This is a genomic window from Nonomuraea sp. NPDC050691 (assembly GCF_040654455.1).
Lineage (GTDB): Bacteria > Actinomycetota > Actinomycetes > Streptosporangiales > Streptosporangiaceae > Nonomuraea.
Genome location: NZ_JBFAIA010000053.1, coordinates 1 through 45,838, shown reverse-complemented (window position 1 = coordinate 45,838; position 45,838 = coordinate 1). Strand labels below are relative to the sequence as shown.

General features: G+C 70.5%; 43 protein-coding genes. 20 read left to right on the top strand and 23 right to left on the bottom strand.

All coding sequences use genetic code 11. The features are described from left to right. From AB0H81_RS20765 to tnpA, 5 genes are all read right to left on the bottom strand, one after another. Positions 1 to 377, bottom strand: a 377-nt coding sequence (locus AB0H81_RS20765; RefSeq protein WP_358376736.1) for a potassium transporter TrkG, incomplete at its 3' end; no start/stop codon positions are given. Further along, positions 374 to 538 (bottom strand): hypothetical protein, encoded by a 165-nt coding sequence (locus tag AB0H81_RS20760; protein WP_358376733.1) that lies wholly within the window; start codon positions 536 to 538, stop codon positions 374 to 376. The genes AB0H81_RS20765 and AB0H81_RS20760, both read right to left, overlap by 4 nt. A 167-nt stretch (positions 539 to 705) precedes the next feature. Continuing rightward, positions 706 to 2,106 carry an APC family permease gene (locus AB0H81_RS20755; RefSeq protein ID WP_358376730.1) on the bottom strand — a complete coding sequence of 467 codons (1,401 nt, stop codon included), beginning with the start codon at positions 2,104 to 2,106 and terminating at the stop codon, positions 706 to 708. Between the two features lie 302 nt (positions 2,107 to 2,408). Continuing rightward, a complete protein-coding gene (locus AB0H81_RS20750; protein WP_358376727.1) occupies positions 2,409 to 2,813 on the bottom strand; it encodes a GNAT family N-acetyltransferase in 405 nt (134 codons plus the stop codon). Between the two features lie 138 nt (positions 2,814 to 2,951). Beyond that, entirely contained in the window at positions 2,952 to 3,368 is a 417-nt protein-coding gene (gene tnpA / locus AB0H81_RS20745) for an IS200/IS605 family transposase (protein WP_358376724.1), read from the bottom strand. 22 nt (positions 3,369 to 3,390) lie between these two features. Here tnpA and AB0H81_RS20740 point away from each other — a divergent pair, with 22 nt between their 5' ends. Further along, positions 3,391 to 4,542: an RNA-guided endonuclease TnpB family protein gene (locus AB0H81_RS20740; RefSeq protein WP_358376721.1), complete on the top strand. Its 1,152-nt coding sequence runs from the start codon at positions 3,391 to 3,393 to the stop codon at positions 4,540 to 4,542. Between the two features lie 90 nt (positions 4,543 to 4,632). Here the strand turns inward: AB0H81_RS20740 and AB0H81_RS20735 are convergent, their stop codons facing one another. The 9 genes from AB0H81_RS20735 to AB0H81_RS20695 all read right to left on the bottom strand — a co-directional run bounded on the left by AB0H81_RS20735 (position 4,633) and on the right by AB0H81_RS20695 (position 15,532). After that, positions 4,633 to 5,037 carry a hypothetical protein gene (locus tag AB0H81_RS20735; RefSeq protein WP_358376718.1) on the bottom strand — a complete coding sequence of 135 codons (405 nt, stop codon included), beginning with the start codon at positions 5,035 to 5,037 and terminating at the stop codon, positions 4,633 to 4,635. A 276-nt stretch (positions 5,038 to 5,313) separates the two neighbouring features. Continuing rightward, the gene (locus AB0H81_RS20730; protein WP_358376715.1) at positions 5,314 to 6,762 is read right to left on the bottom strand and encodes a hypothetical protein; all 1,449 of its coding nucleotides are present in this window, start codon (positions 6,760 to 6,762) and stop codon (positions 5,314 to 5,316) included. A 36-nt stretch (positions 6,763 to 6,798) separates the two neighbouring features. Then, a complete protein-coding gene (locus tag AB0H81_RS20725; RefSeq protein ID WP_358376712.1) occupies positions 6,799 to 7,485 on the bottom strand; it encodes a response regulator transcription factor in 687 nt (228 codons plus the stop codon). Positions 7,486 to 7,490: 5 nt separating this feature from the next. Next, positions 7,491 to 8,621, bottom strand: coding sequence for a histidine kinase (locus AB0H81_RS20720; RefSeq protein ID WP_358376709.1), 1,131 nt, complete (start codon positions 8,619 to 8,621; stop codon positions 7,491 to 7,493). Positions 8,622 to 8,681: 60 nt separating this feature from the next. After that, positions 8,682 to 9,704, bottom strand: a complete 1,023-nt coding sequence (locus AB0H81_RS20715) for a LacI family DNA-binding transcriptional regulator (RefSeq protein WP_358376706.1) — start codon at positions 9,702 to 9,704, stop codon at positions 8,682 to 8,684. A gap of 244 nt (positions 9,705 to 9,948) precedes the next feature. Beyond that, a complete protein-coding gene (locus AB0H81_RS20710) occupies positions 9,949 to 11,406 on the bottom strand; it encodes a non-reducing end alpha-L-arabinofuranosidase family hydrolase (protein ID WP_358376703.1) in 1,458 nt (485 codons plus the stop codon). Positions 11,407 to 11,422: 16 nt separating this feature from the next. Next, entirely contained in the window at positions 11,423 to 13,450 is a 2,028-nt protein-coding gene (locus AB0H81_RS20705) for an RICIN domain-containing protein (RefSeq protein ID WP_358376700.1), read from the bottom strand. Next, complete coding sequence (locus AB0H81_RS20700; RefSeq protein WP_358376697.1) at positions 13,447 to 13,635, bottom strand: hypothetical protein; 189 nt, start codon at positions 13,633 to 13,635, stop codon at positions 13,447 to 13,449. The genes AB0H81_RS20705 and AB0H81_RS20700 overlap by 4 nt, the downstream gene beginning before the upstream one ends. 442 nt (positions 13,636 to 14,077) lie before the next feature. Beyond that, positions 14,078 to 15,532 carry an endo-1,4-beta-xylanase gene (locus AB0H81_RS20695; protein ID WP_358376694.1) on the bottom strand — a complete coding sequence of 485 codons (1,455 nt, stop codon included), beginning with the start codon at positions 15,530 to 15,532 and terminating at the stop codon, positions 14,078 to 14,080. Positions 15,533 to 16,037: 505 nt separating this feature from the next. Between AB0H81_RS20695 and AB0H81_RS20690 the strand changes: the two genes are divergently transcribed. The 3 genes from AB0H81_RS20690 (at position 16,038) to AB0H81_RS20680 (ending at position 18,504) form a co-directional block, all read left to right on the top strand. Further along, positions 16,038 to 16,775, top strand: a complete 738-nt coding sequence (locus AB0H81_RS20690) for a phosphotransferase (RefSeq protein ID WP_358376691.1) — start codon at positions 16,038 to 16,040, stop codon at positions 16,773 to 16,775. A gap of 179 nt (positions 16,776 to 16,954) precedes the next feature. Continuing rightward, complete coding sequence (locus AB0H81_RS20685; protein ID WP_358376689.1) at positions 16,955 to 17,362, top strand: YciI family protein; 408 nt, start codon at positions 16,955 to 16,957, stop codon at positions 17,360 to 17,362. Beyond that, positions 17,359 to 18,504: a DUF6596 domain-containing protein gene (locus AB0H81_RS20680; RefSeq protein WP_358376686.1), complete on the top strand. Its 1,146-nt coding sequence runs from the start codon at positions 17,359 to 17,361 to the stop codon at positions 18,502 to 18,504. The genes AB0H81_RS20685 and AB0H81_RS20680 overlap by 4 nt, the downstream gene beginning before the upstream one ends. A gap of 289 nt (positions 18,505 to 18,793) precedes the next feature. Here the strand turns inward: AB0H81_RS20680 and AB0H81_RS20675 are convergent, their stop codons facing one another. The 3 genes from AB0H81_RS20675 to AB0H81_RS20665 all read right to left on the bottom strand — a co-directional run bounded on the left by AB0H81_RS20675 (position 18,794) and on the right by AB0H81_RS20665 (position 21,450). Then, entirely contained in the window at positions 18,794 to 19,678 is an 885-nt protein-coding gene (locus AB0H81_RS20675; protein ID WP_358376743.1) for an amidohydrolase family protein, read from the bottom strand. Positions 19,679 to 19,854: 176 nt separating this feature from the next. Continuing rightward, positions 19,855 to 20,403 (bottom strand): GNAT family protein, encoded by a 549-nt coding sequence (locus tag AB0H81_RS20670; RefSeq protein ID WP_358376683.1) that lies wholly within the window; start codon positions 20,401 to 20,403, stop codon positions 19,855 to 19,857. A 51-nt stretch (positions 20,404 to 20,454) separates the two neighbouring features. Then, the gene (locus tag AB0H81_RS20665) at positions 20,455 to 21,450 is read right to left on the bottom strand and encodes an AsnC family transcriptional regulator (protein WP_358376681.1); all 996 of its coding nucleotides are present in this window, start codon (positions 21,448 to 21,450) and stop codon (positions 20,455 to 20,457) included. A 117-nt stretch (positions 21,451 to 21,567) separates the two neighbouring features. Between AB0H81_RS20665 and AB0H81_RS20660 the strand changes: the two genes are divergently transcribed. The 5 genes from AB0H81_RS20660 (at position 21,568) to AB0H81_RS20640 (ending at position 26,642) form a co-directional block, all read left to right on the top strand. Beyond that, on the top strand, positions 21,568 to 23,091 hold the full coding sequence (locus tag AB0H81_RS20660; protein WP_358376678.1) for an MFS transporter: 1,524 nt from the start codon (positions 21,568 to 21,570) through the stop codon (positions 23,089 to 23,091). Further along, positions 23,088 to 23,648, top strand: coding sequence for a GNAT family N-acetyltransferase (locus AB0H81_RS20655; RefSeq protein WP_358376675.1), 561 nt, complete (start codon positions 23,088 to 23,090; stop codon positions 23,646 to 23,648). The genes AB0H81_RS20660 and AB0H81_RS20655 overlap by 4 nt, the downstream gene beginning before the upstream one ends. Before the next feature lie 161 nt (positions 23,649 to 23,809). After that, entirely contained in the window at positions 23,810 to 24,784 is a 975-nt protein-coding gene (locus AB0H81_RS20650; protein ID WP_358376673.1) for a hypothetical protein, read from the top strand. Positions 24,785 to 24,882: 98 nt separating this feature from the next. Next, entirely contained in the window at positions 24,883 to 25,848 is a 966-nt protein-coding gene (locus AB0H81_RS20645; protein WP_358376670.1) for an ABC transporter ATP-binding protein, read from the top strand. Beyond that, positions 25,839 to 26,642, top strand: coding sequence for a hypothetical protein (locus tag AB0H81_RS20640; RefSeq protein WP_358376667.1), 804 nt, complete (start codon positions 25,839 to 25,841; stop codon positions 26,640 to 26,642). The genes AB0H81_RS20645 and AB0H81_RS20640 overlap by 10 nt, the downstream gene beginning before the upstream one ends. Positions 26,643 to 26,746: 104 nt before the next feature. Here the strand turns inward: AB0H81_RS20640 and AB0H81_RS20635 are convergent, their stop codons facing one another. Both AB0H81_RS20635 and AB0H81_RS20630 read right to left on the bottom strand, forming a co-directional pair. Next, the gene (locus tag AB0H81_RS20635; protein WP_358376664.1) at positions 26,747 to 27,406 is read right to left on the bottom strand and encodes a response regulator transcription factor; all 660 of its coding nucleotides are present in this window, start codon (positions 27,404 to 27,406) and stop codon (positions 26,747 to 26,749) included. Beyond that, positions 27,406 to 28,911: a histidine kinase gene (locus AB0H81_RS20630; RefSeq protein ID WP_358376661.1), complete on the bottom strand. Its 1,506-nt coding sequence runs from the start codon at positions 28,909 to 28,911 to the stop codon at positions 27,406 to 27,408. The genes AB0H81_RS20635 and AB0H81_RS20630 overlap by 1 nt, the downstream gene beginning before the upstream one ends. A gap of 531 nt (positions 28,912 to 29,442) precedes the next feature. Here AB0H81_RS20630 and AB0H81_RS20625 point away from each other — a divergent pair. After that, a complete protein-coding gene (locus tag AB0H81_RS20625) occupies positions 29,443 to 30,276 on the top strand; it encodes an NAD(P)H-binding protein (RefSeq protein WP_358376658.1) in 834 nt (277 codons plus the stop codon). Between the two features lie 105 nt (positions 30,277 to 30,381). Next, positions 30,382 to 30,876, top strand: a complete 495-nt coding sequence (locus AB0H81_RS20620) for a hypothetical protein (protein WP_358376655.1) — start codon at positions 30,382 to 30,384, stop codon at positions 30,874 to 30,876. A 286-nt stretch (positions 30,877 to 31,162) separates the two neighbouring features. Here the strand turns inward: AB0H81_RS20620 and AB0H81_RS20615 are convergent, their stop codons facing one another. Next, positions 31,163 to 32,311 (bottom strand): NAD(P)/FAD-dependent oxidoreductase, encoded by a 1,149-nt coding sequence (locus AB0H81_RS20615; protein ID WP_358376652.1) that lies wholly within the window; start codon positions 32,309 to 32,311, stop codon positions 31,163 to 31,165. Between the two features lie 126 nt (positions 32,312 to 32,437). Between AB0H81_RS20615 and AB0H81_RS20610 the strand changes: the two genes are divergently transcribed. Further along, positions 32,438 to 33,046 (top strand): helix-turn-helix domain-containing protein, encoded by a 609-nt coding sequence (locus AB0H81_RS20610; protein ID WP_358376649.1) that lies wholly within the window; start codon positions 32,438 to 32,440, stop codon positions 33,044 to 33,046. 390 nt (positions 33,047 to 33,436) lie between these two features. Here AB0H81_RS20610 and AB0H81_RS20605 read toward each other — a convergent pair whose 3' ends face one another. Next, complete coding sequence (locus tag AB0H81_RS20605; protein ID WP_358376647.1) at positions 33,437 to 35,677, bottom strand: carbohydrate-binding protein; 2,241 nt, start codon at positions 35,675 to 35,677, stop codon at positions 33,437 to 33,439. A 69-nt stretch (positions 35,678 to 35,746) separates the two neighbouring features. Further along, on the bottom strand, positions 35,747 to 37,261 hold the full coding sequence (locus AB0H81_RS20600; protein ID WP_358376644.1) for a discoidin domain-containing protein: 1,515 nt from the start codon (positions 37,259 to 37,261) through the stop codon (positions 35,747 to 35,749). Between AB0H81_RS20600 and AB0H81_RS20595 the strand changes: the two genes are divergently transcribed. Then, positions 37,260 to 37,484, top strand: coding sequence for a hypothetical protein (locus AB0H81_RS20595; RefSeq protein WP_358376641.1), 225 nt, complete (start codon positions 37,260 to 37,262; stop codon positions 37,482 to 37,484). The two genes, AB0H81_RS20600 and AB0H81_RS20595, sit on opposite strands and share 2 nt — an antisense overlap. 25 nt (positions 37,485 to 37,509) lie before the next feature. Here the strand turns inward: AB0H81_RS20595 and AB0H81_RS20590 are convergent, their stop codons facing one another. Beyond that, entirely contained in the window at positions 37,510 to 38,598 is a 1,089-nt protein-coding gene (locus AB0H81_RS20590) for a glycosyl hydrolase 53 family protein (protein ID WP_358376638.1), read from the bottom strand. 673 nt (positions 38,599 to 39,271) lie between these two features. Between AB0H81_RS20590 and AB0H81_RS20585 the strand changes: the two genes are divergently transcribed. The 7 genes from AB0H81_RS20585 to AB0H81_RS20555 all read left to right on the top strand — a co-directional run. Next, a complete protein-coding gene (locus AB0H81_RS20585; RefSeq protein WP_358376635.1) occupies positions 39,272 to 40,345 on the top strand; it encodes a cellulose binding domain-containing protein in 1,074 nt (357 codons plus the stop codon). Between the two features lie 92 nt (positions 40,346 to 40,437). Beyond that, positions 40,438 to 41,883 carry a cellulose binding domain-containing protein gene (locus AB0H81_RS20580; protein ID WP_358376632.1) on the top strand — a complete coding sequence of 482 codons (1,446 nt, stop codon included), beginning with the start codon at positions 40,438 to 40,440 and terminating at the stop codon, positions 41,881 to 41,883. A 55-nt stretch (positions 41,884 to 41,938) separates the two neighbouring features. Continuing rightward, a complete protein-coding gene (locus AB0H81_RS20575; RefSeq protein ID WP_358376629.1) occupies positions 41,939 to 43,141 on the top strand; it encodes a cellulose binding domain-containing protein in 1,203 nt (400 codons plus the stop codon). 159 nt (positions 43,142 to 43,300) lie between these two features. Beyond that, positions 43,301 to 43,714, top strand: a complete 414-nt coding sequence (locus AB0H81_RS20570) for a TOBE domain-containing protein (protein ID WP_358376626.1) — start codon at positions 43,301 to 43,303, stop codon at positions 43,712 to 43,714. Positions 43,715 to 43,723: 9 nt separating this feature from the next. Further along, complete coding sequence (gene modA, locus AB0H81_RS20565) at positions 43,724 to 44,533, top strand: molybdate ABC transporter substrate-binding protein (RefSeq protein ID WP_358376624.1); 810 nt, start codon at positions 43,724 to 43,726, stop codon at positions 44,531 to 44,533. A 101-nt stretch (positions 44,534 to 44,634) separates the two neighbouring features. Beyond that, the gene (locus tag AB0H81_RS20560; RefSeq protein WP_358376740.1) at positions 44,635 to 45,396 is read left to right on the top strand and encodes an ABC transporter permease; all 762 of its coding nucleotides are present in this window, start codon (positions 44,635 to 44,637) and stop codon (positions 45,394 to 45,396) included. Then, positions 45,393 to 45,838, top strand: a 446-nt coding sequence (locus AB0H81_RS20555) for an ATP-binding cassette domain-containing protein (protein ID WP_358376621.1), incomplete at its 3' end; no start/stop codon positions are given. The genes AB0H81_RS20560 and AB0H81_RS20555, both read left to right, overlap by 4 nt.

The window sequence follows — 45,838 nt, the reverse complement described above, 5'->3', positions numbered from 1 at the left end:
ACCTCCCCCATGAACCTGTATTTCTCCGCGGCCTGCGCGAAGATCCTGGCCCGCAGGCCGAGACGACCCGCCACCAGGACGGTGAACAGCGTGGCGAGCGTCATGATGCCCAGCCCGCCGATCTGGACGAGGCCGGCGATCACCAATTCCCCGAACACCGACCAGTGGGTCTCCGTGTCCACCACCACCAGCCCGGTCACGCACACCGCCGAAGTGGCGGTGAACAGCGCGGTCACGAGACCCACCCCTACACCTGACTCGGTGGCGATCGGCAGCACGAGTAGCGCGGTGCCGATCAGGGCCACCGCCGCGAAACCGACGACGATCACCTGGGCCGGGTGGTGGAAGCGGTCGAGGACGCCGGAGGCGCGTCTCATGCCTCGATGCCCCGTCCGCGCGGTAGCCCGTACCAGGGGGGGACGTCACGCTCGTCGTCGAGGGCGCGTGCCACGACGATGCCGGTGGACGCCAGGCCGGCGCCGCTGAACAGCGCCCCGGACCACGCCGGCTCGGCCGGCGTGGTCAGCAGGGTGGCCACGATGAACCTCCGGTCGATGTTCGCGAACGTGGAGCCTTGCCGACCGGATGTCCCGGCGCACCGCGCCCACCGTAACAGCAACCCTTCGCCCCGTCTCCACTCGGTGGTCACGACAGGGGGCGCTCGGCGCGGACCGGCGTTCGCCCGCGGTGTCGTTCAGTGTCCCTTCATCGTGAGAGGCTCTCGTTGCCACGCTTTCGCCGGGCGAACCAGGTGACCCCCCACAGCACCATGCCGATCGCCAGCAGCACGCCCGCGATCTCGTACTGGCCGGCCGGACGCCCGGAGGACCACGGCAGGACGAGATACACGCACGTGATCGTTCCCAGCACGGGCAGGACGCGGCCCGCGTTGAAGTGCCGCACCTCCGCCTTGTCCTTGCGCAGGGCGAGAACGGACACATTGACGAACGCGAATACCGCGAGCAGGAGCAGCGACGTCGTCCCGCCCAGCAACGCCACGACCGGGCTGTCGGGGTTCAGCGAGAGAACGGCGATGAGGCCGATGGCCAGGGCGGTGGTGAACAGGATCGACATCCACGGCGTGCGCCGAACGGGGTGGACCCTCGACAGGAAGGGCGGCAGCACTCCCTGCTTGCTCATCCCGTAGAGCAGCCTGCTGGCCATCAGCATGTTGATCAGCGCGGAGTTGCCGACGGCGAACATCGAGATGAACGGCATGAGGTTGGTGATCGGGAAAGCGGGAGCCGCGGTCTGCACCACCTCGACGAGCGGGGTCTCGCTCGCGGAGAGCCGGCCGACCGGGACGACGGCGACGGCGCAGATGGACACGAGCACGTAGATCAGACCGGTGACGCCGAGCCCGGTGAACATCATGCGAGGAAAGATCCGTACCGGATCCTTGGTCTCCTCCGCCATGTTGACCGAGTCCTCGAACCCCACCATCGCGAAGAAGGCCAGCGACGTGGCCGTGCTCACCGCCAGGAACACGCTTTTGTCCGTGGGGCTCTCGAAGGCGACGACGCGGGAGAAGTCGGCCTGCCCGCCGGCGATGAAGTACAGGCTGAGCAGGATGACGAGCAGCAGCCCCGAAAGCTCTACCGCGGTGAGCACGATGTTGACCTTGACGCCCTCGCTGACGCCTCGCAGGTTGACGGCCAGTATCAGCAGCATGAACCCCACGGCGATCAGCAGGATGACGCCGTTTCCGGCGTCGATGCCGAATCCGGTGGCGAGGTTCGCGGCGAAGGCCCGCGACGCCGCCGACGCCGAGGTGATGCCCGAGCACATCACGGCGAAGCACACGAGGAAGGTCAGGACATGGACGCCGAAGGCCTTGTGCACGTAGAGTGCGGCGCCGGCGGCTTGCGGATACTTGGTGACCAGCTCGAGGTACGAGCATGCCGTGATCAGGGCGACGGCGAACGCGATGGCGAACGGCAGCCAGGCCGCGCCGCCGACCTCGCCGGCGACCTCGCCCGTGAGGGCGTAGACCCCGGTTCCGAGAATGTCGCCGATGATGAACAGCAGCAGCAGACCCGGACCCATCACCTGCCTCAGCGCGGGCTGGCCGCCGGCGGTCTCCCCGGATGGTCTGGTGTGGGTCATGGCCGTCCTTCTCATGAGTTCGACCGGCGAGTCGGCGGCCGGTCAGGAATCCGCGTTCAGGGTCGTCGTCAGATGCCCGGTGCCGCTGTGCGCACCACTTCGATCTACCCCGCACGGAGCGCCCGTACACCGTATGGCCTGTGGGGAGAACCGTTCCGGCCCGGCGAATCAACGGGGGACCACTCGTGGTGTGCCGCGTTCCCGTGCCAGTGCGCTGAACCGGCGTTCGAGTGCGCCGAAAGCGGCTTCGGCGGTGAGCATGGTACGCGTCGTGACATAACCCAGTTGATGGTTGACGCGCGTCATGTAATCGTTGCCCGCGTCCACGTTCGTGACCACCAGGCAGATGTCCGCCGCTCGGCCAGCAGCCACCGCATCATGGCCGCCTTCGCGGTGCGGCCCAGCCCGCGACCCCGGTGCCTGGGCAGGACGGCCGTGTCCTGCTGGACGGCCGTGTCGGGCATACCGGGGAAGATCTCCAGCTCTGTCAGGCCGACCACGGTGTCGCTCGCCTCGTGCACGACCGCGACGGTCCGGTGTTCGACGCCGCGCCGGCGCGCGTCATGCTCTGCTTGCCGCACTCGGGGTACGGACCAGTGCGGGTGACGGTAGCTGGAGTCTCCGATGGGGGCGTCGTGGATGGCCCCGCGCGCTCGCGCGTAGGAGCCCACGAGGGTGTCGGGCGCGGCTCCCGTCCATCGTTCCAAGCCATGACCGGGCGGCACGGGGGCCTCCCAGAGTGCTGGCGGGCGTCGCGGGGGTGCTACCCGAATGCGGGCCAGTGCTCCGGCGTTCACACCGGGGGTGAAGGCCCGCGCGGGAGGGCCGCCAGGCCCGAGCGTGCCCTAAACGGGACGGTTCTGCTGCTCGATGTACTGGCGCAGGACGCTGACCGGTGCGCCGCCGACGCTCCCGGCGAAGTAGGAGCCCGACCACAGCTTGTTCGCTCGGTAGTAGTGGGCGGCAAGTTCGGGGAACTCTTGGCGCATCCTGCGCGAGGAGACGCCCTTGAGGCTGTTGACCAGCTTGGACAGGGCGACCTTGGGCGGGAAGTTCACCAGCAGGTGAACGTGGTTGGCCTCGCCGTTGAACTCGGCCAGCTCGGTCTCGAAGTCGGCGCACACGTCCCGCATGATCTCCTCCATGCGTTCCAGATGGGCTCCGGTGAATACCGGATGCCGGAATTTAGTCACGAAAACCAAGTGCGCGTGTAGCACGAAGACACAATGCCTGCCGGTTCTTACGTCTCCATATTCAGCCATAAACCAATGGTAGGATCATGGTGTGCAGCTTCGTTACAACTTCCGCATCTACCCGACGCCTGGTCAGCGTCAAGCGCTGGCTCGGGCGTTCGGGTGTGCGCGGACGGTGTTCAACGACGGGCTGCGCATGAGGCAGGAAGCACACGCGGCCGGACTGCCGTACCTCTCCGACGGGGACCTGTCCAAACGGGTCATCACCGCCGCGAAGAAGACGCCGGAACGGGTCTGGCTGGGCGAGGTGTCGGCCGTGGTGTTGCAGCAGGTGCTCGCGGACCTGAACACCGCCTACCGCAACCTCTTCGCGTCCCTGTCAGGCAAGCGGAAGGGGGCGAAGGTCGCCCCGCCCCGGTTCCGGTCCCGCAAGGACAACCGGCAAGCGATCCGGTTCACCAAGAACGCCCGGTTCGTGATCACGCCTGGCGGGAAGCTGCGCCTGCCGAAGATCGGGGACGTCCCGGTTCGCTGGTCGCGGGACCTGCCATCCGAGCCATCCAGTGTGACCGTGATCAAAGACGCGGCGGGCCGGTACTTCGCCTCGTTCGTGGTCGAGACCACGCACGAGGCGCTTGGCGAGGCGACGCCCGAGGTGGGCATCGACCTGGGCCTGACCCACTTCGCGGTGCTGTCGGACGGGCGCAAGGTGGACAACCCGCGTTTCCTGCGCCGCGCCGAACGCCGGTTGAAGAAGACACAGCAGGCGCTGTCTCGCAAACAGAAGGGCTCGGCGAACCGCAAGAAGGCCGTCGCCAAGGTCGCCAAAGCGCACGCCAGGGTGGCCGACACGCGCCGCGACTGGGCACACAAGCTCTCCACGAGCATCATCCGCGACAACCAAGCGGTGTACGTGGAGAGCCTTGCCGTGTCCGGGCTCGGCCGTACCAGGCTGGCCAAGAGCGTGCACGACGCCGGGTGGTCACAGTTCGTGACCATGCTCGCCTACAAGGCCGCGCGGCACGGGCGGACATTCGGCAAGATCGACCGTTGGTTCCCGTCGTCGAAGCTGTGCTCGGCGTGCGGGACGGTCGCCGAGTCGATGCCGCTGGACGTCCGATCGTGGGAATGCCCATGCGGCGCCGCCCACGACCGGGACGTGAACGCGGCGATCAACATTCTGGCCGCCGGACGGGCGGACAGGCTAAACGCCTGCGGAGGGACCGTAAGACCCGCCGCCTAAGGGAGGGCCGGACCCGTTGAAACAGGAAGCCTCAGAGGTGCCGCACGCGCGGTACGGGCTGAATCTCCAGCCTTCAGGCCGGGGAGCGCGTCAACTCGCCCAGATCCACGTCCACATGCCCCGCTGGCGGTGGTGGTCCACCGGGCACCACAGCAGGTATCGGCCTTTCTTCAGGACCACTGTGAGCGATGTCCTTCCTCCGGGCGGGATGACCGCGGAGGTGCTGCGGACTCCGGGCCCCGCGACCGACAGCGCGTGCCGGTGCCAGCCCACGTTCTTGATCCTGAAGTGCACGGTGCCGGTCCTGAAGCCATGCCTCGGGAGCGCGATGAAGAAGTTTCCCTCCCTCACCGGGACGACGGCCGTGCCGCCGGTACCGGCGGGGACCTGAGGCGTCGCCATCGCGGCTGGAGCGCCGACCGTCAGCGTCAGCGCGGCTGAGGCCAGCACCGCCGCCAGGCGGGTCGTCGGCCCGGAACGAACTGAAGTGAACATGATCGCCATCCCTTCATCGCGGTACTACCGATGTCGGCCATGGCGGAGGCCGCTTACGTGCCCCTACATACGTGGCGGTCACCCCATGAAAGCCTCTTGAGGTCCTCTGGTGTTCACCATTTCGAGCCGCGCATCGCCGCTCCTGGGACGACGACAGTGTCGGCCGCCTGCTGGGACGGGGTGACTGCGGCGCGCCCACGGCCGGTACGGACATCGCGCAGGCAGGACGTGGCGGTCGATGCGGTGGCGTGACCGTCCGGCCGGCCGGCGCGCTGGTCAGGTGCGTGATGTTCTCGCGACGCCGTCATCTTCGGCCGAGGTCGTGCGCCTCCGGCGGGCCGGAGCGTTCGACGAGGGGCGACCGGTGCGGAGCCTGATGAGTGCGATGAGCAGCACCGCGACGGAGGACCAGGCGGCCCAGTCGCCCAGGCTGGTGTAGACGGTGGAGGCGCCCTGCTGCGGCAGCGCCGCGAGCACCGTGCTCACTCCGGGCTTGCCGCTGTGGCCTTCGGCCAGCACCCGCCCCCGGGTGTCGCTCACCGTGAGGACGCCCTGGCGGGCCGCGCGAGCCACCGACAACCCGCTCTCCACCCCGCGGACCATCGCCATGCGGCTGTGCAGCCAGGCGTCGTCGTCGAAGTCCCAGGCCGGGGCGAGCAGCGCGGTGGCGCCGGCCCGGCGGTACTGCCGCACCAGCCAGGGGAAGTCGAGGTCCTTGCAGATGATCAGGCCCGTCGTGGTCCGGTCGAGGAGGGTCAGCGCGCGTCCAGGCGTGAACTCGGACTCCAGGCCGGGAATCATGTGGTGTTTGTCGTAGCGGGCGCCGGACGGGCCGGCCAGAGCGGTGTTCGTCCGGGTCGCGCCGGTGCCGAGCGCGACGCCGGCGACGACCGCCACTCCTGGCCTGGCCAGGGGCAGGCGGGTGGTGCCCGTCTCGAACGTCTTCTCCGGCAGCACCGCGATCTCGGCGCCGCGGGCGGCGGCCGCGTCGATGGCCTCACCGTACCGGTGGAGCAGGTCGCGCCCCTGCGGGGAGTCCAGTTCCGCGGTGTCGCGCGGGTCGTCGGTGGAGATCAGTGCGACCTTGCGGTGCGGCTCGCCGCTCTGGCCGGTGCCGAGCCGGGCGAAGCCGTACCCCAGAGCCAGCGCCAGCAGCGCGCCGGCGGTCGCCGCGACGTGGAGCCGGTGTGTCGCGCCTGGTGCGAGTGACACGGCCACGGCGGCGGGCGCGAGCTGGAGCAGGAAGGTGATCCCCCAGACTCCGGTGACGGAGGCCGTCTGCAGGACGGGCAGCACGCCGGCCTGGGTGTAGGCCAGGCTCCACCAGGCGCCGTGCGGGCCGGCCAGCGCCATCAGGTATTCGACGCCGACCCACAGCGCCGGTACGGCGAGTACGGCGAGCAGCGGCCGCCGCCGCGCCAGCAGCGAGCGGTGAAGCAGCACGCCGAGGCCGAACAGCAGCGCCGGCCCGGCGAGGAGACCGGCCGCCAGCGGGACGGGCATCTCGAGTGCCTCGGTGAAGTACGGCCACATCTGCAGCTGGCTCCCGAGCCAGGCGAGGGCGCCCGCGGCGAATGCCGGGCCGCCTCTCACCCGCGGAGCGGCGAACAGGACGGGCAGGGGAGCGAGCCAGGTCAGCCAGGCCACGGGGTGCAGGCCGGTGCCGAAGTGCAGCAGGACAGCCGAGGCGAGGGCCGCGGCGAGCGGAATCGGGACGCGTCTCATGACGACGATGCTGCTCGCGGCCGCCCCCGTGGCGCGTCAGTCGTGAGTGTGATCTCCGATGTCACTCTCACCGGCGATCACCAGGCCGCACTCGTAGGCGAACACCGCCGCCTGCACCCGATCCCGCAGGTCCAGCTTGGTCAGGATGCGGCTGACGTGCGTCTTGACCGTGTGCTCGGTGACGACGAGCGCGGCGGCGATCTCGGCGTTGGACAGTCCGCGGGCGACCAGCCTGAGCGTTTCGCGCTCCCGCTCGGTGAGCGTCTCCAGCCGGCCCGCCAGCCGCGGCATCGGGCCGTGGGCCGGCCGTCTGACCAGGTTCTCCAGCAATCTGCGGGTGGCGGCGGGCGCCAGCAACGCCTCGCCGCCGGCGATGGTGCGCACCGCGTGCGCCAGCTCGTCGCGGCGGATGTCCTTGAGCAGGAAGCCGCTGGCCCCTGCGCGAACGGCGTCGTAGACGTACTCGTCCAGGTCGAACATGGTCAGGACGAGCACCTTGGCGGAGGTGGTCGCGCAGATCTCCCGAGTGGCTTCGATGCCGTTCTTTCCCGGCATCCGCACGTCCATCAGGACCACGTCCGGACGCAGCCGCCGGGCCAGCGCGATCGCCTCGTCACCGCCCGCCGCCTCGCCCACCACCAGCATGTCCGGCTGGGCGCCGAGGATCAGGCCGAACCCGGCCCGGAAGAGATCCTGATCGTCGGCGATGAGCACGCGCAGCATGTGCGCTATTCAAGCGGAAAGGCGGCTCTGACGATGAACCCGCCGTCCTGTCCCGGTCCCGTGCTGAGCGTCCCGCCGCACGCGATCGCCCGTTCCCGCATGCCGATCAGGCCGTAGCCGCTGCCGCCGCGACGCGGCCCGCCGCCCTCGTCGGCGATCTCGGCGAGCAGTTCCTCCGAGGTCCACCGCAGTCGCACCCGTACGGCGCGCACCCCGGCGTGTTTGCGCACGTTGGAGAGGGCTTCCTGCACGATCCGGTAGACGGCGGCTTCGAGGCTGCCGGGCATCTGCCGCCGCTCGCCTTCCACGGTCATGATCACGTCCAGGCCGCTCCGTTCGGCCAGTGAGGCGAGTCCGTCCAGGCGCGGCTGGACCGGCCCGAGGTCCTCCGCGGAGGGATCGGCCGGTGTGCGCAGCGCCGTGAGCAGGCCGCGCAGCTCGGTGAGCGCGCCCCTGCCGGTGTCGGCGATCGCGTCGAAGACGGCCTCAGCCCTGGGCGCGTCGCTCCGTGCCACCACGGGTCCGGCTTCGGCCTGAACGACCATCAGCCCGACGGAGTGAGTGATGATGTCGTGCATGTCGCGTGCGATCCGCGCCCGCTCCTCCGCCACCGCGGCGATGTGCTCCTGTTCACGGCGACGTGCCCGCTCGGCCAGTTCGGCGGTGCGCGAGCGGTTCGCCCGGGCGCTGGTGCCCAGCGCGTAGGCGGCCACGAAAGCGGTGCCGACCAGGCGGAAGGTCTCACTGTTCTCCCCGGGCAGCGCCAGGGACATGCCGACGACGGCGGCGATCGCCGGGATCGCGGCCAGTCGCTTCCCCGTGGGGCTGAGGTCCGCGATGGTGTAGACGGCGACCAGGGGACCGAAAGGGAGGAACGGCTTCTCCCAGAAGACCATGAGGGTCATCGCGGCACCGGCGAGCAGCGCTACGGCCATGGGCGCGCGCCTGCGCCAGTAGACGGGTGCGGAGGCGAGCACACCCAGAGCGATGATCCACCAAGCCTTCGGATCGGGCACCAGCAGCGGACCGATGGTAGCCGCGATGGTGGCCGCCGCGATCGCGCCGTCGGCCCGCCGCCCGGAGAGCCTGGCAGCCCAGGCCATCGGCGCCCCGCTGACGTGACCCGCGTTGGTCATCCGCCCATTATCAGTCGCAGCCGGACGGACTTCGGAACGGTCGTGACGAGCGAGGAGGGCTCAGGCGGGCGGAGGTGGGGGAGGTCCGGTGCTGTCGCGTACGACGAGTTCGGTGGCCAGCTCGACGCGGCTCTGCGGCGGTTGCTCGCCATGGGCCAGCGTCAGCAGCATCGAGGTCGCCGCGGCGGCCATCTCGGCGAGGGGCTGCCGGATGGTGGTCAGCGGCGGGATGGCCCACCGCACCGACGGCATGTCGTCGAAGCCGATCACGCTGAGATCGTCCGGGATGCGCAGGCCGAGCTGACGGGCCGCGTGGTAGACGCCGATGGCCTGGCCGTCGTTCGTGGCGAAGATCGCGGTGGGCCGGTCGGGCAGGCGCAGCATGCGGTGCGCCTCGGCCATCCCGCCCTCGATGAGGAAGTCCCCCCGGCCGATCAGCTCCGGGTCGACGGGCACACCCGCCATGTCGAGGGCGGTTCGGTAGCCGTCGAGACGGGCCCGGCTGGACAGCGCGGAGTCGGGGCCGGTGATGATGGCGATGCGGCGGTGCCCGAGCCCCAGGAGGTGGCGGGTGGCCGTGAGCCCGCCGTTCCAGTTGGTGGCGCCGACCGATGGGATGTTCCGCGCGGGGGCGTCGGCCGGATCCAGCAGGACCAGCGGGATCTCGCGGCGGGCGAGCTGTTCGTGCTGGGTCTCGGTCAGGCCCGAGAACACCGCGATCACGCCGCTCGGGCGGCGCCGCAGCACACCTTCCAGCCAGGCGTCGGCGGCGGTGTGGTCACGGCGCAGGTCCGAGATCGCCACCGTGAGGTCGCGCTTACGTACGACCTCCGCCACCCCTTTGGTGATCTCGACGGGATAGTCGCCCTCCAGTGCGTGGAAGACCAGCTCCACCATGGCCGTCGGCGGGGAGCGGCGGCGCTGGCGGCGGTAGCCGTGCCGGCGGATGAGCTCCTCCACGGCGGCGCGGGTTTCGGACGACACCTCGGAACGGCCGTTCACGACCTTGGAGACCGTCGCGGTGGAAACTCCGGCCAGCTCGGCGAGCTGAGCGATGGTGAGCGGGGACGACTCCATGGTCATGGCGGCAGTCTAATCAGGGAGTGCGGGGAGGCGGGCGGTGCCGGCTTACCAAGATCAAGGCACGGTAAGCCGGTGTCGGCGTCGCTGGTCGCGCCGTACGCCGCCCGCTCCTGCCGTTGACGGAGGGGCGGCCCGGATCGCCGGGCCGCCCCGCAACGGTGTCCGAGCCGGAGGGCCGTCTAGCGGAAGGGCGCGAGCAGGCGGCCCCACCACGCCGGCTCCGAGCCGGACCCGTGTCACGCCGTCAGCGCTGCCGTGTCAGCAGGCCCGGCCGGTAGGGCCACTGGCCGTAGTCGCCGCCGGAGTTGGGATTGCGTCCCTGGTAGAGCAGCTGCAGGTTGCAGGGATCAACGGTCATGGTCTGGTCGGCGCTGACCCGGATCAGCTCGCCGTGGCTGATGTCGTTGGTCCAGGTGGCGCCGCTGTTGGCCTTGCCGGCGAAGGGGTTGCCCTCGCTTGCGGCCTGGGGTGTCCAGGAACCGTTCAGGCTGGTGGCGGTGAACGAGCGGAAGTAGCGGCCCTGGGCGCCGATCGCCTCGACGATCATGAGGTACTTGTTCAGGTTCTGGAGCTTGTAGACCTGGACGGCTTCGAACAGGTTGTTGGTCGTGTCGCTCATGATCACGGTCGAGGTGGAGCCGAAGCTGCCCGGGAAGTTCCCGATGGGCATGCTGGCCCGGTAGATCTTGCCGTTGTCGCCGGCGAAGAACAGGTACATGTTCGTGCTGTCACCGATGAGCGTCTGGTCGATGGGGCCCGTTTGGGAGCCCGAGATGCCGCCGGAGAAGAGCACCTGCTGCGATGACCAGCCGTTCGGGTTGGCGGGGTCGTTGGAGGTCCGGTAGGAGAAGGCGGTCCCGCCCCACTGGTAGGCCAGCACCCAGATGTTCTTCGGGGCGAAGTACAGCAGCGTGGGCGCGACAGTGCCGGAGGACATCGTGTTCTGGCTGGCCGAGGCCATGTCGGACCAGTTGGTGAAGGGGGTGAAGTTCATCGAACCCCAGCTCGATCCCGTGTCGTGCGTCGTGGCGTAGACCAGGTGCTTGCCGTTGTAGGGGGCGACGGTGAAGTCCTTGAGCGAGACCCATCCCGGCTTCGGCTGCGCCAGCGGGCCCGTCGAGGTCCAGCGGTACGTCGACGGAAGGTCGCACGTACCGGGGTCAGGGTTGCCGCCGCCGACCTTGACGAGCTGCCATTGCTGGTTGTTGCCGCCCCAGTCGTCGTACTGGACGATGTTGGCGCCGTCGGCCGTCGAGGCGCCCTGGACCTCCAGGGCCTTGTTGCTGTTGCGCGAGATGAACCTCACGTAGCCGTCGGAGCTGTCGGCCAGCCGCCACTGCTGGTTGGTGCCGTTGTGGTCGGTCCACTGGACGATGTTGGCGCCGTTGGCGGTGGAGAAGTTGTAGACGTCGAGCACCTTGCCGGAGTGGCGGGACTTGATGCGGTAGTAGCCGCCGCCGGAGTCGACGAACTGCCACTGCTGCTGGTTGCCGTCGTTGCGGGTCCACTGGGTGATGCGGCCGCCGTCGGCGGTCGAGAGGTTGTAGACGTCGAGCGCCTTGCCGCTGTTGCGGTTGACCAGGACGTACCAGGCGTTGGTGTCGACGGTGGCCGCATGGGCCGGCTGGGTGTGAAGAGCCACGAACAGGCTCGCCAGTAAGGTGGCCACCGTCGCGAGGACGGCCAGGGGTCTGAAGGTCACGATACGCCTTCCTGTGTCAGGGGGTGGTGAGGTCGAAGCGGTGCACGGTCACCGCGCCGCCGAGCGACTGGGTGGCATAGTTGAAGATCCCGAAGCGGTAGCCCATGAAGAACTGCCAGGCGTTGTTCAACGTGAAGGCCGGGCCGAGGCTCACGAAGGTGCTGCCGTCGGTGCTGTAGGAGAAGCGGGCCTGCCGGCCGGACCCCGGCCGGATGTCGGCGTTGACCCGCAACCAGATCCGGCCGCCCGAGATGGTCGCGCTCGCCGCCTCGGTGCCGGTGCCGGTGGTCTGCCACGAGCTGTTCATGGTCAGGCCGTTCGTCATCACGACCCGGTTGACGCCGTTGTCGCGTTTGACGCCGACCCAGGCCGACTGGTCGCGCAGCATGGCCAGCCCGGCGCGGTCGCCGTTGGCCATCTGCGTGTAGTCGAGCTCGATCGTGGCGGTCGAGGACGGGCCCTGGATGCGGTGGGTCAGCGTGTTACGCGCGTTGTAGAGGTCGCCTGTGACGGTCGCGGTCTGCAGGCGCAGGCCGTTGCCGGTGGAGAAGCGGCTGGTGTCGGGGTTGTGGTTCCACTCCCAGCGGTGCCCGAGGCTGCCGGAGGTGAAGGTGTCGGGACCGATCATGGACGCGACGGTCCGGCTGGTCGTGATGTTCGGCTTCGGGTAGGTGGCCCCCCAGCGGCCGTTGACGGTCTGCACCGTCGGCCAGTCGCCGCTCCAGGTGATCGGGGCGAGTGCCGGGACGCGGCCGCCGGGGTAGGCGTCGACGAACGACATGTAGTACCAGTCGCCGTTCTGGGTCTGGACGAGCCCGCCCTGATGGGGAACGCCGCCGCCGGAGATGGGGCCGGGCATGTCGAGCAGGACCTGGCGCATCTCGTACGGGCCCCAGGGCGAGGTGGAGCGGAGCACGTACTGGCCGTTGGCGGGGCGCGTCAGCCAGATGTAGTAGTAGCCGTTCCGCTTGTAGAAGCGGGCGCCCTCCAGCGTGCCGACGTTGCTCGGAGTCTGGAACACCTGCTGGGCGCGCACCTGGCTGAGCCCGTCGGCGGAGAGCTGGGCGACGCTGATGGTGCCGTTGCCGTAGGCGACGTACATGGTGTCGTTGGTGTCGATCAGCAGGCCGGCGTCGTAGTAGCAGTTGTTGATCTGCGAGCGCTTGGTCCACGTGCCGTCCACGGCGGAGGCGGTGTAGACGTAGGTCCGGTTGAACTCGACGCAGCCGATCCAGTAGTAGGTGCTGTTGCTGGGCCGGTAGTTCAGGGTCGAGGCCCAGATGCCCTTCACGTACGCCCGGCCGCCGTTGAGGTCGTAGGCTCCGGAGTTGAAGTCGAGCCTCGGGACCGAATGCCCGGCGTACTCCCAGTCGACCAGGTTGTAGGAGCGCAGGATCGGCGCGCCCGGCGAGTAGTGCATCGTCGAGGCCGAGTAGTAGTAGGCGTCGCCGACCCGGATGATGTCACCGTCGGCGAAGTCCTGCCAGACGACCGGGTTGGTGTAGGTGCCGCCCGGATCCGGGTTGCCGCCACCGTCGGCCTTGACGAGTTGCCATTGCTGGTTGGTGCCGCCCCAGTCGTCGTACTGGACGATGTTGGCGCCGTCGGTGGTGGAGGCGCCCTGGACTTCCAGGGCCTTGTTGCTGTGGCGGGAGATGAATCTGACGTGGCCGTCGGAGCTGTCGGCCAGGCGCCATTGCTGGTTGGTGCCGTTGCCGTCGGCCCATTGCACGATGGCGCCGCCGTTGGCGGTGGAGAAGTTGTAGACGTCGAGGACTTTGCCGGAGTGGCGGGATTTGATGCGGTAGTAGCCGCCGCCGGAGTCGACGAACTGCCATTGCTGCTGGTTGCCGTTGTTGCGGGTCCATTGTGTGATGCGGCCGCCGTCGGCGGTGGACAGGTTGTAGACGTCCAGGGCTTTGCCGCTGTTGCGGTTGACCAGGACGTACCAGGCGTTGGGGTCGACCGTCGCGGCCGACGCCTGGGGCGTGAGGAACACGCCCACGAGCAGCAGGGACGAGAGAACCGCGAGCAGGCGCCTCACAGGAACCTCCAGAGGTTGTCGTTCGCGCCGTTGTCGTCGGCGAGCAGGACCTGCGCACCCTGCGAGGGCGGATCCGGCCCAGGGAATGCGGCCAGGGCGGGGGATGCGCCGGCTGTCCGGCCAGTGACCGGGAGCGCGGCGGTCGCGCCATCGGCCTGGGAGACCTGACGACGGCTCAAGGACATGCGGAGCTCCTTGGCTCGAAGTCTGTGAGCGCTAACATTTTTCCGTCGGGAGCGGTGCGGCTTCCTCCGTTGAGCTCGTTGTCGCGGAGTACATCCGACGGTCCGGCTCGGCGTCAACGAGGGCTGTTCGCCGTCGACCTGGGCGTCGCCGTCGGAACGCCTTCCCGCGTGGAGTTTTGCCGCCGAGAAGATCGTGTCGCACCGCTCGCGCAGGATGAAAGTTTCACAGAAGTCACTCGATGGCGGCATGGTAATTTTCGGCGGATCACAAGTTAAGGTGCTGCATCGTAGCCGTGGCATGCGATGGGGGAGTGAGGAGTGGCTCACCCTCCCCCGACCCTGCCCGCTCGGGCCGAGGGAGGGCCGCACCAGGGATGCGGTCAGCAGGTGGAGCGGGTCCGGGCCGGCAGGCACAGGCGCCAGGGCGGCCCGTCGGTGAAGCTCACGCGGTGCCCGCGTTGTAGGTCCACTTCTGGTTGCTGCCGCCCCAGCAGCTGTACAGCTGCAGCCCTGTGCCGTTGCCGGTGCCGGCGCCGACGGCGTCGAGGCACAGCCCGGACTGTACGCCCACGATCGTGCCGTCGGAGTTGACGCGCCATTTCTGGTTGTCGCCACCCCAGCAGGAGTAGATCTGGATCTTGGCGCCGTTGCCCGTGCCCGCGGCGTCCAGGCACTTGTTGCCGTAAACCTTCAGTTCACCTGCTGAAGTCTGCGTCCACTGCTGGTTGCTCTGACTGTTGCAGTCCCACAGATGCACCGCGGTGCCGTCGGTGGTGCTGGAGTTGGGCACGTCCACGCAGCGGCCGGAGGCCGTGTTCCTGATCTGCCCCGCGTCGCCCCCGCCGGGTGTCGTGCCTCCGCCGTTGAGCGCGTTGAGCACCGCGGTGTAGGCGGCCTTCTTGTTGCCGTTGCTGTCGAAGAGCAGAGGGGCGGCGCCGGCGCCGAGCCAGGAGTCGCTGTCGCGGACCCCCCAGACCGAGATGCCGGTACAGCGCGGCACCGCCAGGCAGTCGTTGACGACGTTGGCGTACGTGGTGGCGGAGCCGCCCTGGATGTCCAGCTCGGTGATCTGCACGTCGACCCCCAGCGCGGCGAAGCTCTGGATGGTCGTGCGGTAGTTGCTGTTGTAGGGGCTGTTGCCGTTGAAGTGCGACTGCAGGCCGACGCAGTCGATCGGCACGCCGCGGGCCTTGAAGTCCCTGACCATGTTGTAGACGCCCTGGGTCTTGGCCCAGGTCCAGTTGTCGATGTTGTAGTCGTTGTAGCACAGCTTGGCGGCCGGGTCGGCGGCGCGCGCGGTGCGGAAGGCCACCTCGATCCAGTCGTTGCCGGTGCGCTGGAGGTTGGAGTCGCGCCGCCCGCCGCCGCTGTCGGCGTAGGCCTCGTTGACCACGTCCCAGGCGTAGATCTTGCCCTTGTAGTGGGCCATGACGCCGTTGATGTGGTTGATCATCGCCTGGCGCAGCGGGCTGCCCGACATCGGCCGCATCCAGCCCGGCTGCTGGGAGTGCCAGGCCAGGGTGTGCCCGCGCACCCGCTTGCCGTTCTGCACGGCCCAGTTGTAGACCCGGTCCCCGCCGCTGAAGCTGAACTGCCCCGGGTTGGGCTCGGTGGCGTCCATCTTCATCTCGTTCTCGGCCGTCACCATGGAGAACTCGCGACCGGCGATCGTCGTGTAGGCGGAGTCGCCGAGCTTGCCCGAGGCGATGGCGGTGCCGAAGTAGCGGCCGCTCTGCGCGGCGGCCGCGCCGAGCGTGCTCGCCGCGGCGTCGGCCGGAATCGCCGGCGCCAGTGCCGTGATCAGGCCGAGTGCGCCGAGCGCGCCGAGGACCAGCGTCCGGCGGCGCGCGCCGAGCGGCCGTCGGGCGGTAGGTGGGGACATGGCGTTGACACCCATGCTTGAGCCTCCATATGCGGATCATGGGGGAACGATCGTTCGGGTCACCCCCGGGGGACCGACGCTGCGCCCGGTGGGGACGTACATCGCAGGCGTCGGGACGGTGGCTCCCCTGCTGACCGCCACCGAGCCGGTGGGGGATCGCCTCAGGCCCGAGTGTGGGAATCCGACCGAAAGTTGTCAAGCATATGGAGAAACTTTCGGAGGCTTCCGTGGCGCCGAGGCTGGTTGCGCTGGCTCGACAGGTCAGGGGTGGCCTTGAAAGTTTCGGACAGGCCCATCGGGCGGGCCGGATGAAAGTTTCACCGGGCGACGCTCTCGCTGATCGACTGCCGCCGGACTCGATGATTCGAGGTCTCCGCCGACCCGCCGCACGTCAAGACGGGACACCATACGGTCGGTGTCGTGCACGCCCGCCGGCCGGCGGCCTCGACGCGGTCAGCCGCGTGGCCGCACCCGACAAACCCGTGGCGACCTCGATGATCGCCCCGTGATAATGGCCGACGTGGAAGAGGTCGAGGTCGTCGTCGCCCACCACGAGCGCGCGACCCTGCGCGTCGGCGACGTGTTCCTGAAGATCGACCCCGATCGGGCGCGCACCGGCGTCGAGGTCGAGGCGATGGCCATGGCGCCGATCCCGACTCCGGAGGTCCTGTGGCGCAAGCCGCCCGTGCTCGCGCTCGCCGCCCTCCCGGGGACGGCACTCGGCCGCCTCGGCGAGCCGTCGACCGCGTCGGCGGCGGCGTGGGCCGCGGCGGGTGCCGCCGCACGGGTGTTGCACGACGCGCCGCTGCCGCCATGGCCCGGCCGGAGCAGCGACGAGCTCGCCTCGCTCCTCGACGGCGAATGCGAGTGGCTCGTCACGAACGGCGTCCTTCCCGCCGACCTGGTCACACGCAACCGGCGGGTTGCCGAGGCTGCGCTCCGGCCGTGGACCCCGGTGTTCACGCACGGCGACCTGCAGGTCAGCCACGTGTTCGTCGACGGTGACGAGATCACCGGCGTGATCGACTGGTCCGAGGCGGCCCAGGGCGATGCCCTGTATGACCTCGCCGTCCTGACGCTCGGACATGAGGAGCACCTTGGCGACGTCGTCGCCGGCTACGGCACCCACGTCGACCTCGACGTGATCCGCGCGTGGTGGTCGTTGCGAAGCCTGCTGGCGATCCGCTGGCTGATCGAGAACGGCTTCGACCCGTACTCGCCAGGCTGCGAGGTCGACGTGCTGAGATCCCGGATGTGAGGCTTCGCGAGCCGACGGCCACGGGTGCCGTTCTGCCGCATCGAGCGGGCCATCTCGTGAAGCGACGCTCCTGCCGTCGGTACAGGTCACGACAGTGAGATCTGTCAATCGGCGACAACGCTCCGTCCCCGCGGTGAACACCGGCCACAATGGGTCGTACCGCACGAAGGAGAACGACGATGGCCAAGTACCTGCTGCTCAAGCACTACCGGGGCGCGCCGGCGGCGGTCAACGACGTGCCGATGGACCAGTGGACGCCGGAGGAGGTCTCGGCCCACCTTCAGTACATGCGTGACTTCGCCGCCCGGCTGCAGGGCACCGGCGAGTTCGTCGACGCTCAGGCGCTCTCCCCGGAGGGCACGTTCGTCCGTTACGACGGCGAGGGACGTCCGCCGGTCACCGACGGCCCGTTCGCCGAGACCAAGGACCTGATCGCCGGCTGGATGATGATCGACGTCGACAGCTACGAGCGGGCGCTCGAGCTGGCCGCCGAGCTGTCCGCCGCTCCGGGCGCGGACGGCGAGCCGATCCACGAGTGGCTCGAGGTGCGCCCCTTCCTGACCGAGCCCGCCACGGTGAGCGAGTGAACGAGTCGCTGCTGAGGGAGCTGGTGCCCGCGGTGATCGGTGTCCTGGTCCGTCGCGGAGCCGACTTCGCGGCAGCCGAGGACGCCGTGCAGGACGCCCTGGTCGAGGGCGTGCGGGTGTGGCCGGACGACCCGCCGCGGGACCCCAAGGGCTGGCTGGTCACCGTGGCCTGGCGTAAGTTCCTCGACGCCGCCCGCGCCGACACCTCCCGGCGGCACCGCGAGGTACGCGTCGAGAACGAGCCCGGGCCCGGCCCGGGCGAGGCGGTGGACGACACCCTCCGGCTGTACTTCCTGTGCGCGCACCCGTCCCTGACACCGGCCTCGGCCGTCGCGCTGACGCTGCGCGCGGTCGGCGGCCTGACCACGCGTCAGATCGCGCGGGCGTACCTCGTGCCGGAGGCGACGATGGCCCAGCGGATCAGCAGGGCCAAGCGGACCGTCTCGGGCGTCCGGTTCAACCAGCCCGGGGACGTCGCCACCGTGCTGCGCGTGCTCTACCTGGTCTTCAACGAGGGCTACTCCGGCGACGTCGACCTGGCCGCCGAGGCGATCCGGCTCACCCGGCAGCTGGCGGCCAGGACCGACCACGAGGAGGTGGCGGGCCTGCTCGCGCTCATGCTGCTGCACCACGCGCGGCGCCCGGCGCGGACCGGCCCCGACGGCAGGCTCGTACCTCTGGCCGAGCAGGACCGCGGCCTGTGGGACACCCGCCTGATCGCCGAGGGTGTCGACGTGCTGCAGGCCGCTCTCGCCCGCGACCGGCTGGGCGAGTACCAGGCCCAGGCCGCGATCGCCGCGCTGCACGCCGACGCCCGCACGGCCGAGGAGACCGACTGGGTGCAGATCGTCGAGTGGTACGACGAGCTGGTGCGCCTCACCGGCAGCCCGGTGGCCCGCCTCAACCGGGCCGTCGCGGTCGGCGAGGCCGACGGCCCGCGGGCCGGCCTGGCCGCCCTGGCCGAACTCGACCCCGCCCTGCCCCGCCACACCGCCGCCGCGGCGTACCTGCACGAGCGTGACGGTGACCCGGTGACCGCGGCACGGCTCTACGCCGAAGCCGCCCGATCAGCGCCCAGCCTTCCCGAACGCGACCACCTCACGCGACAGGCAGCGCGGCTCAACACGCAACTGCGCGGTTGAGCGGCGGGCAGTTCGCCGCCCGACCGCTCGGTGCGCAGGTACATCAGCCCCTCCTCGCCTTCGGCGCAGAAGAAGCCGAGGTGGGCGGACAGCTCGGGCGGCGTGAGGCCGGCCGGCGCCTCCCGCCACTCCTCGGCCGCCTCCGCCTCGAGGGGAAGGAGGCTTTCGGGGCCCGTGCCGAGCGCGATGGCGAGGCAACTTCCTGGGCGGCGCCATCGGACGCGCCACCGGCAGCGGGGGAAGCCGCCCCACACCCCGCGTTTCGTGTGTGCCGGCCGGCTTGACGGCGCTACAGGCCGAACAGGTCAGCCGCGTTGTCGTGGCATACGGCCCGCAGCCAGTCCTGCCCGAGTCCCAGCCGTTCCAGGGCGTGCAGCTGGTGCAGGTACGAGTAGGGGATGTTGGGGAAGTCGGAGCCGAGCAGGACGCGGTCACCGAGGGCGACGAGCCGCGGCAGAGCCCGGCGAGGGAACGGCATGAGGGCTTCGGTGAAGTCGGTGAACGCCATCGTGGTGTCCAGCCGTACCTGGTCGTGGCGTTCGGCGAGATCGAGGAACTCTTCGTACTCGGGCATGCCCATGTGCGCGACGATCAGCCGCAGCCTCGGGTGGCGGGCGAGCACTCGCGCGATGGGCTCAGGGCCGGTGTGCTTGCCGGGCACGGGCCCGGAACCGCAGTGCATCACCACGGGGATCCGGGCCTCGGCCAGCAGGCCCCACGTGCGCTGGAGACGTTCGTCAGCCGGATCGTACGCCCCCACCTGTACGTGAGCCTTGAACACGCGGGCCCCTGCTTCGACGGCCTCGCGGACGTAGGTCTCGACGTCCGGCTCAGGGTAGAGCGTCGCGGTGTGCAGGCAGTCGGGGGTGCGGCGGGCGAAGTCGGCCGCCCACCCGTTCAGCCACCTGGCCATGCCGGGTTTGTGGGGGTAGAGCATCGCGGTGAAGGCCCGGACCCCGAACCCCCGCAGCAGAGCCGTCCGCTCCACCTCCTGCTTCCGGTAGGTGATCGGCCACTTCAGCCCGCCGATCAACGGCCCGTTGGAGTCGAAGTAGTCCCAGACCTTGTGCAGGACACGTTCGGGCATGAAGTGGGTGTGGACGTCGATCAGCCCGGGAAGACCGAGCCCGCCCCAGAAACGGCGGACCTCACCGGCCTCCTCGCCCGAAGCCATGCGGGTGGAACTCACCTGGTACCGCCTCTCTCTCGAACGACCTGCGGCTGTCACAAGGCCGGGAATCGCGAGGCGAACCTCGCCGGTCCCTGCTGCGAGGGGTGATGACAGGGACCCTCACAGGCGCTCACCGACCGCTCCATGCTGCCCTGAAGCCCCGAGGCGATCGGTATGGCTCACACCTCTGGAAGGGAGGGATCGGGTTTCCAGGGGGCGGGCGCGGTGATGGACCAGCGTTCATGGTCGCGCCAGGCCCCGTCGATGTAGAGGTAGGCGGGCGACAGCCCTTCGTAACGGAAGCCCAGGCGCTGGGCCATGGCCAGGGACGCCTTGTTCGCCGGCTGAATGTTGGCCTCCAGCCGGTGGAGCCGCAGGTCGGTGAAGGCGTGCCGCAGGATGAGGGTGAGCCCGTCGGTCATGTAGCCCTGCCCTGCGGACGGGGCGAAGGCCGCGTAGCCGAGGGACGCGCCCTGGTAGCGGCCCCGGATGATCGAGTTGATGTTGACCGTGCCGGCGGCTGCGCCGGTCTTTCGGACACGGATCAGAAAGCCCAGGTTGATGCCGCCGTCGAAGCGGCGCATCCAGGCCTGGAACTCCTCCGCGGTCGCGGGCAGCTGCATCCATGGCAGGTGCAGGTCGGTGCTGGCTCGCACGAGCGAGCAGAACTCGTCCTGGTCGGCGAGGGTGAGCGGATGCAGTTCTACCCGTGATGACATTTCAGACATGGGCCAACGTTAGGGCCAGTTGGCGCGGATCCTTGCCCTGGGACGATCGTCTCAACCCGAGGGTGGCACGAGGAGTGTGCCGGCGCCCTTGACCCGGCGGACGACGGGCGCGGTTTCGGCCTGGAGTACGCCGTCGAGTGCGCCGATGCGGGTGGCCAGGTAGTCGTAGAGGGCGTCGGCGTCGCGGCAGACGACGAAGGCGACCACGTTGGCCGGTCCGGTGGTGGCGGCGGCGAAGCCGATCTCGGGGTGTGTGGACAGGGCTTGGGTGACGGTGGTCAGCGCGGCGGGGGCGATCGTGAGCCACAGCATGACTTCGGTGGTGTGGTCGAACAACAGAGGGTCGGCCTCGACGGCGAAGTGCAGGGTGTTGGTGCGGCGTAGCTGGTCCAGGCGGCGTCGGACGGTGGTTTCCGACCAGCCGGTGGCGCGGGCCAGGTCCGGATAGCCGGTGCGGCCGTCCTTGGCGAGTTCGGTGAACAGTGCGTTGTCGGCGTCGGTGTGCTTGAGGTCGTGGCCGGTGTGGGGGCTCGGTGTCGAGGCGGGTCGCAGATCGTCGATCTGCCGGGGGGTGAGCGCGGCGGTGCGGCCTGGCCAGCCGCTGGTTCCCGCCACGGCGCGGAGCAGGCAGTGCGCGGTGACCGCGGTGATGCGCGGGGTGCGGGGCAGTTTCTGCAGCAGCAGCTCGCCGTCCTTGGCTCCGGCCGCGCCGCCGCTGGTTCGGGTGATACACGTGATCTCGGTGCCGCCGGAGATCAGGCTGACCCATGAGGTGTCCTGGCGGCGCGCCAGTGCGGCTGCCACCGCGGTGGCGGCGTCGGGGGTGCATCGCAGGCGGACCAGCCAGTCGACGTGGCCGAAGTGCCGGCCGTCGGGCAGGCCCACCACGCGCACGGCGCCGGCTGAGCGCAGTCGCCGGTAGCGGCGGGCGATCGTGCGGTCGGAGGTGCCCAGCACGGCGGCGAGGTGGCTGAACGCCGCACGGCCGTCGATCTGCAGAGCGTGCACCAGCTGCCGATCGAGTGCGTCAAGGGTGAGTGGATCCACCGCCAGACCGTAGCAGCGTGTCGGAAAGCGCCGTATCTGCCACGGATGCGCCTGCGACTTGGGGATATCTGGAAATCTCTGCGCGGCATGTCCGTAATCGTGGAGAGGTGAGAGCCCGTGCGCAGATGGCTTCCGTTGCTGGCGATCTCGTTGAGTACATTCATGCTGCTGGTGGACCTGACCATCGTCAGCGTCGCGGCCCCCGCCATAGCCGGCGACCTGCACTCCTCGTTCGCGGCGCTGCAGTGGACCGTTGACCTCTACGTGCTGGTGCTGGCCGCCCTCATGATGGCGGCCGGGTCGATCTCCGACCTGCTCGGGCAGCGCCGGGTGTTCGTCGCCGGCTTGGTGATCTTCGCGGTCGCCTCACTCGCCTGTGCGATGGCGCCCGACACCGCCGTCCTGATCGCCGCCCGGGGCGTGCAGGGTCTTGGCGCCGCGGCCATGTACGCCACCAACGCGGCGCTGCTGGGCAGCACCTACACCGGCCGGGACCGATCGGTGGCCTTCGGTGTGTGGGGAGCGGCCAACGGCGCAGCCGCCGCGGCCGGACCCATTCTCGGCGGCCTGCTGACCGAGCACGTGGGCTGGCCGGCGATCTTCCTGGTCAATCTGCCGGTCGCCGCCGTCGCCGTGGTGATCGCCATGCGGGCGATCAACGAATCCCGCGGCTCGAACGGCGGCCGGGTCGATCTGCCCGGCACCGCCACGTTCACCCTCGCCGCCACCTTGGTGGTCTACGGCCTGATCCGCGCCGGAGAGCATGGATGGACCGATCCGGTCACGGCCGGCGTCCTGCTCGCCGGAGCCGCCACCGCCGTGGCGTTCGTCCTGGTGGAGCGGAGCCACGCCCACCCCATGATCGATCTGTCGTTGTTCCGGCAGCGCTCCTTCTCGGCCCTCATGCTCGCCGGGGCGGCGCTGACCGCCTCCGCGTTCGCCCATCTCGTGTTCGTCTCGCTGTGGGCACAGTCGGTCGCCGGTCTCAGCCCCATGATGGCGGGGCTGGCTCTGACCCCGCTGGCCGCCGTCGCCTTCGTGGTCGCCGGCGCCGGTGGCCGGCTGCTGCACAACGTCGCGCCGCGGCACTCCATCGGCTGGGGCCTGCTGCTGGTCGGCGCCGGAACCTCACTGGGCATGCTCCTCGGCCCGGACTCCGGCTGGAGCGTGCTGATCCCCTCGCTGTGCCTCACCGGCCTCGGGGTGGGGCTGGCCTCCCCGGTGCTCGCCTCCGCGGCGCTGACCGCGGCGCCGCCGCACCGAACCGGCATGGCCAACGCGGCCATGAACACCTTCCGGCAACTCGGCTACGCCATCGCCCTTCCCCTCCTGGCCACGGTATCGGCAGGGCAGGCCGAAGGGGTGCTGGCCCGCAGCGGCTCCTTCGCCGACCCCGGCGCCGCGGCGAAACAACTGACCGGCGGCGCGTACCCGCACCTGCTCGCCCAGGTCCCCACCGGCACGCGACCGGCCGCAGAGCACGTCCTTCGCAGCGCCTACGCCGCAGGACTCGACGCGACCTTCCTGCTGAGCGGCATCATCGCCCTGATCGCCGGTGGCGTGGTGCTGGCACTGGTCCGCAGCTCGTCCGCCCCATCCGAGCCCGCAACGAACTTCGCACCCAGATCGGTATCCCCATGAACCCGGACCACCACCGCCCATCGCCGGGCAGCACCGGCTGCGACGACCCGATCCAGATCAGACCGGTCCGCCGGGCAGAGCTTGCCCTCCTGCAAGACATCGAGCGCGCCGCGGGGCGTTGCTTCTTCGACATCGGCATGCCGCAGATCGCCGAGGACGAGCCCCTGCCCCAGGAGGAACTCGCCCGCTACCTGAGCGCCGGCAGGGCCTGGGTCGCCACCGACCCCGCGGACCTGCCGGTCGGGTACCTCATCGCAGACCTCGTGGACGGCAACCTCCACATCGAGCAGGTCTCGGTACATCCACGCAACGCGCGCCGCCGGGTCGGACGCCGGCTCGTCGACCACCTCGCCGGCCAGGCGACGGCCGCCGGGATACCGGCGCTCACCCTCACCACCTTTGCCGACGTGCCGTGGAACGCGCCCTACTACGCCCGCTGCGGGTTCGTCGTCCTCGACGACGCCGATTTGACACCCGGCCTGCGCGCCGTACGCCAGCGCGAGGCCGCGCACGGCCTGGACCGCTGGCCCCGCGTTTGCATGCGCCGCGACCTGTGAAGCCCCTCGCCGGCCGCCGCAGCGGGCAGCGGGCGAAAGCGCGGTGAGCGCGGTGGTGACGCCGGTCGGATCGGTCCGTTCGCCGAGCCCCGCTGATGCCCGGTGCGGCAGCCGCGGACGGGCTTGACTCTGACACCGTGTCAGGCGGCACGGTGCGGGCCATGTCTGTCACCTATGTCGGCTCCGGGCCGTACTGCTATGCCAACTCGCTCGCGATGATCCTCGGTGGCGAGGCGCCGCCCCCGGCCGTGATCGAGGTCCTGACGGGCTCCCCGTTCGGGATGCAGCTGATCAGCGGGCGCCTTCCGCTGTTCGACCCGTTCGGCTGGGACCCCGAGATCGGGCTGGACGCCGCGATCGGCGTGCTCGGCTGGGAGTGCGAGCGCCTGGACGGGGGGACGGCCGCGGCGGCGCTCGACCGGCTGCGCCGCGCCTGCCAGGACGGTCCGGTGCTGGCCGGGCCGCTCGACCTCGGTCTGCTGTCGTATCAGCCGGGGTCGGGCAAGGCGCTCGGCGCCGACCACTACGTGGTGGTGCTGGAGGTGGGCGACGACACCGTGCTCGTGCACGATCCGCACGGCTTCCCGTACGCGACGCTTCCGGTCGGCGCCTTCGCCGAGGCCTGGCGCGGGGAACTGATCTCCTACCTGGAGCGGCCGTTCCGGATGAGGTACGGGTTCACCCGGCGGGAGCGGGTCGGCGCGGAGGAGGCGTTGCGGCGCTCCCTGCCCGCCGCTCTGGCCTGGCTGGCCGGCCGGACGGACGTGGAGGTCTCTCCCGGCACGCTGGGGCAGGCCGAGGCCGCCGAGCGCACGGCCCGGCTGGTGGAGGAGGGGCTGGACCCCGAGATCAGGATGGTGTGGCAGACGTTCGCGGTGCGGGTGGGCGCCCGCCGCCTCAACGACCTGACGGCCTGCCTGTCGTCCCTCGGCCTTGACGCGGGCGCGGCCGTCGCCGCGGAGCAGGCCCGCATCGTCGGTGGCCTGCAGGGGCCGCTGATGTCGGACGACGACCGTGCGCTCGCGGCCGGCCTGCGCCGATTGGCTCCGACGTACGAACGGCTGCATGCCGCCCTGATCGCCGACGAAGGGGCCACCGTTTCGCTCCGGCGATCGGGTGACGAGCTGGGCGCCTGAAACCTGCCGAAAGACAGTACGGAGGTTACCGAACGGCAGATGTGCCGCCGGCCGGGCCGTCAATAACGTTTGACCCCGACGACACGAGTGGAGAATCAGTGATTACTCTCAGGGGATTGACCAAACGTTACGGCGCGAAAACGGCGGTCGACGATATTTCGCTGGAAATCGCCCCCGGCAGGGTCACCGGCTTCCTCGGGCCCAACGGAGCCGGGAAGTCGACGACGATGCGGATGATCCTCGGCCTGGACAAACCCACCTCCGGGCAGGCGCTCGTGAACGGCAAGCCGTACACGACGTCGCCCCACCCGGTCCGTGAGGTCGGCGCGATCCTGGAGGCCAGGTCGGTGCATCCGGGGCGCAGCGCCCGCAACCACCTGCTGGCCATGGCGCGTACGCACAGCATCCCCGCCAGGCGGGTGGACGAGGTGCTGCAGGCCGTCGGGTTGTCGGACGCGGCGAACAGACGTGCGGCCTCATTCTCCCTGGGCATGGGCCAGCGGCTGGGCATCGCCGGTGCGCTGCTGGGCGACCCGCCCGTCCTGATCCTGGACGAGCCGGTCAACGGCCTCGACCCCGACGGGGTCCGCTGGATCCGTGCCCTGGTCCGCACGCTGGCCGGCGAGGGGCGGACCGTCTTCCTGTCCAGCCACCTCATGAGTGAGATGGAGCTGACAGCCGATCACCTCGTGGTCATCGGCAAGGGCAGGCTGCTGGCGGACCTGCCGATGGCCGAGCTCATCGCCCGCAGTTCGCGTCACGTGGTGCGGGCCCAGAGCCCGCAGGTCCGAGGGCTGGACGTGCTGAGCTCCCGGCTCACCGCCGAGGGTGCCGAGGTGCAGTGGACGGGTGACGGCGAGATCCTCATCGAAGGCGTCAGCGTCTCGCGGGTCGGCGACTTCGCCCATGAGATGGGGCTGCGGCTGCACGAACTCACCTCGGTCAGCGCCTCCCTGGAAGAGGCCTACATCGAGCTCACGTCCGGGAGTGTGGAGTTCGGCGCGTCGTCGGGCCGGTCGCAGGCGCACGGGTCCGGTGGAGAGCAGGTCGCGCCATGGCGGTGACGATGCCCAGGCGGCTTCCGGCCGCCAAGAGATCCGACAGCGGGCTCAAGGGAGCGATCGCCTCGGAATGGACCAAGTTCTGGAGCGTGCGGGGAACCTGGTGGACCCTGGCGGTGGGTACGGCGCTGCTGCTCGGCGGTGTCGTCCTCGCCGCGATCTCCACCCGGTCGCAGCACGAGAACGGCACGGCCGAGCCGTTCACCAGCTCCGCCCCGTTCGTCGGCTCCACGGCTGTCGCCTTCATGGCGCAGTGGGCGGTGGCCGTCCTGGGCGTCATGGTGATCACATCCGAGTACTCGACGGGGACCATCCGCGCGACGTTGCAGTGGGTGCCCAACCGGGGGCGCATGCTGCTGGCGAAGATCTTGTTGCTCGTCCCCGTCCTGTTCGTGGTCGGGCTGGTGTCCGGCGCAGCGGCGGTGGGCCTGTCGGAGCTCGGGCTCGGCGCGTACGGCGAGCCGTACACGGACGCGGACGTCTGCACCACGGTATTCGGCATCGCCCTGTACCTGCCGCTGCTCGGAGTCTTCGCTCTCGGCCTCGGCACCTTCCTGCGCAGCGCGGCCGCCGCGATCTCCGTGGTCTTCGTGATCCTGCTGATCCTGCCCATCCTGCTCCCGGCTCTGGGCCTGGACCTGATCGCCGCCTACCTCCCGGGAGACGCGGGGGCGAACCTGATGCGGGCCAGCACCGGGGAGCCCTACAGCCAGGCGGTGGGCGGGCTGATCATGCTCGGGTGGGCCCTGGCCTCCGTTTACGCGGGATACCTGGCTCTGCGCCGCAAAGACGCCTGATCACGCCGCAGCCGCACGACGCTCGCGATCCGCCATGGCGGTCGCGAGCGTTTCGGTGTTCCGGCCGGGTTCGGCGGGTATCCGCGTTCGGACGGCCCGTGTGTTCAGGTGGTGTCGCCGATGAGCCCCGCCTCGTACGCGACGATCGCGGCCTGCACGCGGTTACGGACGTTGAGCTTCGTCAGGATGGTGCTGACGTACACCTTGACCGTCCCTTCCACCAGGAACAGCCGCCGGCCGATGTCGGCGTTGGACAGCCCGGCGCCGAGCAGGGCCAGCACCTCGCGCTCGCGTTCGGTGAGCGTCTCGACCCGGCGGAGGGCGAGGTCACTGCGTGTCCGGCGCTCGCCCCCGAACGAGTTGATCACCCGTGCCGCCACCTTGGGCGACAGGCATGCCCCGCCCTCCGCCACCGCGCGCACACCGGCGATCAGCTCGTAGGGATTGCCGGACTTCAGCAGGAAGCCGTTGGTCCCGATGCGGAGCGCCCGCGAGATGTACTCGTCCTGAGAGAACGTGGTCAGGATGATCAGGCCGGTCTCCGGGACGGTCCGGCGGATCTCTTCGGCCGCGCTGAGCCCGTCCAGCTTCGGCATCTGGATGTCGATCAGCGCGACCTGCGGCCGGTGACGCTGCGCCAGCTCCACCGCTTCGGCGCCGTCACATGCCTCACCGACGACCTCGATGCCCGGGACGGAGGCGAGGATCCCGCTGATCCCCACCCTGACCATGGTCTCGTCGTCGGCCAGCATCACTCGAATCATCAGTGCTCCTCCGCTGAGGGATGGGGGGCGAGAGCGTCCTTGGCCGCGAGACGGCCGTCGGCGAAGCAGAGCCGGTACACGGAGCTGGAGCCGAACAGCAGATTGTGGCTCGACCAGTAGTAGGAGCATGCGGCTCCGCCCGGCGGAGAGGTCTCGATGACCGGGGTCGGGCTCTCGGCGAACGCGTGCGCCGGAAGCCGGGGGGTGATCTCGGCCTGGGACTGACCGACCACCAGGCGGTCGAACACGCCGGGATCCAGCACGGAGGTCAGGTTCTGGTAGGCGAAACCCATCACCGCGAGCAGGAGCACGGCGGCGCAGGCCAGCGGAAGGGCGAAAGCCAGCAGGAACCCCCGCCGGGCGCGCCGCCGCTGCACGTTCTCCAGCAGCGTCGTGGTCGGTTCGAGCGCGAGGCCGGAGTCACCGTCCTGCAGGACGTTCGGGGCCGCGTGGTGGGGAGCCCACGCCTCGACCGTGAACCCGCCGCCGGTCCGGCGGCAGGAGAGGGAGCCGCCCACCAGCCGCATCCTCTCCCGGAGTCCCAGGAGGCCGCGCCCTCCGCCGGCGACGTGGGGCGGCGGGCTGGAGGACGGCCCGTTCGTCACCGTCACCCCCGTCCGGTCCGGCTGGTGGGTGAGGTGGACGGTGACCTCGGCGCCGGGAGCGTGCTTGGCGGCGTTCGTCAGCGACTCCTGCACCACGCGGTAGACGGCGCGGTCCACCAGGCGCGGAATGTCCCCGGGCTGCCCGTCGTGGTGGAGCCGCACCGTCATGCCCGCGGCGCACGCGCGCTCGATCAGGTCCTCGGTGCTCTCGTCCGCCGGGGTGCCGGACACCTGGTCCGACTCGTCACGCAGGACGCCGATGATCTGCTGGAGGCTCTCCGTGGCGGCGCTGGCGGCCGTCCTCAGCCGTTCGGCCACGAGGCGCTGGCGCGCGTCCAGGGTGGCGTCGACCTCCAGGACGCCCGCCTGCAGGGCGATGAGGCTCAATTCGTGACCGAGCGAGTCGTGCATGTCCCGGGCGATGCGGGTGCGTTCCAGCAACTGAGCCTGGTGGGCGATGATGCGCTGTTCGCGCTCCATCTGGCGGGCGCGTTCCCAGCCGCCCAGGACGAGCGCCTGATGCTGGACCCGGTAGCGCCCGACGAGCCAGGGGAACACCGTGAGGAACGGGATGGCGGCGATCTCGTAAACCCACAGCTGCGGCGATGAGTTGAAGGTGACGCTGATCAGGGCGGCGCCGCAGACGACCGCGGCGATGCCGCCCAGTGCCTGCCATATGCCCTTCACCCGCAGGCTCGACAGGTAGCTCGCGGCTATCACCGCGATGGTGTAGCGATCGACCGGGCTGAGCGGGTCGAACGCCGTCAGCGCCGTGCAGACGGCCAGCGTCGCCAACGGCCAGCGGCGGTTGACCACCGCGGCGAAGGCCAGGGCCGTCAGCGGTAAGAGCAGGTGTGACCACAGGTCGCCGCCCACGCCGCTGTCCAAGGCCCAGAACAAGACGGGAGCGGACATCACGAGCCACAGAAGCGCGGCCTGCCCGATGGTGGCGTGACGCGACCGACCGGAGAGGAACCGAAGCACCCGTTCCCAAGGTGATCTGTTCACAACAGGAACGTTATCGAGCGTCAGGGGTGAGTCCGCCGATCCTGGGACGAGCCCCGCGCCCAAGAAACGGGACATCCACCTCCCCAGGCCGGCCTCATAGCCTCTCGTCGTAAATCGAACGAGGTTTTCCACGGTATTACGCCACTGGGCGTCGCATTGGTTCAGGGCGATGCTTTCAGGAACCGGGGGATGGAGGTCGGGCGTAGGAGAAAGGGGCTGGACGCGGTCGGCTTCTGGTCCCTGTCGTGAATCCTCGCTTCGGCTGACCGGGAGGTCCGGCTGACACTCGATGCCGGCCCGCGAGCCGGCGGGGCGGGCAACCGGGAGAAGAGCAAGGCGAGCCAGGAGAATCTGGAGCCCGTCCGTGCCGTGCGCCGCGGTGGCGGACAGGACCTGACCGCGAATGCCCCTAGCGTCACCGCCATGACATCCGAGATCATCCTTGTCGCCGGCGCCACGGGCAACGTCGGCCGTCCGCTCGTCGAGCAGCTGCTGGCTGCGGGTCACCGGGTCCGTGCCCTGACCCGCGACCCGGCCGCGGCCGGCCTGCCCGCCGCTGCCGAGGCCGTCGCCGGGAACCTGGCCGACACGGCGAGCCTCGCCGCCGCGTTCGACGGCGTCGGCGCCGCCCACCTGATCACCTTCAACGGTGCGGACTTCTCGCCGCTCACCAACGGCCCGGAGATCGTGGCCCTGGCCGAACAGGCGGGTCTGCGCAAGGTGACGATCCTCAAGGGCGACGTAGGCAAGAGCCCGCTGGAGGAGGCCGTCGAGGCGGGCAAGCTGGAATGGACCTCCCTGGCGCCGGTCGAGTTCATGTCCAACGCGCTGGAGTGGGCCGAGGCCATCCGGACCGAAGGGGTCGTGCGCGAGGGGTTCCCGGAGGCCAAGAGCGCCATGGTCCACGACGCGGACATCGCGGCCGTCGCCGCGGCCGCGCTCACCGGAGACGGCCACGGCGGCCAGGAGTACTGGCTGACCGGGCCCGAGGCGCTGACCCCGGCCGACAAGGTGCGCACGATCAGTGAGGTCCTCGGCCGGGAGGTGCGCTATGTGCCGCTGTCCACGGACGAGGTCGTCGCGCAGTGGCGGCAGGAGGGCTACTCCGATGAGGACATGGAGTTCTTCCTGATGATGCGCACCGACCCGCCGATCCCGGGCGACACCCTCCTCCCGACCGTGGAGCAGGTCACGGGCCGGCCCGCCCGCACCTTCGCCGAGTGGGTCCGCGAGAACGCCGCGTCCTTCGGCGGCTGAACCGTCCTCCGGCATCTCCGGGGGCCCTGCCGGAAGCGTGACACAAGCTGGTGGTACGCCGAGCCGTTCAAGCGGCCGTCAAGGCTTCATGCCTAGGGTGCTTCCATGACCACGCCTACCTACCGCAGATCCACCCGGCTCTGTGCGATCGATGACCTGGACGTGCGGCTCCAGGCGCTCCTGGACGGCTATGCGGAGCGGCATCTGCTCCCGGATCTGCGCCAGTCAGCGCGGGTCTGCTGCGAGACGCACAGCGTTCCGATCCAGCAGCCGCGGCGTGGGCTGCTTCGCCCGCGGGCACTCGCGCCGATGGCGGTGGAGCATCTGGCCGCCTCGGTGGTCACCGACTCGCTGGTGGTGATCGTGCTGGTCCGGGTGGACGGCGAGTCGGTGCGCCTGGGCGGGCCGTTGGCCGACGCGGATCTCGTTGTTCCCGACCCCCGGGTGTTCGGCGGGGAGACCGGCGTGTTCGTGCAGGCCCGGTGGCTGGGGCACAGCGAGGCGAGCTCGTATCTGCTGCCGCTGGACTCGGGCCCGGACGGGCAGGCATTCCTCGGCCGCCTCCGCGAGATGATCGCGGCGGCCCGCGCCAGGCTCTGAGCCGTTCCTCGTCGGCGCGGGCCGCGAGCATTCGCAGTGTTCCGCAGCGGGGCGTCCACCGCCGGCCTGGCGATCGACCAGGACGACAAGACCGCATGGCTCGCCGAAGGCGCGCCTCACCGGCCGGCATGCCGGGCGGCTGACGGTGACCGGCGGCGTGACCCGCCTGGACGGAGCGACGGTGTCCGGCCCGGTGTCGGTGCGGGCCGGGGCCTTTCTGCAGGTGATGGACGTGGCTGCGCGGAAGCGCCGCAGTCTCACCCGCCGGGGGGCAGCGGTCGACCGGTCAATGCTGAGGCGGGCCGAAGTGTGCGATCTCGCCGCTGTCGTGTCGCTCCAGGAGGGCTTCGGCGCCGTTCTCGAGCATCCGGGCCGCGTCCGCCGCACGCGGGAGCATGGTCTTCTCGTAGGTGGCGACGGCATCGCCGACCGTGGGGGAGCCGGCCAGCGCGAGGGCGAGTTCGCAGGCGTCGAGCATGGCCAGGTTGGCGCCGACGCCGAGCGGGGGCATGAGGTGGGCGGCGTCGCCGAGCAGGGTGACGGTCGGGGTGGGTTCCCAGGTGTGCGGGACCGGCAGGGCGAACAGCGGACGATCGACGTACGGCCCGTCGTTGTCGGTGATCATCCGGAGCATGGGTGACGACCAGCCGGAGAAGCCGTCGAGCAGCCGGGCGCGGATCCCGGCGGTGTCGTCGGCGCTCAGACCGCTCGCGGTGATCCAGTCGGCGGGCAGGCGCTGGATGATGTAGACCCGGATGTGGTCGCCGCTGTTGCGTTGGGCGAACAGAGCGCGGTCGCCGTCGGCCGCTGCGGCGCTGCCCCGGCCGACGAGCGCGGCGATGTCGGGGTGCGCGTTCTCGACATCCTGGAACCAGGCCTCCAGGAAGCTGACCCCGGTGTACAGCGGCGCGGCCGGCGACAGCGCCGGGCGAACTCGGGAGAACGCGCCGTCGGCACCGATGACCAGGTCCGTCTCGACGGTCGTGCCGTCGGGAAAGTGCACCTGTCGCGGGCCGTCGGCCGGGCCGCTGACCCTCTCGACGGCGTGGTCCCACCGCACGGTCCCCGGATCCAGCGAGTCGAGCAGCAGATCGCGCAGCTGCCCCCGGTCGATCTCCGGTTTGTAGAGCTCGTCCTCGGCCGGGACGTGGCGGCTCAGGATCCGTCCTGTCGGATCCAGCAGGCGCATCTCCTGTCCCTCCGGGCGGGCCAGCCTGAAGAACTCGTCGATCAGGCCGGCCTCGCGCAGGGCGAGCTGCCCGTCGTCGGCGTGCAGGTCGAGGGTGCCGCCCTGGTTGCGCGCCTCCGGGTGCGGGTCGCGGTCGTAGACCGTCACGGGGATGCCGTGCTTCTGCAGGATGCGGGCGCAGGTGAGGCCACCGGGTCCTGCTCCGATGATGCTGATCCTCGCGGTGGCCGGTGCCGGCGAATGCATGGCTGTTGCCTCTCGTTCGTGACTGCGTGCGGGGGGGCGTCTCCGCCACGCCAGGAAAGCAGAACGAGGCAAAAAGTGCAATCGGTCCACTAATTGCTTGTGACCACCTTTTGGTAGGGTGCGTGCATGGACACGCCACCCGTCGTCGGCCGCCGCGAACGCAAGAAGGCGGCGACCCGTCAAGCCATCGCCGACGCCGCCCTGCGGCTCTTCCTGGAGCGCGGCTACGACCGGGTGAGCATCAGGGACATCGCCGAAGCGGCCGACGTGTCGACCACGACGCTGTTCAAGCACTTCCCGGGCAAGGAGGCACTGGTCTTCGACCAGGAAGAAGACCGAGAGGCGGGGTTGATCGCCGCGGTACGCCGGCGCCCCGCCGGTCAAGGCGTCGTCGACGCGCTCCGCGAGCACGTCCTCGCGTCCTGGCTCCCGGTCGCGACCCACCCGCTACGGACCGAGTTCACCGCTCTCGTGGACTCCACGCCCGTGCTGCAGGAGTACGCCGAACGTATGTGGACGCGGCACACCGCTGCCCTCAGCGCGGCCATCGCCGACGACGCCGGCGTCAGCCACGACGACATCGCCTGCCGTGCGCTCGCCCGGTTCGTTCTCGACATACCGGCACTCACCCGAGGCCTGGAGGACCCCCGGGCGGCCGTCGAAGAGGTCTTCGATCTCCTCACGCACGGCTGGCGCCCGCCCGGCCGGCCACAGCAAGATCATCGCGGGGATTGAGAGCCGCGCTCACACACGACGCTGACCAGCGCCTATCCCGCCGCGCGCCCGGCCACACCCCGCCCCCGGGATAAGGCGCACCTGCCGCCATCGTCTGCCGGCGCTCGCCGTCGAACGCCGGCAAGTCGAACGCCGGCCCGTCGAACGACGCCCGCCCCCGCTGGGCGTCGGTCAGACCAGCTCGGCCAGGTGGTGCAGCGAGTTGGTGAGGTGCTCGGGGCCGAACGGCGGGAACCGGATGTACTCCCGGCGGCCTGCCATGTAGACGACATGTAGACGACATGGAGGCGACATGGAGGCGACGCGGCGAGGCGAAACTCATCGGTCGCGGGGGCCGGCTCGGTGAGCATGGTCGCCCTCGCCCAGCCGGCCCGCCGGACCACCGCATGTTCAGCGGACGTAGATGTTCGGCTGCGGCGGGGTGCTCATGCCGTCGCCGAGGAAGAAGCTGGGATGTGGCGGCTGGTTGTAGGCGGTGTTCTGCCAGGCGATGGCGACGCGGTACTGGGCGTCGTGCATCAGGGTGTGGATCCGGCGGTCGGTCTGGATCGGGGTGGCGTAGACGCGCAGGGCGGCGTTGTCGTCCCGGGGCAGGATGATCTCTTCGCGCCAGTCGCCGAACAGGTCGCCGGACAGTGACGGGGTGGCCTTGGTGCCGTTGATCGAGTGCGCGCCCGACGCGGTGAGCAGGCGGGTGTCGCCGCCGGTGCCGTACTTGTCGACGTGGTTGCCGTCCAGCAGTTCGCGTACCGGGTCGGCGTCCCACCAGGCGAGGAAGTTGTAGCTGCCGGGCGTGCGTCCGACGCCGGCGCCGGAGGCGTTGAACAGGTTGGTCAGGCCGGTGCCGGCGCCCCAGAACTCGGCGCCGGGGTTTCCGGCGTAGATGTCTCCGGCGACGCCGCGGGCGGGGCCTTCGCAGCCGCAGGTGTTGTTCTTCTGCATGATGATCGAGCCGTTGCCGGCGTCGCGCAGCGTGGCGGCCGCGCCGGAGCTCTGCTCGTGGATCTGCCAGATCTCCTTGCCGGTGCGGCCGGGCACGAAGTCTCCGACGTGCAGGGCGTCGCCGTGGGCGTAGAAGCTGGTGGTGTAGCGGCCGGTGCCGTTGGCGTTGATGGTCATGCCGCCGTAGACGACCTCGTCGGTGCCGTTGCCGTCGACGTCGGCGATGGACAGCGAGTGGGTGCCGCGGCCGGTCCACTGGCTGCCGGCGCTGCTGGAGTCGAACTTCCAGCGGCGGGTGAGCCGGCCGTCACGGAAGTCCCAGGCCGCGATCGCGCTCTTGGCGTAGTAGCCGCGGCCCATGATGAGGCTGGGGCGCCGGCCGTCCAGGTACGCCGTGCCGGCCAGGAACCGGTCGCCCCGGTTGCCGTAGCTGTCGCCCCAGTCGTTGATGTTGCCGCGGGCCGGCTCGAAGTTCACCGTGGACAAGGCCGCGCCGGTGAGCCCGTCGAACATGGTCAGGTACTCCGGCCCGGTGATGACGTAGCCGTCGGAGTTGCGGTGGTCGGCGCTCGCGTTGCCGATCACCTGGCCGGTTCCGGAGACCGTGCCGTCGCCGGTCCTGACCGCCAGCTCGGCCCGGCCGTCGCCGTCGTAGTCGTACACCTGGAACTGCGTGTAGTGGGCGCCGGCCCGGATGTTGCGGCCCAGGTCGATGCGCCACAGCCGCTGGCCGTTGAGCCGGTACGCGTCGAGGTAGACGTTGCCGGTGGCCCCGGACTGGGAGTTGTCCTTCTGGTCGCTCGGATCCCACTTGAGGAAGATCTCGTACTGGCCGTCACCGTCCGCGTCGCCGACGCTCGCGTCACCGGCCGTGTAGGTGCTTCCCGGCCGGGAGATCGGCACGTCCAGGTAGGTGCCGCCGGTGAAGCGCAGCGACGGCTCGGACGGGGCCTGCTCCGCTCCGTTCACGACCGCGCGGACGGTGTACGAGGCGTCCGCGGGCGCTCCGGCGTCGAGGTGGTTGGTGGAGCTGGTGATCGGCGAGGCGTTCACCCTGGTGGCGCCCCGGTAGAGGTTGAACCCGGTGCCGGCGCTCTCGGTGCCCAGCAGTCGCCAGGACACGAGGTTGCCGCTGCCCGACCGCACGCTGACCAGCCCGCGGTTGAGATCCTCCATCTGCCGGCCGGTCGGGGCGGGGATGCTGCCCATGTCGAGGTCGAGGTAGTCGATGTTGGCCAGGCCGTCGGCGGTGGTCGGGCTCAGGCGGATGGTGTTGTCGCCGGCGTTCACCGGTACGGTCAGCGTCTTCGTGGCCCACGTCGTCCAGGCCCCGGTGGGGTCGAACGCGCCGGCCGGCTGGGCGGCCGTACCGTTGACCAGCACGTCCGCGGGACGGCCGGTGGTGGCGCCGTTGGCGTACCGGATGGCGACGGTGGCCGTGCCCGCCGCGGGCGCGGTCACCGTGAACTGCGCCGCCGCACCGGCCGCGTTGCCGCCGTTGCAGAATCCGCTGCCGGAGTAGCCGGCGTGGTTGGACTCGATGGCGCCGTCACACGTGGCCGGCGCGCTCTCCGCCTCGTAGCGGGTCGCCGCCGCCGAAGCCCCCGGGGCCATGACGACGCCGGTGACGGCCACCGTCACCGCGACGGCGGCGGACAGCAGCGCGGTGCGCTGGCTGCGTAAGAGCATGACTGAACTCCCAACAGGTAGGTCGGATGACACCGAGAGTGCCGAAGGGTGCGGATCGGGCGAGGCCGGCTACCGCAGGTAGGACACCGGCGACAGGTTCAGCTCACGCATGCCCTGCAGGACGAGCTTGGCCACCTCGTTCGCTCCGTAGGAGGAGAAGTGCGTGTTGTCGGTCACGCCGTCCGTCGCCGCGGTCAGGTAGATCCTGGCCGAGCCGTTCGGGCCGAGCCCCTCCACCAGCGCCTTGCTCCTGGCGGTCAGGTCGATCAGCGGCGCGTTCTGCGCCGCCGCCACCTGCCGCATGGTCGCCGCCAGGTCCACGCCCACGCCGTTGACGTGCAGCGCCGTCGACGTCAGCCTGCCGCTGGAGTCGAACAGCCGCCGCACCGGCGGCGTCACCAGCACGGGTACGCCGCCGCGCGACCGCACCTGGGTCACCAGGCTCGTCAGGTTCGAGGTGAACGCCGACGCCGTCGTCGACTTGTCGTTGTGCCCGAACTGGATCAGCACCGTGTCGCCGCTCCTGATCAGCGGCTTCATCGCGGGGAACAGCGCCGCGTCGGACAGGAAGCTGCCCGAGCTCTCGCCGGAGTCGCCGTAGTTCGCCACCGACAGGCCCAGCTTGAAGTACTGGGGGAGCTGCTGCCCCCACCCGGTGTACGGCGCGGCCGGCTGGTCGCACACCGTCGAGTCGCCGGCCAGGTACAGCGCCGGCCCGCTCGCCGCGGCCAGCCCGATCCCGTTCAGCTTCGGCGCCGTCCCGGAGAACACCAGGTCGAGCCCCGGTGTGCCGGTGCCTCCCTGTCCGGTCGGTTGTCCCTCCGGCCGGCGCACGTTGAGCGTGAACGAATACCTCGCATACGTCCCGGCTGCGGTGGACACGGCCGGCAGCACGGTACGGCGGGCCTCGGCCTGCACGCCGGTCACCCCGGGGGCGTTCGCGTCGCCCAGGACCACGGTCACGTCGTAGTTGCCGGGCTGGACGTCGAAGTGGCAGGTGATCGGCGAGGTGCCGGTGCACCGGGAGCGCAGCGCCGGATCGGGCGCCGGCCCCGGCGGTGTGCCGGTGTCGGCGCCGTACACCTTGAAGTCGGCGATGCTCGCCCAGGTGGAGGCCGCGAGCCCGGTCACCGTGATACGCACGTACCGGGCGGTCGCGGTGAAGGCGTCGCTCTGCACCTGCGCGGTGGCCGTGCTCGCCGTACGGTCGGCCACGCGCGTCCAGGTGGAGCCGTCGGCCGACACCGACACGTGGTACTGGTAGGTGCGGGCGAACTCCCAGCGCACCTCGGTGCCGCTCAGCGCCGCCGCGCTTCCGAGGTCGACCTGCCACCAGTGGCCGGTGTCGCCGTCGGCGGCGCACCAGCGGGTGGCGGTGTCGCCGTCGTCGGCCAGGGACGGGGGGCGTCCCGACTGGCTGGAGTCCGCGCTCGCCGCCTTGCCCAGCGCCAGATCGGTCGCTGCCTCGGCCGGTGACGCGAGCACCATCCCCAGCAGGCCGGCCAGGAGAGCGACGAGCGCGAGGACGGTCGCCGGGCGGTCCGGTGAACCGGGCGTATGGCGACCTGAGTGACGTGTACCCATGGTGATCCTGCACTTTCTCGCGAGGGGGTGTGGCGTCTCTCCACCGGGTCTCCACCTGGATCTCAGCCTGGAGCAGGGGCGCCCCTATGGGCTGGTGCAGGTGAATGCCTGGGCCGGCGGGGTGCCTGAGCCGACGAAGCCGAACGTGGTCGAGGCGGACGGCTGGCGGGACCCGTTGCACGGGGCGTTGCGCACCGACGCGGCCGAGCCGCTGACGCCCTGACTGCCTTGGGGAGGGATGGCGGACGTCACGGTGTCCACCGGACGTTGGGGTTGATGTGGCCGGTCCAGTTGAAGACGGCCATGTTGTCCCACTCGTTGCCGCTGCTGGTGATGTTGGCCGGGTCCCAGCCGTTGCCGGGCACCGCGTACCAGGTCGGCTCCCAGTAGAAGACGCCGATCGCACCCGCGTTGCGGGCCGTGCTCTGCACCGCGGCGAACTCGGCGCCCTGTCCCTGCCAGGTGAGGCCGTGGCCCGTGCACCCCGACGTGACCACGTTGCGCGTGGAGTCGGCGTTGCCGCTGGTGAAGGGGTACGCCGTTTCGGCGATGATCACGTCTTTGCCGTAGCGGGAACGCATGTCCGAGATCACGGTGGACAGGTTGGACAGCGTGCCGTGCCACATGCAGTAGTACGACAGGGCGGTGATGTCCCAGGACACCCCCTTGGCCCGGATCCCGTCGTAGAACCAGCGGGCGGAGGACAGGTTCTCCGCCAGCGCCGTGTGGATGATCACCTGGGTGCCGGCGTTGCAGGCCTTCGTCGCGTTGTAGCCGGCCTTGAGCAGGAGGCTCAGGTTCGTGAAGTCGTTGTTGGTCACCTTGCCGTCGTTCCAGAGCATGCCGGTGTTGATCTCGTTGCCGATCTGTACGCTGTCGGGGGTGGTGCCCTGCGCCTTGAGGCTCGTGCACACGTCGTAGGTGTAGGTGTAGACGTCCGTCTGCAACTGGCTGATGGTGTGGCTGGACCAGGCGGCGGGCTTGTACTGCTTGCCGGGGTCGGCCCAGGTGTCGGAGTAGTGGAAGTCGACCATCAGCTTGAGGCCCTTGGCCTTGATCGCCCGGGCCTGCTGCAGGACCTTGGTCTTGTTGTTGTAGTCGCTGATCGGGTTGTTCCAGATCCGCAGCCTGGCGTAGTTGACGCCGGCTCCCTGAAGGATGTCCAGCGGATCTCTCTGGTTGCCGCTCGCGTCGTAGTACTTGGCACCCAGGTCGAGCGCGCGCTGCAACGTGGAGACATCGGCGCCGCGCATGCTGAGTGTGGCGGCGTGCGCCGGCTGCCCGGCGGTGAGGGTCGCGGCGACGCACACGACCAGCGACACCAGAATCCTTTTCATGAATCCTCCGGTCAGGAGAGGGATGGTGAATGCCCCCGTGACCCCTCGCCGTCATGCCGTGGTCGGGCGCCGGCACGACGCTGAGGGGGATGCGCGCAGATGACGGCGCCTGTCCGAATGGTCGATGCGGATGAGGTGGGTTCCTGAAAGCCTCTGTGAACGTGCACAGTAACGCACCATCGGCCCGACAGAAAGACTCCGCTCAATTCCCCACGAAATAGGCGGGGCAACAACCATGTAACGGCCATTGACGCCGTAATCGCCGTCTCTCACACTCTGTGAACGCTCCCAGAAGTTGCCGTCCTGCTCATCTCAGGTCGATCCATCTGGAAGGGAAGACATGCGTGGATCAGGGCATTACCGGCCGTCGGCCGCGTGGGCCGAGGCCCCGTACGCGATCCGGACCGCGCTCGGCCTGACCGGCCGCGCACCCCTCCGCGCCATGAAAGTTTCACCCGCCAGGTCCGCGATTCACCGAAGGCCGGTGGGCCGCCGCGGCGTCCACCGGCGAGGCGCGGCGAGCGGGAACCGTGCCGGCGCGAGTCTTGGCCGCACTCTCCGGTGAGTGCGGGCCCCGGGCGGGATCCTCACCGCGCGCGTGCTGTGCATCCATGTGTCCGTCCGCCGCGATTCCGCGGAACTCCGTCAGATCCCCTCAGGTTTGGACGATTCCATGAAGCGTTCCATCCGGCCGACACTGCGCCGCACAGCGCCCGCCGGCACCGTCTGCGCGGCGATCGCCGGGCTGATCGCCGTGCAGACGCCCGCCTCCGCGGCGGTGGCCTGCCGAGTCGGCTACGACATCACCAGCCAGTGGCAGGGCGGCTTCGGCGCCGACGTCACGATCGACAACCTGGGTGACGCCGTCAACGGCTGGCGGCTGACCTGGACCTTCGGCGCCGGCCAGCAGATCACCCAGTCATGGAACGGCACCGCCGGCCAGAGCGGCGCGAACGTCACCGTCACCGACGCCGCCTACAACGCCGCCATCGCCTCCGGAGGCAGCACCTCCTTCGGATTCACCGGCTCCCGGACCGGTTCCAACCCGATCCCCGCCTCCTTCTCCCTCAACGGGACATCGTGCGACGGCACCCCCTCCACGCCCACGCCCAGCGCCAGTCCGAGCGTGCCGGCCAGCCCCGGCCCGTCGCCCAGCCAGCCGCCGATCCCCGGCGGCGCCAAGCAGGCCGAGAAGCTGGACCGCGGCCTGATCAGCGTGCGCTCCGGATCGGGGAACCTGGTGTCGTGGCGGCTGTGGGGCACCGAGCCCCGCGACACCACGTTCAACGTCTACCGGGGCGGCACCCGCATCGCCGCCGTCACCGACTCCACCGGCTACCTGGACACCGGCGCCCCGGCCGACGCCTCCTACACGGTGCGCCCCGTCAGCGGCGGCACCGAGGGCCCTGCTTCGGAGACGTCGCTGCGGTTCGCGAACGGCTACCTGGACGTGCCGATCAGCCCGCCGGGCAGCTCCTACAGCGCCAACGACGCGTCCGTCGGCGACCTGGACGGCGACGGCCGGCTGGACCTGGTCCTCAAATGGGACCCGGCCAACTCCAAGGACAACTCCCAGAGCGGGGTCACCGACCTCGTGTACGTCGACGGCCTCAGGCTGGACGGCACCCGGCTGTACCGCGTCGCCCTGGCCTGGCAGAACAGCGGCTACAACCAGCCGCCGCACCCGAGCTTCTTCATCGGCGCCGGCATGCCGGCCCCGGCCCAGCCCAACGTCTACCTCCGCTGAAGCCCGGGCCCGCCCGTAGATCTCCCCCTTCCCGGCCACCCGTACGACGCTCACCCGCGCCGGCGGGTGGCCACCCGAAGAAACGGATCACCATGAAGCTGATACGCCTCGCCGTCGCCGCCGGCACCGTGGCGGCCGCGGCAGTCCTGGCCGCGGCCATGCTCGTGGCGCCGTCCGGCGCCCTGGCCGCCGCCGGGGACGGCTCGCCCACCGATCCGAACATCCGTTTCGCCGGCCGCTGGGACACCCGCGACCGCACCGCCTACGTCCCGGGCTGGGCCGGCGCCTACCTCAGGACCGGGTTCACCGGCACCACCGTCAAGCTGAAGCAGCGCAACACCATCGACCTCTACTACAGCCTCGACGGCGGCCCCGACGTCTACCTGCAGAACGTGCGGGGCACGGTGAACCTGACCCCGAACCCGCTCCCGGCGGGCACCCACAGCCTGCGCGTGTCCTACCGCGTGGTGGCCGGTTCCTACCATGGCGACGCGGTGTTCCAGGGGCTGGTGCTCGACTCGGGCGCGCGCACCCTGCCCGCCGCGCCACGCCGCGGCATGGTGGAGTTCGTCGGGGACTCCATCACCGTCGGCACCACCACCTCGAAGAACGCGCTCACCGCGTACGGATGGCTGGTCGGGGAGCAACTCGGGCTGGACCACATGCAGGTCGCGCAAGGCGGCGCCTGCCTGGTGAGCAGCGCCGACGGTTGCGTCGGCCTGGACCGCCGGTTCGTGAAGGTGAGCGCCGCCGACGGGGCGGCCGACCACGACTTCACCCGGTACCAGGCGGACGTGGTCGTGATCAACCTGGGCACCAACGACGTCGGGCACAGCGTGTCCACGACCCAGTTCCAGAGCGCCTACGTCGGGCTGCTGCGCACGATCCGCGGCAAGTACCCGAAGGCCGCGATCCTGGCCCTGAAAACCTTCCGCGGGCGGTACGTCCCGCAGACCCAGGCCGCGGTGCAGACGGTCAACAACGCCGGTGACCGCAACGTCTTCTTCGTCAACACCGACGGCTGGGTGCCCGCGGACGGCCTGTCCGACAGCGTCCACCCCAACGACACCGGCCACCGCGCGATCGCGGCGAAGCTGGCGCCGATCGTGACCGCCCACCTCCCCGCGAGCCCCACCCCCACCCCCTCGGTCTCACCCACCCAGAGCCCGCAGCCGACGCCTTCGGTGACGCCCAGCCCCACGTCGAGCGGCACGCCCGGCGCCTGCGCCGTGCAGTACAAGATCACCAACCAGTGGTCCGGCGGCTTCCAGGGGGAGGTACAGCTCACCAACACCGGTGCCGACCCGCTCAACGGGTGGGCGCTGCGCTGGACGTTCGCCGACGGCCAGCACATCGACCAGGGATGGAACGGCGCGTTCTCCCAGAGCGGCGCCACGGTCACCGTCACCAACCCCGCGTGGAGCCCGGCCCTCCTCCCGGGCGCCTCCGCGACGCTCGGCTTCACCGGCACCTGGAACGGCGCCAACACCGCCCCGGCCTCCTTCGCCCTCAACGGCGCCGGATGCGCGCTCACCTGAACCGGGCGCGGGTCCATCCCGCTCCCCACATCGCCCGAGAAGGAGAGAACCGCTGATGAACCTGTTCCGACGACTGGCCGCCACGGCGACCGCATCGGCGGTGGCCGTGCTGAGCGGGGCGCCGGCCGTCGTGGCGGCGTCGAGCGCCGGCGCCGCCACTCCCGCATGCACCGTCACCTACAAGATCACCAATCAGTGGACCGGCGGGTTCGGCGCGGACGTCACCGTGACCAACCTCGGCGACACGGTCAACGGCTGGACGCTGACCTGGACCTTCGGCGCCGGGCAGAGCGTCACCCAGGCGTGGAACGCGGCGGTCCCCCAGACCGGGGCCGACGTCACCGCCGGAAACCTCGACCACAACCGCACCATCTCGGCCGGCGGATCGGTCGCCTTCGGATTCAACGGCACCTGGAGCAGCGGGAACCCGATACCCGCTTCCTTCGCGCTCAACGGCACCACCTGCACCGGAACCGCCGGCACGCCCAGCCCGACCCCGACACCGACCCCCACACCGGCCCCGACCGCCACCCCGGCCCCAGGCAGGATCACGGTGTGGCTGGCCGGAGACTCCACCGTCGCCAACGGCTCCGGCGGCAACATCGTCGGCTGGGGCCGGGAGCTCAGCTCGTATCTCACCGCCGACGCCACCGTGGTCAACAGCGCCGTGGGCGGGCGCAGCGTCCAGACCTGGCTGTACGAGTCCGCGGTCACCAGCGGCAAGAACTCCGCCGGGGAATGCGTGCTCAGCTCCACCGCCTACGCCGCCCGCTGGCAGGCGATGCTCAACGCCTCCACCGGGATGAAGCCCGGCGACCACCTGTTCATCCAGTTCGGCATCAACGACGGCTCGGCCACCTGCCCGCGCCACGTCGGCTCCGCCCGCTACCGCGAGTTACTCACCGCCATGGTCCGCGCCGCCCAGCAGCGCGGCGCGCATCCCGTGCTGGTGACCCCTGTGGCCGCTCTGACGTGCAGCGGAAGCACGGCGACGCCCAACCGCGGGTTCGTGAGCGAGACCTTCGCCGTCGGCACGGCCACCGGCACCCCGGTCATCGACCTGCACAAACTGAGCTACACCCTCTACAACAGCCTGCGCTTCTGCCCGTTCAACGGCGACTACACCTCCGGTCCTGTGGGCGCGTTCTTCGCCGACGACCACACCCACTTCGAGGCGGCCGGGGCCCGCAAGATCGCGGGCCTGGTCACCACGGCAGTACGCGACCAGCGACTCGGCCTCGCCGCGTACCTCCGGTAACGACCCGCAAGGGCCGCAGGAGCCCGGCGCCGCCACCGGCGGCACCGGGCTCCTTCCCGTTGCCTCTCGTGAATGCCAGGGCAGCCTGGGAGATCATGCCGCTGATGCGGGGGCAGACGGGGCTTCTGGCTGGAATGTGCGGAAGGTATGGTGAGGCTTGTGACGACCTTCCGGATCAGCGAGGCAGCGGCGCTGCTCGGGGTCAGCTCCGACACCGTCCGCCGGTGGGTGGACACGGGCCGGTTGCGGGCCGAGCGGGACGAGCACGGCCACCGGCGGGTCGATGGAGCCGACCTGGCCGCTTTCGCCCGCTCGCAGGTCGGGCAGAGCGACGGCGGCGGCCGCTCCTCGGCGCGTAACCGCTTTCGCGGGATCGTCACCGAGGTGATCCGGGACGCGGTGATGGCGCAGGTGGAGATCGCCGCGGGGCCGTTCCGGGTGGTGTCGCTGATGAGCCGCCAGGCCGCCGACGAGCTGGGCCTGGAGGTGGGGGTGGTGGCGGTCGCCGTGATCAAGTCCACCAACGTCGTCGTGGAGATACCCGGCCACGAACGCGTGGCCGGTCACTTGTGAGGAGCCCCCTTGGTGTTCAGGCGTCTTCCCCGGTGGACGATCGCCCTGCCCGTCGCGCTCGCACTGGCGGGCCTGCCCGGCTGCGGCTCCGGTGAACCGGCCACCTCCACGACGCCGGCTTCCGCGTCGGCCTCCGCGGCCGGCGGGGCCAAGGAGGTGACGGTGTTCGCCGCGGCGTCCCTGACCGGCACGTTCACCGAGCTCGGCGAGACGTTCGAGGCCGCGCACCCGGGTACGGCGGTGAGGTTCAACTTCGGCTCCAGCTCGACGTTGGCCCAGCAGATCACCCAGGGGGCACCGGCGGACGTCTTCGCGGCGGCGAGCCCGGCCACGATGAAGACGGTCACCGACGCGTCGCCGGCGACTTCGCCGACCACGTTCGCGCGCAACAAGCTGGAGATCGCCGTGCCCAAGGACAATCCGGCCAAGGTGGACGACCTGAGGGACCTGACCGACCCCAAGGTGAAGGTGGCGCTGTGCGCCGAGCAGGTGCCGTGCGGGGCGGCGGCGGTCAAGGCGCTGGACGCGGCCGGGCTGAAGGTCAAGCCGGTGACGCTGGAGCAGGACGTCAAGGCCACGCTGACCAAGGTCGAACTGGGCGAGGTGGACGCGGCGCTGGTCTACAGGACAGACGTGATCGCGTCGGCGGGCAAGGTGCGGGGCATCGCGTTCCCCGAGGCGGACAAAGCGATCAACGACTATCCGATCGCGACGCTCAGCAAGGCGCCCGCAGGTGACCTGGCCGAGCAGTTCGTCGATCTGGTGCTGTCGGCGCGGGGCAAGGACGTGCTGACCAAGGCCGGCTTCGAGGCTCCCTGATCCGCATGGGCGCCGCCGGCGAGCAGGATTTCCCGGTGAACCCGCCGGGCGGGTTCACCGGGCGCCCGGGCGCCTCCCGCCGGGGGTCGAGGCCGCCGTGGATGCTGGTCGTGCCCGCGCTGGCCGGGCTGGCGTTCCTGGTGCTGCCGCTGGCCGGGCTGCTGATCCGCGCGCCCTGGTCCACGCTGCCGGAACGGCTGGCCGAGCCGCACGTGCTGGAGGCGTTGCGGCTGTCGCTGGTGTGCGCGAGCGCTGCCACCGTGTTCTGCCTGCTGTTCGGGGTGCCGCTGGCCTGGCTGCTGGCCCGGGTCGACTTCCCGGGCCGGCGCCTGATGAGGGCACTGGTGACCGTGCCGCTGGTGCTGCCGCCGGTGGTCGGCGGCGTGGCGCTGCTGCTGGTGCTGGGGCGGCGCGGGCTGATCGGGCAGTGGCTGGAGTCGGCGTTCGGGGTCACGCTGCCGTTCACCACGGCGGGCGTGGTCGTCGCGGAGGCGTTCGTGGCGATGTCGTTCCTCGTCATCAGCGTGGAGGGCGCGCTGCGGGCGGCCGACCAGCGGTTCGAGGAGGCCGCCGCGACGCTCGGGGCCTCCCGCTGGACGGTCTTCCGGCGGGTCACCCTGCCGATGGTCATGCCGGGCGTGGTGGCGGGGGCGGTGCTGTGCTGGGCGCGGGCGCTGGGGGAGTTCGGCGCCACGATCACGTTCGCGGGCAACTTCCCCGGCACCACCCGCACCATGCCGCTGGCCGTCTACCTGGCGCTGGAGACCGAACCGGAGGCCGCCATCGTGCTCAGTCTCGTCCTGCTCGCCGTCTCGGTCGTCATCCTGGCCGGCCTGCGCGACCGATGGGTGAACAGCCCATGACGCTCGACGCGCGCCTGGTCGTCACACGACCCTCGTTCACGCTCGACATCGCCCTGGAGGTCGCGCCCGGCGAGGTGGTCGCGCTGCTCGGGCCCAACGGCGCGGGCAAGACCACCGCCCTGCGCGCCCTGGCCGGCCTCGTCGCCCTGTCGCAGGGCGAGATCGTCCTCGACGGACACCCCCTGCACACCCTGGCCACCGAGCAACGCCCCGTCGGCATGGTCTTCCAGGACTACCTGCTCTTCCCGCACCTGTCGGCCCTGGACAACGTCGCCTTCGGCCCCAGGTGCCAGGGCGCCTCCAAGGCCGAGGCGCGCCGCACGGCCGCGGCCCTGCTGGAACGCGTCGGGCTGGCCGAGCGGGCCGCCGCCAAGCCCCGCCAGCTGTCCGGCGGCCAGGCGCAGCGGGTCGCCCTGGCCGGACGGCCAGCGCCCGGGCCAGG

Coding starts and splice junctions, on each gene's coding strand:
- AB0H81_RS20755 (WP_358376730.1), bottom strand. CDS start 2,106: ATGACCCACACCAGACCATCCGGGGAGACCGCCGGCGGCCAGCCCGCG.
- tnpA (WP_358376724.1), bottom strand. CDS start 3,368: ATGGCTGAATATGGAGACGTAAGAACCGGCAGGCATTGTGTCTTCGTG.
- AB0H81_RS20735 (WP_358376718.1), bottom strand. CDS start 5,037: ATGTTCACTTCAGTTCGTTCCGGGCCGACGACCCGCCTGGCGGCGGTG.
- AB0H81_RS20730 (WP_358376715.1), bottom strand. CDS start 6,762: ATGAGACGCGTCCCGATTCCGCTCGCCGCGGCCCTCGCCTCGGCTGTC.
- AB0H81_RS20725 (WP_358376712.1), bottom strand. CDS start 7,485: ATGCTGCGCGTGCTCATCGCCGACGATCAGGATCTCTTCCGGGCCGGG.
- AB0H81_RS20720 (WP_358376709.1), bottom strand. CDS start 8,621: ATGACCAACGCGGGTCACGTCAGCGGGGCGCCGATGGCCTGGGCTGCC.
- AB0H81_RS20715 (WP_358376706.1), bottom strand. CDS start 9,704: ATGACCATGGAGTCGTCCCCGCTCACCATCGCTCAGCTCGCCGAGCTG.
- AB0H81_RS20700 (WP_358376697.1), bottom strand. CDS start 13,635: ATGTCCTTGAGCCGTCGTCAGGTCTCCCAGGCCGATGGCGCGACCGCC.
- AB0H81_RS20695 (WP_358376694.1), bottom strand. CDS start 15,532: ATGGGTGTCAACGCCATGTCCCCACCTACCGCCCGACGGCCGCTCGGC.
- AB0H81_RS20685 (WP_358376689.1), top strand. CDS start 16,955: ATGGCCAAGTACCTGCTGCTCAAGCACTACCGGGGCGCGCCGGCGGCG.
- AB0H81_RS20675 (WP_358376743.1), bottom strand. CDS start 19,678: ATGGCTTCGGGCGAGGAGGCCGGTGAGGTCCGCCGTTTCTGGGGCGGG.
- AB0H81_RS20670 (WP_358376683.1), bottom strand. CDS start 20,403: ATGTCTGAAATGTCATCACGGGTAGAACTGCATCCGCTCACCCTCGCC.
- AB0H81_RS20655 (WP_358376675.1), top strand. CDS start 23,088: ATGAACCCGGACCACCACCGCCCATCGCCGGGCAGCACCGGCTGCGAC.
- AB0H81_RS20650 (WP_358376673.1), top strand. CDS start 23,810: ATGTCTGTCACCTATGTCGGCTCCGGGCCGTACTGCTATGCCAACTCG.
- AB0H81_RS20640 (WP_358376667.1), top strand. CDS start 25,839: ATGGCGGTGACGATGCCCAGGCGGCTTCCGGCCGCCAAGAGATCCGAC.
- AB0H81_RS20635 (WP_358376664.1), bottom strand. CDS start 27,406: ATGATTCGAGTGATGCTGGCCGACGACGAGACCATGGTCAGGGTGGGG.
- AB0H81_RS20625 (WP_358376658.1), top strand. CDS start 29,443: ATGACATCCGAGATCATCCTTGTCGCCGGCGCCACGGGCAACGTCGGC.
- AB0H81_RS20620 (WP_358376655.1), top strand. CDS start 30,382: ATGACCACGCCTACCTACCGCAGATCCACCCGGCTCTGTGCGATCGAT.
- AB0H81_RS20615 (WP_358376652.1), bottom strand. CDS start 32,311: ATGCATTCGCCGGCACCGGCCACCGCGAGGATCAGCATCATCGGAGCA.
- AB0H81_RS20610 (WP_358376649.1), top strand. CDS start 32,438: ATGGACACGCCACCCGTCGTCGGCCGCCGCGAACGCAAGAAGGCGGCG.
- AB0H81_RS20605 (WP_358376647.1), bottom strand. CDS start 35,677: ATGCTCTTACGCAGCCAGCGCACCGCGCTGCTGTCCGCCGCCGTCGCG.
- AB0H81_RS20595 (WP_358376641.1), top strand. CDS start 37,260: ATGGTGATCCTGCACTTTCTCGCGAGGGGGTGTGGCGTCTCTCCACCG.
- AB0H81_RS20600 (WP_358376644.1), bottom strand. CDS start 37,261: ATGGGTACACGTCACTCAGGTCGCCATACGCCCGGTTCACCGGACCGC.
- AB0H81_RS20590 (WP_358376638.1), bottom strand. CDS start 38,598: ATGAAAAGGATTCTGGTGTCGCTGGTCGTGTGCGTCGCCGCGACCCTC.
- AB0H81_RS20585 (WP_358376635.1), top strand. CDS start 39,272: ATGAAGCGTTCCATCCGGCCGACACTGCGCCGCACAGCGCCCGCCGGC.
- AB0H81_RS20580 (WP_358376632.1), top strand. CDS start 40,438: ATGAAGCTGATACGCCTCGCCGTCGCCGCCGGCACCGTGGCGGCCGCG.
- AB0H81_RS20575 (WP_358376629.1), top strand. CDS start 41,939: ATGAACCTGTTCCGACGACTGGCCGCCACGGCGACCGCATCGGCGGTG.
- AB0H81_RS20560 (WP_358376740.1), top strand. CDS start 44,635: ATGCTGGTCGTGCCCGCGCTGGCCGGGCTGGCGTTCCTGGTGCTGCCG.